The following is a 55980-nucleotide window of genomic DNA, read 5'->3' as shown; positions in this document are numbered from 1 at the left end:
GTGGAGCTGACGAGGACGTACTCCTCCGCCGTCGGTACCGCATCGGACGTCGGGGTCGGCGCCGAGGCGGGTGCCGCGACCTCAGCGGCTGCGTCGGGGACCCCTGCCGCCCTGACCCACACCCGGTAGCCGACGGTGACGCCGTCGCCCGGGCGGTGCTCGACGCGGTGGACCTCGTGGCGGGCCCGGGCTCCCCCGGCCGTCGCGAGGACGGCCTCGAGCACGTCGGCGGCGTCGGGTCCGGTGAGCAGGGCCAGCACCGCGGCCTCGCCCGCCGGGTCCGCCGCGACGCGGCGGGGAGGGGCGGACGAGGCCACCGGGCCGGCCGGAAGGGGCCGGTTCAGTCGGCGCTGGGCGCCGACGCGGGGCTCGCCGGGGAGGCCGGGCTCGCGGCGGAGACCGGGCTCGGCGGGGAGTCCGCGCTGGGCGCCGAGGCCGGGCTCTCGGCCGAGACCGGGCTCGCCGGCGACACCGGCGACGCGGCGGAGGGAGCCGACGGCGCCGAGGCGGGAGTGGCCGCCGACGCCGGGGAGGCGGGCGTGACCGCGGAGGCGGCCGTCGCGGTCGACGGCGTGGAGTCCGCGGCCACCGCCGCCGCGGCGGTCGACAGGCCCTCACGCGCGTTGTCGGCCGCGGGCACCAGGGACGGGTCGGCCTGCGACGCCGCGGCCACGGACGCGGCGCGGCGCTCGGCCTCGTCGGCGTTCGCGGCGCCTGCGGTCGCGACTGCGCCGGCCACGGCGAGCGCACCGAGCGCTCCGGTGACGGCCCAGGCCTTGCGGGGATGCTTCGTCATGACGATCTCTCCTCGTGTCGGGCGGCACGATGCCGCCGGGTACTCATCAGCCTCCCTGCAGGCGATGGACCCATCATGGCCCCACCACGAGGAGGCTTCATCCCGAACGGCCATCTGGTCCGGCGTCTCCCTCAGGGTTCGTTCAGTGCCGCAGCACGCACGAGGAGCGGGGCGGCCCCTGATTGCCGCCCCGCTCCCGCACCCACCGGTCAGTGGTCGTGGTCCGCCTCCAGCTGCCCGCGGACGGCGCCGTCCGGGTACTCGGTGTTGTGGACGTTGACGTAGTAGTCGCTCGGGTTGGCGAGGATCCGCTGCACCTCACCGGCATCCAGGCCCTTGCCCGCCTCGCCCTCGGTCAGGCAGTCGGCGGCCTGGCCGTCCTGCGGCCACGCGAGGTTGACCTCGACCGGCCCGTTCGTGCCCGCGGTACCGAGGTGGATGTGGGCTGCCCGGCCGTTGCCGGGCGCCTGCTCCGTCTCGGCGATCTTGTCGACCTCGAGGACGTAGCAGAGCGTCGTGGGGTCGCCGTCGATGCCGAAGACGTAGACGCTCCCCCGTCCGTTCGGGTCACCCGAGAGGCCCCTCGACCCGTCGGCGGCGACCTGGGCGCGACCGGTGAGGTCGGCCTCGAGGAGGGTGTTCGTGTGGCCGGCGAACGCGGGTGCGGCCACGAGGGCCCCCGCTCCGACGACTCCGACGACGGTGGCGATGACTCGTGTGCGCATGTCCGGCAACCCTTTCGGCGGGGTCGGCCTGCTGCGACCCATGCCGACGGTTCGGAGCGGCAGGGCGTCCGGATGGGACGCCCTCACGGTTCTCTCAGCGAAGGAGCAGACCGTCCTTGACGGCGTCCCGCAGGAAGCCGACGACCTCGGCGCGGACCTCCTCGGTCGCGACGCCCAGCAGGCCCGCGATGGCGCCGGCGGCGACACCGGCCGCGAGCTCGCCGTCGCAGACCGAGGCGAACGCTGCGGTCACCGTCGTGAGCGTCAGCTGCCGCCGCAGGCCGCCGCCCTGGCGCAGCAGGATGACGCTCGGGTCGGCGGCACCGGGCATCGTGTGCCGCTCCTCGTGGACGTCGGGGGCACACCGCCAGGCGGTGTCGAGGAGCACCGAGTCGTCGGACTCCGCGAGCCAGGACCGGGCGTCGAGACCGGCGAGGACGGTGGGACCCATCGGGGCCGCGACGGGACCGGTGACCTCCATCAGGTCGACGAAGAGGTCGCGGTCGGTGCGCGGGCGCTGGAGGGTCACGACGCCGAACCCGATCGACTCGATGTCGCGGGCGGCGAAGTCGTCGAGCCACGCGGCGTACATCGTGTTGAAGTCGGCTGTGCCGGAATGGTGTCCGCCGTCGCGGGCCCACGTCTCGGCGTACTCGGCGGGGTCCTGCACCTCGCGCTGGACGACCCACGCGTCGAGACCGGTGCCGTCGAGCCAGCCCCGGAGCCGGTCGGTCCACGTCGTGCCGCGCGGGACCTCCCAGTTGCCGAGGAACTGGGCGATGCCCCCCGGCTCGAGGTGCTCGCCGACCCCGCGCACGAGGTCGCGGACGACCGTGTCGCCGGCGGCGCCACCGTCGCGGTACTCGAACAGCGGCACCTCCCCCGAGCGGGGCGTGATGACGAAGGGCGGGTTGCTGACGACGAGGCCGAACCGCTCGCCCGCGACCGGCTCGAGCATCGACCCGGCGCGCACGTCCCACTCGGCCTCGTCGAGGGCGGCGTTGAACCGCGCGTAGGCGAGGGCGCGCTCGGACAGGTCGGTGACGACCACCTCGTCGGCGTGGGCCTCGAGGTGCAGCGCCTGGACCCCGCAGCCCGTCCCGACGTCGAGGGCCCGCTCGACGTGCGGGCGGGGCGTCCACGCGGCGAGGGTCGCGCTGGCGCCGCCGATGCCGAGGACGTGGTCCTCGCGCAGCGGTCCGCCGGTCGCGAGCTCACCGAGGTCGGAGGCGACCCACCAGTCGCGACCGTCGGCGGCGTGGGGGCGCAGGTCGCAGCGGGCGACGACACCGTCGCCCTCGGGCACGACGAGGTCGAGGGCGCGGGCGCCGTCGACGCCGAGGGTGGGCAGGGCCGCCGCGACCTCGGCGAGGTCGACCGGGTCACCGAGGGTGAACAGCCGCACGAGGGTCGCGCACGGGCTGGCCGAGGACGCGGTGACGCGCTGCGCCGGGAGCGACTGGTCGCGGTCCAGGGCGGCGGACGCCATGGGGCCGAGCAGGTCGCGGACGCCGGCGACGGTGAAGCCGGACGCCACGAGGTCGGCGCGCAGGGCGCGAACGAGGTCGGGGTCGACGCGGGGCGTGGAGGCGGTCATCGGGGACGAGCCTATTGGTCCGCGCCGCGACGGCCGAGGGGCCGGGTTCCCCGTCGGAACCCGGCCCCTCGGTGCGACTCGCGCGCGGCGCTCAGACCTGCACGGGGTGCGGCTTCTCGGCGGGCGCCGCGTCGGGGTCGGTGTCGCCGCCGATCGCGAGGTCCTTGCTCTTGGAGTACGCGACCGCCGCGACGACGATGACGATCGCGACCCCGGCGATGCCGTAGCGGATCGGCGCGCTCTCGCCCTCGCCGATCGACAGGGCCACGATCGCCGGGGCGATGAGCACCGACACGAGGTTCATGACCTTGATGAGCGGGTTGATCGCGGGACCGGCGGTGTCCTTGAACGGGTCGCCGACGGTGTCGCCGATGACGGTCGCGGCGTGGGCCTCGGAGCCCTTGCCGCCGTGGTGGCCGTCCTCGACGATCTTCTTCGCGTTGTCCCACGACCCACCGGAGTTGGCGAGGAACACCGCCATCAGCGCACCGGCACCGATCGCGCCACCGAGGAACCCGGCCAGCGGGCCGATGCCGAGACCGAAGCCGACGGCCACGGGCATCAGGGCGGCGAGCAGACCAGGGGTGGCCAGCTCACGGAGCGAGTCACGGGTGCAGATGTCGACGACGCGGCCGTACTCGGGCTTCTCGGTGTAGTCCATGATCCCGGGGTGCTCGCGGAACTGACGGCGGACCTCGAAGACGATGGCGCCGGCCGCGCGAGTCACCGCGTTGATGGCCAGCCCCGAGAAGAGGAACACCACGGCCGCACCGAGGATGACGCCGACGAGGGTGTTCGGCGCGGTGATGAGGCCCTGGGCGGACTGGATCCACTGCTGGGCGGCCTGGATCTGCTCCTCGTCGAGGGCGCTCGCGTCGATCTCGTTGACGGCGCTCTGCCAGGCGTCGGTGTACGAGCCGAACAGTGCGGTCGCGGCGAGGACGGCCGTCGCGATGGCGATGCCCTTGGTGATGGCCTTCGTCGTGTTCCCCACGGCGTCGAGCTCGGTGAGGATCTGCGCGCCCTCGCCGTCGACGTCGCCCGACATCTCGGCGATGCCCTGCGCGTTGTCCGAGACCGGGCCGAAGGTGTCCATGGCGACGATGACGCCGACGGTCGTCAGCAGGCCGCAGCCGGCGAGCGCGACGAGGAACAGGGACAGCGCCACGGCACCGCCACCGAGAAGGTAGGTGAGGTAGACCGCGCCACCGATGATCGCGGCGGTGTAGACGGCCGACTCGAGGCCGACGCCGATGCCCGAGAGGATGACGGTCGCGGGGCCGGTGAGCGAGGTGCGGGCGACGTCCTTCGTCGGGCGCTTGTCGGTGCCCGTGAAGTGCCCGGTCAGCCAGAGGATGACGCCGGCGAGGACGATGCCGATGACGACGGCGAGGACGGCGGCACGGCGGGGGTCGCCGGTGAGGGCGTTGATCTGCTCGTTGCTGCTGCCGAGCTCGGCGTACGTGGCCGGCAGGTACACGTACGCGGCGGCGGCCGACAGCACGGCCGAGATGGCGGCGGCGATGTAGAAGCCCCGGTTGATGGCGCTCAGCGCGTTCTCGCCCGGGCGGGCCTTGGTGATGTAGACGCCGAGGAGGGCGGTGACCGCACCGATCGCGGGGACGATGAGCGGGAAGACCAGGCCGTACTCGCCGAAGGCCACCGAGCCGAGGATGAGCGCGGCGACGAGGGTGACGGCGTAGGACTCGAAGAGGTCGGCGGCCATGCCCGCGCAGTCGCCGACGTTGTCGCCGACGTTGTCGGCGATGGTGGCCGCGTTGCGCGGGTCGTCCTCGGGGATGCCGGCCTCGACCTTGCCGACGAGGTCGGCGCCGACGTCGGCGGCCTTGGTGAAGATGCCACCGCCGACCCGCATGAACATCGCGAGGAGCGCGGCGCCGAAGCCGAAGCCCTCGAGGACCTTGGGTGCGTCGCCCTTGTAGAGGAGGACGACGATCGCGGCGCCGAGGAGGCCGAGGCCGACGGTCGCCATCCCGACGACACCGCCGGTGCGGAAGGCGATCCGCACGCCGACGTCGCGCCCGTTCTCGCCGCGGGCCGCCGCGGCGACACGGACGTTGGCCTTCACGGCCAGGCTCATGCCGAGGTAGCCGATGGCGGCGGAGAACAGCGCGCCCACGACGAAGAAGATCGAGCGCCCCGCCTTGATCGCCCAGTCGTCCGGCGGGAGGAGCAGCAGGAGGAGCGGCACGAGCACGACGAAGACGGCCAGGGTGCGGAACTGGCGGCGCAGGTAGGCCTGCGCGCCCTCCTCGACGGCCGCGCCGATCGAGCGCATGTTGTCGGTGCCGGTGTCCGCGGCCAGGACCTGCCTCCGGAACACGAAGCCCATGACGAGCGCCACGATCGCGATGACCGCGATGGTGACGACGTACGTGGTGTTCGTGCCGGAGAGGCCGAGGGCAGGGCCCGACTCGGCCGAAGCCAGGGCGTGGGGTGCCATTCCATCCTCCTTGACGGGTGCTTGTCGCGTCCCCGGGCGCGAGCACGCCGACGGGCAGGGACGCCCGCGCGCACTGTACCCGGCGGGTGAGGGGGCCGCTCCACCCGGACCGGCGTGGCGCAGGTCACGCCGGGGCCCGTGCATGGGCCGGCGCGAACGGGGAAGGGCGCGCGGCCGTGAGCAGGTGACGGGCCCGGCGGCGCCTCATCGGGGCGCGACGGCGGCGGTCAGGCGGCGAGCGCCTCGTCGACGGAGGCGTGGATGCCGAAGACCTTGTCGAGGCCGGTGATGCGGAAGACCCGCAGGATCCGCTCGTTGGAGCAGACGAGGCGCAGCCAGCCGGACTGGTTGCGGACGAGCTTGAGGCGGCCGACGAGGACGCCGAGGCCGGTGCTGTCGAGGAAGGTGACCTCGTCGAGGTCGACGACGAGCTGCACGTGCTCGGCCGCGACCTCGTCGTCGAGGGCGGCGCGCAGCTGCGCCGCGGTGTACACGTCGACCTCGCCGGCGACGGACACGATGGTGACGTCGTCCTGGCGGGACGTGGTGACGGACAGCTCCACGGGCGCGGCTTCCTCTCGAGCACTGCAGGTCGGTGTCCCCGACGTGATGTCGGGGACGAGGATTACCGTAACCGTCGTGTCCTCTCCTGCCCAGCACCTCGCGGTGCTGACATCTCAGGGACGAGGCGACCGGCTGCTGCACGTCGAGCGCCTCCCGGCTCGCGAGGCCCGCCTGGCGCAGTGGCCGGCCGAGGTGGCGCCCGTCGTGCTGTCCGCCCTGCTCGCCGGGGGGATCGAGCGTCCGTGGTCGCACCAGCGGTCGGCGATGGACCTCGCCCTCGCCGGTCGGCACGTCGTGCTGGCCACCGGCACGGCCTCGGGGAAGAGCCTGGGCTACCTCGTGCCGATGCTCTCGGCGGCCGCCGAGGGCGCGGCCACCCCTGGCCGGCGGGGCGCGACGGCGCTCTACCTCTCGCCGACGAAGGCGCTCGCGGCCGACCAGCTCGCGCGCATCGAGGCCCTCGCCGTGCCCGGGGTGCGTGCCGCGACCTACGACGGCGACACCCCGCCGGACGAGAGGCGGTGGGTGCGCGAGCACGCCAACGTCGTCCTCACCAACCCCGACCTGCTCCACCACTCCCTGCTGCCGGGCCACGAGCGGTGGTCGCGCTTCCTGCGCGCCCTCACCCACGTCGTCGTCGACGAGTGCCACGTCTACCGCGGGGTCTTCGGGTCGCACGTCGCGTCGGTGCTGCGCAGGCTGCGCCGGGTGGCGGCCCGCTACGGCTCCTCGCCGACGTTCGTCCTCGCCTCCGCCACGGTCAGCGACCCCGCCGCCCACGCCTCGGCCCTCGTCGGGATGCCGGTGGCGGCCGTCACCGAGGACGGCTCGCCGCGGGGGGCGATGACGTTCGCCCTCTGGGAGCCGAGCGCGGACGAGGAGGGGTCGCGGCGGTCCGCGACGACCGAGGCGGCCGAGATCCTCGCCGGCCTCGTCCTCGACGGGGTCCAGACGGTGGCCTTCGCGCGCAGCAGGGCCGGCGCCGAGGCCCTGGCGACCAGCGCCCGGCGCCGGGTGGAGCTCGACGACCCGACCGGGGCCGGGGGGATCGCGGCCTACCGCGGCGGCTACCTCCCGCAGGACCGCCGCGAGCTGGAGGGGCGACTGCGCTCGGGGGACGTCCGCGGGCTCGCGGCGACGAACGCCCTCGAGCTGGGCATCGACGTCAGCGGTCTCGACGCCGTGGTCATGGCCGGGTGGCCCGGGCGGCGCGCGAGCCTGTGGCAGCAGGCAGGTCGGGCCGGCCGGGCCGGCGAGGAGTCGCTGGCGGTGCTCGTCGCGGCCGACGACCCGCTCGACACCTACCTCGTGCGCCACCCGGAGGCGATCTTCGGGGCGCCGGTCGAGACCACGGTCATGGACCCGTTCAACCCGCACGTCCTCGGGCCCCACCTCGCGGCGGCGGCGGCCGAGCTGCCCGTCGGCGAGCAGGACCTGTCGATGTTCGGCCCGGACGCCCGCCGCCTCCTCGACGCCCTGGTGACGAAGGGGATCCTGCGGCGCCGTCCCGCCGGCTGGTTCTGGGCGCGCGAGGACCGGCCGGCCGACCACATCTCGCTGCGCGGTGTCAACGACGTCGTCGCCGTCGTCGAGACCCGCACGGGGCGGGTGCTCGGCACCATCGACGAGGCCGCCGCCCACAGCCAGGCGCACACGGGCGCCGTCCACGTGCACCAGGGCGACACGTGGGTCGTGACCGACCTCGACCTCGAGTCGCGGGCGGCCCACGTCGTGCGGGGCGACCCCGGGTGGTCGACGAGCGCGCAGTCCGTGAGCCGGTTCGACATCCTCGACCGCGAGCGCAGCGTGCGGCGGGCCCGGGCCGAGGTGTCCTTCGGGTCGGTGCGGGTCACGACGCAGGTGACGGGGTTCATCCGGCGGCTGCCCTCGGGCGAGGTGATCGGGACCCACCCCCTCGACCTCCCCGAGCGCTCCCTGGCGACCCGGGCGGTGTGGTGGACCGTGCCGGAGGAGGTGCTCGAGGCGTCCGGGGTCGACCCGGCCCGAGTGCCGGGCGCCCTCCACGCGGCGGAGCACGCTGCCATCGGGATGCTGCCCCTCGTCGCCACCTCCGACCGCTGGGACGTCGGTGGGGTCTCGACCGCCCTGCACCCCGACACCGGCCTCCCGACGGTCATGGTGTTCGACGGCTACCCGGGCGGGGCGGGCTTCGCCGAGCGCGGGTTCACCGCCTTCGAGACCTGGGTCCGTGCGACGCGTGACGCCGTCCTGGGCTGCGGGTGCGCAACGGGGTGCCCCGCGTGCGTGCAGTCGCCCAAGTGCGGCAACGGCAACGACCCCCTCGACAAGGCGGGCGCGGTGACCGTCCTCGAGCTGGCCCTGGCCCCTGCCACCGGCTGAGCCCGGGGCGACGTCACGGGGCCCCGGTGCGGTACGGCGCGGCTGCCCGCGACAGGTCTGCGCAAGCACGGCACGGGTAGGGTCCGGACCATGGTGCTCCTCGGGCTGATCCTCGTCCTCCTCGCCGCCGGGGCCGGGGTGCTCCTCTTCGCCGGCACCGCGCGGCTCACCGACACGGTCGACATCGAGATCCTCGGCGGGACGCTGAGCCTGCCGCCGCTGACGCTGCTCGTCACCGGGATGGTCGTCATCACGGTGTTCTGGCTGGGGTGGGCCCTGCTGCGCGCCGGGCTCCGCCGCGGCAAGCGCAAGCGCGTCGAGGCCAAGGAGGCCGCCGCGGCAGCCGAGGCGCGGCGGGTCGCCGACGAGCAGCGGATGAAGGAGCAGATGGCGGCCCGGGACCGCGAGCTCGCGGACGAACGCCGCCGTCGCGAGGAGGAGACCGCCGCCCTGCGCCAGCAGCCACCGGCACCGGCACCGGCGGAGCACCGCGACATCCCGGCCGACAGCCGTCAGGACTCCCCGACCATCGCCCCGAGCGGCTCGACGCCCCCTCCGCCCCCGCCGTCCGGGCACCGACCGTCCCCACCGTCCGGGCACTGACCGTCCCCACCGACCGGGCGGCGACCGTCCTCGCCGTCCGCTCGCAGGCCGCCGCGGACCCGTCGGATCGGTGCGGCTCGACCGCCGAGGGCTCGACGACCGAGCCGTGGCGCCCGGCGGCGCGAGCCCGGCCCGGGCCCTCGCCACGGCGACCTCGAAACCCAGGGCGCGCGCGGGCCGGCGCAGGGGGACGACGACCGACACCTCGACCGCGTCGCCCGCAGGGGCCGCGCACCCGGTGAGCGTGGCCCCGTTGGCCGCCGCGACCGACAGGCCCGCGCCGCAGTCCGGCCCGCCGCCGAGGACGAGGGGCGCCGCTGCCGCGAGTGCCGCGAGGTCCGCCGCTGACCGGGCACGGTGCACGTCGGCGGCCACTCCGCTGAGGACGAGCGCACCGGTGAGGAGAACGACGACCGCAGCCATCGCGCCGGCCACGAGGACCGATCCCGAGCCGCCTTCGGTCCCCCGGGTCATGGGGCGCTCTCGAGCCGGGCGACGGCGACCGCGCGCGGTGGTGCGATCCCGAGGGGGCGCAGCAGCGCCGGAACGGGCGCCGTGACCACCACGGTGACCCGCGGCCCGGCGAGGGCGGACTCGACGGAGGAACCGGAGGGGGCGGCCCTCCTGGCCTCGGTGAGCGCGCCCGCCCCGTCGTCGCCGCGGGCGAGCGCGCGGGCTGCCGAACGTGCGGCGTCGACGCAGCGGACGTGGGCCACCCCGAGGTCGACGGCCGCCAGGGCCACCGCGAGCACGAGGACGAGGGCCGGGAGGGCGACCGCGAGCTCCGCGGTCGCCGCCCCCGCCTCCCCTCGCTGCCCCGGTGACCCCGCCGGCCGTCGGAGCGTCACGAACCGGAGCCCAGCGCGCCCACGATGACCTGCGACAGGGCGGACCTGACCGGGCCGGACCGGACGATCGCCAGCAGCAGCGCGGCGAACGCGACCGCCGCCAGCGTGCCGACCGCGTACTCGGCGGTCGTCATCCCCTCCTCGCCCGTCGTCCGGACCCGGCGGACGATGCCGCGCAGCCTCCGCACCGTTCTCGTCGTCATCGGAAGACCCCCTCTCGTGACGCGACCGTCGCGCCCTCTGCGACCACTGTCGTCCGCGCCGGGCGGCCGCGGGAGCGGCCCCGGAAAGCTGTGGACGGGGGCCTCCGCACGACGGGGCTGTGGACGACTCGTGTCGGGGGTGTTAGGTCGCGAGGACGCTGCCGACCAGCTGGAGGACGACGGGGGCGACCGTGGTCGCGACGAACCCCGGGAGGAAGCAGAGGCCGAGCGGCAGGACGAGGAGGACGCCCGAGCGCTGGACGGCTGCCTCGAGTCGTTGCCGTTCCTCCTCGCGCATCCGGCGCGCGGCGGCGGCGAGCAGGCCGGCCGGAGCCGCCCCGGCGTCGTGCGCGGCGTGCCACGCGACCGCCGCCGCGCCCCACCCCGGCCCGACGTGCGCCCAGGCGTCCTCCGGCGTCTCGCCCCACCGGTGGGCGGCGGCCACGACGGCGAGCTCGCGACCGGCCGGCCCGGGGACGACCCGCGCGACCGCTTCGAGCGCCTCCACCGCACCGGACCCTCCCCGCAGCGTGGCCGCGACGAGCGCAAGGGCGCCGGCAGCCTCCTCGACGCCGGCCGGCCCGGCACCGGGTCGGTGTGCCCGGCGGCGCCCGGGAGCGACGACGCGACGCCCGGGGGCGACCAGGACCGCGAGCGCGGTGAGGAGGACCGCGGCTGCCGTCACGGGCCGGACCCCCGCGCCACCGGCACCGGTGGGGGCCCGGGCTCGGCGAACGGCGCCAAGCCCGTGGTCGCCTGGCGCCCGGCCCGCGAGAGCAGGCGCCGGGCCCACAGCCAACCGAGGCCGGTGAGGACCAGCCCCGCGACCGCGGCCACCCGGGCACCGGGTGTCGCGTAGAGCCGCGCCGGTCCGAACCCCACGAGCGCGGCCCCGAGCGGACCCGCGACCGGCAGCGCGGTGAGCAGCCACATCGACGTCCGCGGACCGGAGACGACCACCGCTGTGCGCTGCCGCGAGGCCCGCCGCTCGCGCACCGCCTCGGCCGCCGCGGCGGTGACCACGGCCGCCGGGGCGCCGGACTCCTCGGCCAGGCGCCAGGACGCGGCGAGCAGGTCGAGGTCGCCCTGCGTCGCGGCCGGGGTGCGCCCGGGAGGGTCCAGGCACGCCGAGACCGCACCTCCGGCCAGGAGCACCTCGCGGACCCGGCCTGCCAGCCACGGCGCCGACCCGCGGACCGACGGTGAGCGCGCGGCCGCGGCGACGGCGCGGGGCAGGTCGAGCCCGGCGTCGAGCCCGACGGCCACGACCTCGGCGACGTCCGCGACCCACGCGTCGTCGCGCCGGTGCCGACGGGTTGACGGGGCCCCGGCCCCCCGTCGGCACCGGAGCCGACGGGCCGAGAGGGCTCCGGTTCCCCGTTCCACGCCGTCCCCTCCCCCTCCTCGGCGCCGGCCCTCCTCTGCCCCCGTTCGTGGCGCCCCCTCTCCCCCGGTGGACCCGGAGGGCGGAACGGACGGCCCGGCGACCGGCCACAGGAGGACCGCGGCCAGGGCAAGGAGCGTGGCGGTCAGCACCGCTCCCCCGCAGCGCCCGCGGCGTCCAGCAGCCCTGGGACGAGAGCGACGAGCCGCGGCCAGCCGGACCGCCGGACCTCGGCGCCTCCCGCACCGACCGACAGGGCCGGCTCGACCGCCACGAGTCCGGCCTCGACGGGATCAGGCACGACGACCCCGACTCCGGCGACGCGCCGCACGCCCTCGGTGCGTTCGACGTGGACGACGGCGTGGAGGGCCTGCCGCAGCTGGGCGTGGGTGGCCCTGCGCGACAGCCCGGCGAGGGCTGCGAGGGCCTCGAACCGGGCGGGCACCTCCTCGGGACCGTTGGCGTGCACCGTGCTCATCCCGCCCTCGTGGCCGGTGTTGAGCGCCGCGAGGAGCTCGCGCACCTCGGCGCCGCGGACCTCTCCGACGACCAGGCGGTCGGGCCGCATCCGCAGCGACTGGCGGACGAGGTCGACGAGCGACACCTCGCCGCGGCCCTCGACGTTCGCCGACCGCCCCTGGAGCCGGACGACGTGTGGGTGGTCGGGGGCCAGCTCTCGGACGTCCTCGACGACGACGACCCGCTCGCCCGGCGGGCACTGGGCGATGAGCGCCGCCAGCACGGTGGTCTTGCCCGCGCCCGTTCCCCCGGTGACGACCACGGAGGCGCGAGCCGCCACCAGGCCCCGGAGGGCGGCCGCGACGAGGGGACCGGCCGCGCCCAGGCGGACCAGTCCGTCGACGCCGCCCGGCCGGTGCCGGGCCACGCGCAGACTCAGCTGCGGTCCGGCGTCGGCCACCGGGGGCAGCACCGCGTGGAGCCGGACGCCTCCCGCGAGGACGCCGTCGACCCAGGGCTGGGCGTCGTCGAGCCGTCGCCCCGCGAGGCCTGCGAGACGGACCGCGAGCGGACGGACGTCGGAGACGGGCAGCGCCCCCGCCGGCTCGACCCCGATCCCGCGGTCGACCCAGATCCCTCCGTCGCCGTTGACGAGGACGTCGGTGACGGACGGGTCGGCGACGAGCGCGGCGAGCGGCCCGAGACCCACGAGGCGGGCCTCGAGGTCTGCCGCCGTCCCGGCCTGCCGGGCCACGCCGAGGTGCCCCGCCTCCTCGGCCGCGACCCGCGCGATGCCCGCCGGCGTGGGGCCGGCTCCCGCGCGGATGGCGCGGAGGACGACCCCCGGTCGGGCAGCCGACGACGTCACGACGCGACCGCCTCGGGGTCGAGGGCCGCCAGCACGACGGCGTCGGCACAGCGGCGCACGACGTCGCGGGCGACCCCCGGGAAGAGCCCTCGCTCCCCGTCGCGTGCGACGACGGGGTCGTCGCGCACGTGGTGCAGGTGGGCGACCCCGAGGTGGGTGACGACGTCGTCGACGACGTCCGGGCCGGCCCGGGCCCCGCGCGTCACGAGGTGGAGGACGGGACGCGCACCGGAACACTCGGCCGCCGCGACGACCCGCTCGACCGTTGCCTCGGCATCGGCGAGGGCGCGGGCCCGCAGCGCGGTGAGGACGACGACGGCGCCGGCCCTCGCGACCACGTCGTCGAGGTGGGGGCTGGACGACGGGACGTCGGCGATGACCGAGGCGCCGCCCTCGAGGAGGGAGTCGACCACCTCGAGGACGACGCCGCCGTCGACGTCCGGGCGGGCGCCACCGAGGGCGGAGAGGACGTGGCAGCCCTCCTCACCCGGCAGCGACCCGACGAGCCGCCGGGCCGGGACCCGGCCGCGGACCTGGCGCAGGTCGTGCCACCGGCGTCCGGGGAGGTGCTCGACGCCCGCGGTGACCTCGAGGCCTCCGCGCGCGAGGTCGAGGTCGGCGACGACGACCGGCGGGCGGGCCCCGGCCAGCCGCCGTCCGACGGCGAGGGCCAGCGTGCTGGCGCCGAGGCCGCCGGAGGCCCCGACCACGGCGAGGAGGAGAGGCGTCGTCATGGGCCCAGCCTCGGCGGGCCGACCGACCCGGAGAAGGCCGCCTCGACTTCTGTGGACGACGCCGGTCGCGGCCCCCGCCTGTGGACGGCCGTCACCGCAGCACGCTGACCTGCGGGAACCCGAGTCCGGACATGGGACGGCCCCGGTCGGGGGCGGGGACCCCGTGCGCGGGGGCGGACCAGGACGGACGGAGTCCGGACATGGGACGGCCCCGGTCGGGGGGACAACCGGGGCCGTCGGCGAGCCGAGCTCCGGGGGGGAGAAGCCGGTCCGCCGTTCGCTCGACCCCGAAGGGGAGCGAGTGACTTCATCGTGCTCCATCGAGGGGTGTCGACGCAAGCCCCGGCCTTGAGCTGCGCGATTCGTTCTCAGCGATGCCTCAGGACGATGGAATCCGAAGGTTGGGGCCACGAAGTTTAACGCTTGACCACCGTCTGACCGCGTCGGCGCCGCGGCTCCGGTGGCGACGGCCGTCACCGGGCACGACGGCGCCCCCGCCCGAGCCCGGGTGGGGGCGTCGTCCCGCCGCGGACCTCCCGGGCGACCAGGCGTGCTCCATGCCGTCATCGCACTGGGACGAGCCCATCACGATCGGTCCATCAGTGGACTGCCCGCGCGTGGGTACCCGTTCGTTCCGCGGTAGTTCTCGTGCGTCGGCCCGAGGGCCTCCGCACCTCTGTTGTACTCCCGCCCCGGGCCCGCGGCAACCGCTGGCGAGAACGCCCTGCTCAGGACAGCCGACCGGCCAGCACGGCGTCCGCCACGCGCTCGCCGTCGTCCGCCGCGGCGCGAACCGCGGTGCAGCAGTGGGAGATCCACAGGCCCACACCGGCGACGTCGCCCCGTCCGTAGGCCGCCAGCGCGCCGAGGTAGGCCGCGCCACCCCCCGCCGCCCCGTGACCGGCCTCGGTCACGGCCACGCCGGTGGGGTCCAGGCCCCCCACCTGCACGATCGCCCGGTCGAGGGCCCTGGCCACGACGGCGTTGCCCCGGACGAACGGCCGGACGGTGGCCAGCTCGGCGTGGACGACGGCCGCCGCCACGACGACCGGCAGGCGCGGCAGGGCGAGCAGCACGTCGGCCACCCCGCGCAGGCGCGCCGCGACCTCCGCACCGTCGGGCGCGGCGCCGAGGTCGGCCAGCTCGAGGCAGTCCTCCCCGGACAGCCGCGGCCTGCCGAGCAGCGCGGGCTCGACGAGCCCGGAGGCCGCCGCCGCGTGGAGCCGGGCCAAGGCCTGCAGGGGGGCGGAGAGGACGACGGGCGCCAGGCGCTCGGTCTCCGCCGTCGCGGCGACGACCCCGCGGACGACGACCTCGACCGGGTCGGGCGACACCGACCACGTCGCCGCGCCGCGCATGATGTCGCGCACGGCGTCGACCGGGACGGACGCGCCCTCGAGCTCACCGCTCGCGGCAGCGCCGCGGACGCGCGACTCGGCCGCGGCCTCCGGGATCCGGCGGCGCAGCGCCTGGTGCCAGCGCAGCCGCGTGCACGCCTCCCGGGCGGCCTCGACCTGCTCGGGGACGCCGGGCAGCTCGGCCAGCCGCGCCACCGCCTCGACGGCGGGACCGACGGAGCCACCTGAGGACGACGCACCACTCACGCCGTGAGCCTAGCCAGCGTCCGACCCGCCACCGGAGGCCGCGTCCTCCGCGGGGAAGCGCACCGACGCCAGCTGCCGCGAGCGCGCGACGAGGCGGCCGGTCGAGTCCCAGACGCAGGCGTCCTCCACGACGAGGTCGCCGACGACGGTGTCGGTCGTCAGCTCGACGAGCAGCCACCCCGGCGCGGGCCGTCCGAGCACCTGACCGGTCAGCTCGAGGGTCGGCGCCCAGCCCGGGACACCGAGGTCGAACGACACCGGCATCAGCGCGTCGACGGCGTACGGGAGCATCGCGGCGTCGGGCTTGCGCCCGTCGGCCATCCGCAGCCACGCCCGGATGACGCCGCGCCGGCTGGGGCGACCCACCGCGAACCCGGCGGTCGCGGGGTCGACCCGCACGTCGAGGCGGTCGAGCATGACGATCGACCGCGCCACGGGAGGGGTCCCACGCTCTGCGTGGGCCGCGTCGCGGCGCGCAGGAAGGCACTCGTCCGGACCCGGGACGGAGGGCGGGGACGGCGCCCGGCGCACCGGGTCGGCGCGGCCGAGGTCGCCGAAGGTCCCGACGAGTCGCACCCGCTCAAGCAGCCCCTTCCCGGCGCCGCCCGGCTGGAGCACCCGGACCGACACGGTGGAGACCGACCGCCCCGTCCGCAGCGGCTCGACGTGCACCTCGACCGGGCCGGCCACGGCCGCCGAGAGGAAGTGCGCCCCCCACGTCAGGGGGTCGGTGTGCCGGGCACCGGCGAGCACCTCGGAGGCCGCCCGCGTCCCGAGCGCCATGAGGACGCCGCCGTTGATCGCGTGGCCGATGAGCCAGCCCTCGTCGAGCTCGCCCCGACCCACGACGACCGACCCCACGACGGCCGGCCCCACTGCGGGCTGCGGGCGCCCGCCCTCCCACGCCAGCGACAGGACGTCGTCGAGCTCGGCCACGGGTGCATCCTCCTCGTCAGGGGTCCGGTCCCGCCCCCGACCCTAGGGTGACCCCATGACGGGAAGCATCCACTGGCCGACGGCGGTCGTCGTCGCCGGCACGATGCTGCTGCTCGCGCTGGCCGTCGTCCTCCTGCGGCGCAACCGGCGCCGCGGCTTCCTCTCCGCCGTCGACCGGGCCACCTACAACACCCTCCACACGGCCTCGCTCGCGAGCCAGCACCTCGGCGACGGCCTCACGCCCGAGGCCGCCGAGCGGGCCGGCCGCCACCTGCTGTCCATCCTCGGCGCGCACGCCGTCTCCGTCTCGGACCCCGGCAGCGTCCTGTCCTGGACCGGCATCGGCGAGCACCACCGCCCGAGCGCCCTCGGGCTCGGCACCGAGACCCGCAGGACCGGACGCACCGTCGTCCACGGTTCGCACGACGTCACCTGTGGCGAGCCGGACTGCCCCCTGCGCAGCGCGGTCACGGCCCCCCTCGTCATGGACGACCTCGTCGTCGGCACGCTCACCGCCTGGACCGAGCACCCCTCCCCGGGCCTGGCGAGGGCCACGGAGGAGGTCGCGGCCTGGGTCTCGAGCCAGCTCGCCCTCGCCGAGCTCGCCCGCACGCGGACCCGGGTCATGGAGGCCGAGCTGCGGGCCCTGCGCGCGCAGATCAGCCCCCACTTCATCTACAACTCGCTCGCCGCGATCGCCTCCTTCGTCCGCACCGACCCCGACCGCGCCCGCGACCTCCTCCTCGACTTCGCCGACTTCACCCGATACGCCCTGCGGGCGGGCGGTCCGTTCACGACGCTCGCGGAGGAGCTGCGCAACGTCGAGCGGTACCTCGTCCTGGAGCAGGCCCGCTTCGGCGAGCGGCTCACCGTCTCGCTGCTCATCGCCCCGGAGGTCCTGCCGGTGACGCTGCCCTACCTCGCCGTCCAGCCCCTCGTCGAGAACGCCGTCCGGCACGGGCTCGCCGAGAAGGAGGGCGTGGGGCACCTGACGATCACCGCGAGCGACCGAGGGTCCGACGCCGAGATCAGCGTCGAGGACGACGGCGTCGGCACCGACCCGGAACGGGTGCGCCACATCCTCGACGGCGCCCACGCGAGCGACTCCGTGGGCCTGGGCAACGTCGACGCCCGGCTTCGCCAGGTGTACGGCGACGACTTCGGCCTCGTCGTGGAGACGGCCGTGGGGGCAGGCACGAAGGTGACGTTCCGGGTGCCCAAGTTCGCCCCCGGCATCCACGCCGGGTCCTGACGCGGCCCCGTATCCTGCGGGGCATGTCCACCACCGCCGTGGGACTCACCGCGCTCGTCGTCGACGACGAGCTGCCCGCGCTGTCCGACCTGGACTACCTCCTCGGCCGTGACGAGCGCATCGGCGAGGTCATCACCGCGTCCTCGGGCACCGAGGCCCTCCAGGTCCTCGACTCGCGCGACGTCGACGTCGTGTTCAGCGACATCTCGATGCCGGGCCTGGACGGGATGGCGCTGGCCCGCGTCATCGCGCGCTTCACCGTCAGGCCGCAGATCGTGTTCGTCACCGCGCACGACGAGCACGCCGTCGACGCCTTCGCGCTCGCCGCCACCGACTACGTGATGAAGCCCGTGCGGGCCGAGCGGCTCGGCGAGGCGATCCGGCGCGTGGTGGCGGCCAAGGACGAACGGCCGTCCGGCACAGCGGATCCCGTTGCGGCGGCGATCGAGGACGAGACGATCCCGGTCGAGCTCGGCGGGGTCACGCGGTTCATCACGCGCACCCAGGTCCGCTACGTCGAGGCGCACGGCGACTATGCACGGCTGCACACCGAGAAGGGTTCCCACCTCGTGCGCGTGCCGCTCAGCGTGCTCGAGGAGCGGTGGGGCGAGTTCGGGTTCGTCCGCATCCACCGCAGCACGCTCGTCGCCCTCCCGCACGTGTCCGAGGTGCGCATGGACCGCGGCCGGTGCGCGGTGCTCGTGGGCGACGTCGAGCTCCAGGTGAGCCGACGGCACACGAAGGAGCTGCGCGACACCCTGCTGCGGCGCCCGATCGGTGACCGCCGCCCGGTCGGCGGCTGAGGTGTCGACGCCCGACGACCCGCCCCCCGCGCGGGTCCGCGTCACCAGCTCGCGCACCGGGGCCGCCCCGATGCGCTCGCGCCCCGTGGCCCGCGAGCTCGACGAGCAGACCGGCCTCGGCGACGTCTACCTCGCGGGGCTGATGCGGGCGCAGCTGCGGCTGTCCGTGGCCGTGCTCGTGCTCATGGTCGTCGGGCTGGCGGGGCTGCCGGTCGTGCTGACCCTCGTTCCCGCGACCCGCACCCTGACGATCGGCCTGCTGCCCTTCCCCTGGCTCGTCCTCGGCGTCCTCGTGTACCCGAGCGCCTGGTTCCTCGCCCGCTGGTACAGCCGTCAGGCGGAGCGGATCGAACAGGACTTCGCCGAGGTCGTCGAGTCATCGTGAGCCATCCGCTGTCCCTCGCGGCCGTCGTCCTCGTCTGCCTCACCACGCTCGCCGTCGGCGGCCTCGGGCTGCGGCTGTCGCGGCGGACGAGCGACTTCTACGTCGCCGGCCGCACGGTGTCGCCCCGGCTCAACGCGTCGGCGATCGGCGGGGAGTACCTCTCGGCGGCGAGCTTCCTCGGCGTCGCCGGGCTGCTCTACGACCGCGGCATCGACATGCTCTGGCTCCCCGTGGGCTACACGCTCGGCTACCTCGTCCTCCTCGTCATGGTCGCCGCCCCGATGCGCCGCTCGGGGGCCTACACGCTGCCGGACTTCGCAGAGGCCCGGCTCGGGTCGAGGGCGATCCGGCTCGTGTCGTCGGGCCTCGTCATCGCGATCGGCTGGCTGTACCTCGTGCCCCAGTTCCAGGGCGCGAGCATCACCTTGACCCTCGTCACCGGGGCGCCCGGGTGGGTCGGCGGGCTCGTCGTCATGGTCGTCATCGCCCTCGCGGTCGGCGCCGGCGGGATGCGCTCGATCACCTTCGTGCAGGCCGTGCAGTACTGGATCAAGCTCACCGCCCTCGCGATCCCCGCGTTCGTCCTGCTCGCGCTGTGGTTCCGCTCCGGAAGCCCAGCGCCGCAGGTCGACCCGACGTGGAGCATCCCCCTCTCCCCCACCGGTCCCGACGACCACCCGGTGTACCGCACGGCCTCGACCGTCATGGCCCTCTGCCTCGGGACGATGGGGCTGCCGCACGTCCTCGTCCGCTACTACACCAACCCCGACGGCATCGGCGCCCGGCGGACCACCGTCACCGTCATCGCGCTCCTCGGGGTGTTCTACCTGCTGCCGCCGGTGTACGGCGCGCTCGGCCGCGTCGCCTTCCCCGAGCTCCCGGAGGGCGTGGGCGCCGACACGATCGTCCTGCGCCTGCCCGGCACGCTCGTCGACGGCCTCGCCGGGCAGCTGCTCACCGCGATGCTCGCCGGCGGGGCGTTCGCCGCGTTCCTCTCCACGGCGTCCGGGCTCGCCATGTCCGTGACGGGCGTCATCGACCAGGAGCTGCTCCGGCCCCGGCTGGCCCGCTTCGCCGGCGGCGACGTCCCGGGCATCCGCGGGTTCCGGGTCGCGGCGGTCCTCGCCGTCGTCCTCCCGTACGTCCTGAGCCGGGCGACCGAGCCCCTCGGCCTCGCCACGACCGTGGGCCTGGCGTTCGCCGTCGCCGCCGCGACCTTCGCGCCGCTCATCATGCTCGGTGTCTGGTGGCGCCGGCTGTCGACGACCGGGGCGATGGCCGGCCTCCTCGTCGGGGCCACGAGCGCCGGGGGGTCGATCGTCACGACGATGGCCGTCGGCGACCCCGGCGGGTGGACCGGCGCCCTCCTCGCCAACCCGGCCCTCTGGGCGACGCCGCTCGCCATCGCGACGTCGGTCCTCGTCTCGCTCGCCACGCCCTCACGCATCCCGGCGGGCACGACACGCACGATGGTGCGGCTGCACACGCCCGAACGGGTCGCCCTCGCCCGTTCCCGGGTCCGCGACTGACCCCGGGAAGAGGGGGAAGCAGGGATCAGGCGACGGCGTCGCGCGCGGCCACGAAGGCGTCGACGCACCGGCGCACGTCGTCCTCGGAGTGAGCCGCCGAGAGCTGCACCCGGATGCGCGCCTTCCCCCGGGGCACGACGGGGAAGCTGAACGCGATGACGTACACGCCGTTGCCGAGCATGTGGTCCGCGATCTCGGCCGCCCGGCGCGCGCCGTCGTCGCCCGGGAACATCACCGGGGTGATCGGGTGCGACCCCGGCAGGAGCTCGAAGCCTTCGCCCTCCATGAGCTCCCGGAACCGGGCGGCGTTGCGCCGCAGCGTCTCCCGCGCCTCGCTCGAGGACGACACGAGGTCGAGCGCCTTGAGCGAGCCCGCGACGACCGCGGGCGCCACCGAGTTCGAGAACAGGTAGGGGCGCGACCTCTGGCGCAGGAGGTCGACGACCTCGCGGTGGCTCGCCACGTACCCTCCGGACGCACCGCCGAGCGCCTTGCCGAGGGTCCCCGTGATGATGTCGACCCGGTCCAGCACGCCGAAGAGCTCGGGGGTCCCGCGACCGCCCTCACCGACGAAGCCGACGGCGTGGCTGTCGTCGACGAGCACCATCGCCTCGAACTCGTCGGCGAGGTCGCAGATCTCGTCCAGCGGCGCGGAGGAGCCGTCCATCGAGAAGACGCCGTCCGTGACGACGCAGACGCGCCGGGCCCCGGCCTCGCGGGCCGCCGTCAGCTGCGCCCGCAGGTCGGCCATGTCGGCGTTCCGGTACCGGTACCGGGCCGCCTTCGACAGCCTGATGCCGTCGATGATCGACGCGTGGTTCAGCTCGTCCGACACGATGGCGTCCTCGGCCCCGAAGAGCACCTCGAACACGCCACCGTTGGCGTCGAAGCACGAGCTGTAGAGGATCGTCGCCTCCTGGTGGAGGAACTCGGACAACCGCGACTCGAGCTCGGTGTGCTGGGTCTGGGTGCCGCAGATGAAGCGGACCGACGCCATCCCGAAGCCCCACCGGTCGAGCGCGGCCTTGCTGGCCTCCACGACCTCGGGGTGGTCGGCGAAGCCGAGGTAGTTGTTGGCGCAGAAGTTCAGCGACTCACCCCCGGTGGTGCCCACGTGCGAGGACTGCGGCGTCGTCAGCTCGCGCTCGCGCTTGTACAGGCCCGCCTGCTCGATCTCCTCGAGCGTGGCCGCCAGCTCGTCCTTCACCGCGCCGTACACGGGTCCTCCTGGGGTCGTCGGGGGGCGCCTCGAGGACGTCCGCACCGGGATCGGGGTCGGGGTCGCCGACCGAGCCAGCCTAGGCCCGGACGGTCAGCTCCAGTCGAGGACGACCTTGCCGCCGGTGCCCGACCGGGTCTCGGCGAACGCGGCCTGCCACTCCTCGGCGCGATAGCGGCCGGTCACCACCGACGACACCGCACGGCGCAGCTCCGGCGACGACGCGAGCATCGAGCCCATGAGGTACCAGGTCTCGAACATCTCGCGGCCGTAGATGCCGCGCAGCGTGATCATGTGGGTGATGACGCGCCCCCAGTCGATGGCGTAGCGGTCCTTCGGCAGCCCCAGCAGCGCCACGCGACCGCCGTGGTTCATGTTCGCGAGCAGGTCCTCGACGGCCGCCGGCGACCCGGACATCTCGAGCGCGATGTCGAAGCCCTCGACCATCCCCAGCTCGGCCTGCGCGGCCCGCAGCGAGCCGCCCGAGCCGACGTTGACGACGAGGTCGGCCCCGGCCGCCGAGGCCAGCGCGAGCCGCTCGTCGCTCATGTCGGTGACGCAGATGCGCCGGGCCCCGGCGTGCCGGACGATCGCCGTCGCCATGACGCCGATGGGGCCGGCGCCCGTGACGAGGACGTCCTCGCCGACGACGGGCCACTGCAGCGCCGTGTGCGTCGCGTTGCCGAGCGGGTCGAAGAGCGCACCGAGGTCGGGGTCGAGGTCGGCAGGCTGGACCCACGCGTTCGTCGCCGGGATGACGACGTGGTCGGCGAACGCGCCGTCCCGGTTGACGCCCACGCCCACGGTGTTGATGCACAGGTGGCGGCGGCCGGCGCGACAGTTGCGGCACGAACCGCACACGAGGTGCCCCTCGCCGGAGACGCGGTCCCCGACGGCGACGTGGTCGACGTCGGCCCCCACCTCGACGACCTCGCCGAAGAACTCGTGGCCCAGCGTCATCGGGACCTGCACCGTGGCCGCGGCCCACTCGTCCCACTGCTCGAGGTGGAGGTCGGTGCCGCACAGGCCCGCCCGCAGCACCCTGATCTTGACGTCCTTGTCGCCGCAGACCGGCTCGGGCACCTCCACGAGCTCGAGTCCGGGGCCGGCCGTCACCTTCCGCAATGCACGCACGGGCCCATCATGCCGGTCGCGCCCCGGACCCGACGCGGGGTCGACCCCAGCGCCGTTCGTCGCTCCGCCCCGACCGTTCGGCGCAGCGTGACCCACCGCACACCGCGCGCCCGACCCGCCCGGCGAGGGGCCTGCTCCGGGCCGTTCACAGGCCCCCCGACGCCCACCACCCTTGGCTGCGACCGGGCCGCCACGGACCCGGACCGACCCTGGAGGTGACCGTGAGCAACGACGCTCGCACGCGGACCGAGGACTCCTACCTCGCGCTGCAGTCCACTTCGGAGTTCCAGGAGCTGCGCCGCAAGTTCCGCAGGTTCGTCTTCCCGACGACCGCGTTCTTCCTCGCCTGGTACTTCCTCTACGTCCTGCTGTCGATGTTCGCGCCCGGGTTCATGGGGACCCGCGTCTTCGGCACCATCACCATCGGCCTGCTCCTCGGGCTGGGCCAGTTCGTCACGACCTTCGCCATCACCTTCCTCTACGCCCGGTGGGCGAACCGCGAGTTCGACCCCCTCGCCGACCGCCTCGGTGCCCAGCTCGACGGCACGAAGGAGCACTGAGCCATGGCCTTCCTCCCCGCGGCCGACGCCGCCACCTCGGTCGGCAGCCCGGCCCTCAACATCGCCATCTTCGCGGCCTTCGTCGTCGTCACCCTCGTCATCGTCATCCGGGTCGCGTCCGGCAAGAAGACCGCCGAGCAGTACTACACGGCTGCCGGCGCGTTCTCCGGTCGGCAGAACGGCGTCGCCCTCGCCGGTGACTACCTCTCCGCCGCGAGCTTCCTCGGCATCGCCGGGGCCATCGCGCTCCAGGGCTACGACGGCTTCCTGTACTCGATCGGCTTCCTCGTCGCGTGGCTCGTCGCGCTCCTGCTCGTCGCCGAGCTCATGCGCAACACCGGCCGCTTCACGATGGCCGACGTGCTCTCCTACCGCCTCCAGCAGCGGCCGGTCCGCATCGCGGTCGCCATCTCGGTCATGGCCGTCTCGTTCTTCTACCTCCTGGCCCAGATGGCCGGCGCCGGCGGCCTCGTGTCCCTGCTCCTCGGGATCAGCGGCGAGGCCGCGCAGAACATCGTCATCGCCGTCGTCGGTGCCGTGATGATCGCCTACGTCCTCATCGGCGGGATGAAGGGCACGACCTGGGTGCAGATCATCAAGGCCGTGCTCCTCATCGCCGGCACCGCGGTCATCACCGTCTGGGTCCTCGGCAAGTACGGGTTCAACCCCTCGGGGCTGTTCCAGGCCGCGGCCGACAACTCCCCGACCGCCGGGGAGAAGCTCTTCGAGCCGGGCATCAAGTACGGCAAGAACCTCACGACGAAGATCGACTTCATCTCCTTGTCGATGGCGCTCGTCCTCGGCACCGCCGGCCTCCCGCACGTCCTCCAGCGGTTCTACACCGTCCCGACGAGCAAGCAGGCCCGCAAGTCGGTGGAGTGGGCGATCTGGCTCATCGGCGGGTTCTACCTGCTCACCCTCGTCGTCGGCTACGGCGCCGCCGCCCTCGTCGGCCCGGAGGCCATCAACGCGGCGCCGGGCAAGGCGAACTCCGCTGCCCCGCTGCTCGCCTACGAGCTCGGTGGGTCGGTCCTGCTCGGCATCATCTCCGGCATCGCGTTCGCCACCATCCTCGCCGTGGTCGCGGGCCTGACCATCACGACGTCCGCGACGTTCGCCCACGACCTCTACAAGGAGGTCTTCAAGCGCGGCGAGACGACGCAGGAGAACGAGGTCCGGGTCGCCCGGATCGCGGCCATCGTCATCGGCGTCGTCGCGATCGTCGGCGGCATCTTCGCCAAGAGCCAGAACATCGCGTTCCTCGTGGCCCTGGCCTTCGCCGTCGCGGCGAGCGCCAACCTGCCGACGATCCTGTACTCGCTGTTCTGGAAGGGCTTCAACACCCGCGGCGCCCTGTTCTCGATCTACGGCGGCCTCATCAGCGCCATCGGGCTGATCATCTTCAGCCCGGTCGTGTCCGGGAAGCCCCCGCTCGTCGAGGGCGGACCCAGCCAGTCGATGATCACCGACACCGCGGTCGACTTCCACTGGTTCCCGCTCGACAACCCGGGCCTGGTCTCCATCCCCCTCGCGTTCTTCCTCGGGTGGCTCGGCTCGGTGACGAGCAAGGAGCACAACGCCCGCAAGTACGCCGAGATGGAGGTCCGCAGCCTCACCGGTCATGGCGTGGCGGAGGCCGTCAACCACTGAGCGGGGCGGCCGGTACACGGCCACCCGACCACGACGCAGCGGCCGCGGGGAGACCTCACCCCCGCGGCCGCTGTTCCGCGTCAGCGAGCCGGGTGCCGGTGCCAGCCGTCGACGACGAAGGTCCCGCCCTCGACGACGTCGGCGACGAAGCCCGCGAAGCGCGGGCAGGCCGTGATGTCGTGGGCGCGGCAGCGCAGGGCGTGCTCGGTCATCTCCCTCGAGCGCTCGATCGACTCGGCGCGCGCGGCGAGGTCGCGCAGGTGCGCCTCGAGGACCTCGTGCCGGTTCGCCGCGCCCCCGTCGAGGAGGACGCCGACCTGCTCGAGCGTCATCCCCGCCGCCTTGTTGCGGAGGATGACGGCGACCCGGGTGGCGTCGTCGGGCCCGTAGCGCCGGTAGCCCGACGCGTCGCGCGCGGGTCGCAGGAGGCCCTCGTCCTCCCAGTGGCGCAGTACGTGGGTGGGGAGATCGAAGCGCGCGGCGAGCTCGCCGACGGTCCACTGCGGGTGGGAACTTGCCTTCATGTCGACCTGAAGGTCCACGGTGGGGTCAGACATTCCCACCGACACGAGGAGCACCACCGTGGACCCCCACCTCGACCTTGACGTCGCCGTCGTCGGCGGCGGCCCCGCCGGCCTCCAGGCCGCCCTGACGATCGGGCGCGTGCACCGTCGCGCCGCCCTCTTCGACGACGGCCGCTACCGCAACGCGACCGTCGCCCACATGCACAACGTCGCCTCGCACGACGGCACGCCGCCCGCCGAGTTCCGCGCCGCGGCCCGTGCCGAGCTCGCCGCCTACGACACCGTCGAGGTGCGGACCGAGCGGGTCGAGCGGATCCGCCCCGCCGAGGCCGGCGGCTTCGTCCTCACGACCGGTTCCGGTGAGGACGTGGGCGCGGCGGCCGTCGTCCTCGCCACCGGCATGCGCGACGTGCTGCCCGCCGTCGAGGGGCTGGGCGCCCTCTGGGGCGACCTCGCCGCCGCGTGCCCGTTCTGCCACGGCCACGAGGCCGCCGGCCGCCGGGTCGGCATCCTCGGCGCGGTCGCGGCACCGCACCAGTCCCGGATCCTGCGCCCCGTCGCCGGCTCGCTCGTCGTCCTGCCCCACGAGGACGACGCACCGGACGACCTGCCCGAGGGCGTCGAGGTCGTGACGGGACGCGTCGCGCGCGCCGGCCGCGACGGTGACGAGGTCGTCCTCACCCTCGAGGGCGGCCGTCAGGAGCGCGTGGCAGCCCTGTTCGTCGCCCCCAGGGCGGTGCAGGCCGCGCCGTTCGCCGAGCAGCTCGGTCTCGAGCTCAACCCGTCCGGCGGCATCCGGGTCGACGAGCTCGGCCGGACGAGCCTGCCCGGCGTCAGTGCGGGCGGCGACCTCGCCCACCTCGCGGCCCTCCCGATGCCGATGGTCTCGGTGGTCCAGGCGATGGCGGGCGGCCAGCTCGCCGCGTCGAGCGCGCTCATGGGCCTGCTGGCGGCCGGACGCTGACGCCGCCGTATCAGCGGGGCGGCCCGCCCCCTCCTCCTCGTGTCAACCGGACCCGCCTCCCGCGCGTCCCATGACCAGAGGTGTCACCCCGACACCGTCACGACCGCGAGGAGGTCGCCATGCAGCCGTCCACCACCCCCAGCCGCCGGGTTCCCCGCCGAAAGGCACTGCGGGCCCTGACCGCCCTCGCCGCCGCGGGCACCCTCCTCGCCACCCCCGCGGCGGCGACCACGGCCACCGCGAGCGCCACGACCTGCAGCACCGCCTGGGGCTCGCTCGCGAAGACGTCGTCGCCGATGGCGACCGGCCGGGTGACCGGCGTGCGCGCCGGCCGGCACGCCTGCTTCGACCGGCTCGTCGTCGACATGACCGGCCGCGCCCCCGGGTACGACGTGCGCTACGTGTCGACGGTGTACGCCGACGGCTCGGGCTTCCCGGTCCCGGTGTCCGGCGGGGCCCGCCTCGCCGTCGTCGTCCGCAAGGGAGCGACGAGCGTCCCGGCGATGCCGTCGGTGGCGGGCTTCACGACCTTCCGCCAGGTCCGCTGGGCCGGCTCGTTCGAGGGCCAGACCACGCTCGCACTCGGCGTGCGCGCCAGGCTGCCGTTCCGCGTCTTCACCCTCTACGACGCCGCGACGAACCGCAGCCGTTTCGTCGTGGACGTCGCCCACACCTGGTGAGGACGGGCGGGCGACCGCGTCACGGTCGCCCCGGCACGACGCAGGGCCCCCGACGTCGTCGTCGAGGGCCCTGCGCCGTCGGGGTGGGTCCGGTCAGGCCGGGGCGTGCGCCTCGGCCCGCAGACGGGCCGCGAGGTCGTCGTCGACGGTCTCGAAGAAGTGCCCGACGACGCCCTCGAGGTGGTCCAGGCTCTCGGCGCGGAACAGGACCGGCTGGTAGGCCGTGATGTCGTAGTTCTGCGTGCCCATGGCGTGCAGGTCGAGCGGGCGGATGTCCATGTGGCCGAACTCGTCCATCTCGCCGTAGCTGGACAGGATGCCGGCACCGTACGCCTTGGTCTCCCCGTCCTCGGCGATGACGCCGAACTCGATGGAGAACCAGAAGACGTCGGCCACGAACTGCATGGCCTCCTCGGTCTCGAGGCGTCGGCTCGCCTCGCCCGCTGCCCTGGTGATCGCGGCGAACCGGGGGCTCGCGAGCTGGTTCGCGTGCCCGATGACCTCGTGGATGATGTCGGGCTCGGGCGTGTACAGCGGCTCGCTGGGGTGGCGCAGGTACTGGGTGGAGTTGAACACGCCACGGCCGAGGTCGGCGTAGAACTCGCGCAGCGGGACCAGGCCCGGCGCCGCGGTGTACGACCAGCCGGTGAGCGGGCGGAGCAGCTCGGTGACCTGCTCGAGCTGCGGCACGTGGTCGGTGGGCAGGCGGAGCGCGGCCTTGGCGGCGAGGAACTCGCTGTGCGCGTACTTCTCGTGCTTCGGCGCGAGCTCGGCGGACACGAGCCGCCAGATGCCGTGCTCCTCGTCGGTGTACTCGATGGTGGGCACCGGGTCGCCGGGCCGTCGGGCCAGTGACGCGGCGGCGATCTCGCCGCGACGGGCGCGGTAGGCCGCGTCGGTGAAGCCGGGGTGGTTCTCGCCGAGGTGCACCTGCACCTGGCCGTCGGCATCGGTCGTCACGGCCGAGTAGAGCTGTCCCTCCTCGAACACCGTGCTCACCTCCTCGTGAGTGGGCGTGGCCTCGTGGGCCGGTCCTCACACGTAACCACGAAGCCGGTCACGATGGAACCAATGCCGCAGTTGCTGGGCAACGAGCGCACATTTTCTCGCCTCCATCCGGCGAAGTACCGGACAACGTGTCCAGTACTGGGGGCATGGCACCTCATCGGACCCACTGGCCCCACGAGTCACCCGAATGGTCAGGAACTGGTCAAGAATCCGTCAAACTCGTCAGTCCTTGACATCCGGCGTGTCAGCCTTGACAACCAGACACCGGTCAGCGCCTGCAGGGGGTGCTCACACCGGCCCGGGACGTCACCGCGACGACTCGGGACTCCACCCGGAGAGGAGCGTCATGAGCACCCCCGCCCGACGGCGAGTCGTCGGTGCGCTCGCCGTCCTCGCCACGGCCCTCGTGGGCACCGTGGCGGCCGCCGCGCCCACCCAGGCCCTGACCGCGAGCCGCTACACCTCACCCACCGCGACGCTGCGCCCGGCCCTCGTCGCCGGCAGCACCGACGTCGCCAACGCCCTCCGCGGGCAGTACCGCTGGCTCGGCAGCGCCCCCACCCCCTCGACGTGGACCGCCAACGACTTCTACTACCGCGACCAGGTCTACTGGGGCCGCCTCGAGCAGACCAAGGGCACCTACGACTTCCGCTGGATCGACGAGGGACTCGCCCGCGCGGGTGCCGTGGGGGGCAAGTTCGGCTTCCGCGTCATGGCCTACTGCCCCTACTGCTGGATGAACTCCCGCCCCGACTTCCCGAAGGTCACCCCGGCCTGGCTGCCGCTCCAGCCCGGCACCGACATCCCGGACTGGAACAGCGAGACCTTCCTCTCCTCGTGGGAGAAGCTCATGGCCGAGCTCGGCCGCCGCTACGGCAACGACCCGCGCCTGGGCTACGTCGACGTCGGCGGCTACGGCAAGTACGGCGAGTGGTGGGTCGACTACCCCACCCAGAAGATCACCGACGACAACGGGCTGCGCCTCGTGCGCGCCGTCAACACGGCCTTCCCGAAGCAGCACGTCCTCATCAACACGATGACGACCGTCGACTTCACGCTCAAGGCGCTCGCGACGAACCCGCGGATGGGGCTGCGCACCGACAGCCTGGGCGCCCGGAACATGAACTCGATGATCGCCGTCGACGAGCGGCTGCAGTCGGTCTGGAGGACCCGGCCGATCTACACCGAGTGGGCCCAGAACGGCGAGCCGGTGCTCGGCCGGGACCAGGTCCGGCAGTACCACCTCTCGACGATGTCGAGCGGCAACCTGCGCCTCACCTACGACCAGATGACGACCACCCAGCAGAGCGCCTACCGCGAGGCGATGACGGTGGCCGGCTACCGCTACGCCGTCTCGGAGCTGCGGACCTCGGGGCTGGTGTCCGGCGGGACCGCGAAGGTGGCGATCAAGCTCTCGAACCTGGGCACCGCGCCGACCTACGACGCCTGGAACGTCAACCTCGTCCTGCGCAGGACGTCCGGTGCCATCGTCGCGACGGTCCCGCTCGGTATCGACCTGCGGACGGTGCTCCCCGGCACGCAGACCCTGCAGCGCGACGTCCGGCTGCCCGTCATCGCCCCCGACAAGTACGTCGTGGCGCTCTCGGTCGCCGACCCCGCGGGGTACCTGGCCCCGATGCGCCTGGCCAACACCAGGCGCCTCGCCGACGGCTCCCACCAGCTCGGCGCCCTGCAGGTCATCGCCCCGACGAAGAACAGCGCCCGGCTGCTGCGCCGGTGACGGACCGGGGGGTGGGGGCGTGGCGTGCGTCGCCCCCACCCCTTCCCGCTCCTCCGACCGCCTCGTCGAGGCGGTGGGGCGGTCAGTCGTCGCGGGGGCCCGGCCCGTCGAGCCAGCCCTTGCGCACCGCGTTGGCCCCGGCCTGGAAGCGCCCCTCGGCCTGCAGCTCGGCGAGCGTGGCCGAGATGAGGCGGCGCACCGTCCGCACCGAGACGCCGAGGCGCCGGGCGACGCTCTCGTCCTTCAGCCCCAGTGACATCAGGTGCGCCACCTGGCGCAGCCGGGCCTGGCTGAACACCGATGACGAGCCGGATTCCTGTCCCGGCAGGCCCTCCGAGCGCGACCACACCTCCTCGAAGAGCGCGACGACCGGCGCGACGAGCGGCGCGCCGTGCAGGACGTAGGCGCCCGGACGCTCGGCGTCGGTGGCCGGGATGACGGCGCAGTCACCGTCGATGACGATCGCGCGGTAGGACGCCGTCTCCGACACCCGCACGAGGTGGCCGAGGGCCTCGACGTCGCGCAGGTAGGCGTCCCAGTGGGCCGCGCCGAGGGACCCGGCGCCCACGACCATCCGGCAGTCCACCCCGCGCTCGGCGAGCTCACGGTCGAGCGGCAGGCTCGCCGCGACCGCCTCCGGGGACAGGGCACCGCCGGGGCTGACCGACCACGCGGACAGCCGGGCCCGGGCGGTCAGCTGGTAGAGGCGCGAACGCACGAGCTCGGGGTCGGTGAGGAGCTCGACGCCGTCGCTGACGAAGGAGCGCCGGACGTCGACGTAGCTGGCGACGAGGTCGGGGATGGCCTCGCGGGTCTCCTGGAGGCGGGCCCGGCGGGCGAGGAGCTGCTCCTCCTCGCGCAGGATGAGCAGCTCGAGGGCACGCTCGGGCGCCACGGGGGTCCAGCGACCCTCGGCCTGGTCGACGAGCTCGCGCCCGGCGAGGGCGGACAGGGCGCCGCGGACCGTCTCCGGAGCGAGTCCCGCGACGGCTGCGAGCTCGTCGGGGCCGGCGTCCGGGGAACGGACGAGGGCGCGGTAGACCGCCTCCTCCTCACCGCTGAGCCCCAGCTCGTCGAGCACGAGTCCTCCTCCCCTCGCCCCGGCGTCCCTCGGGGTCGTGGCTGGAATGCGCCACGGCCTCAATGTGCCACAGGAGGACGTGGCGGGCCCGGGCATCGCACCGGAGGATGGGCACGCCCGCCGAGGTCGTCGGCGGGACGTCCCCACGGAAAGGCCCCTCATGCGTCGTCTGGTCATCGCCCTCGTCGTCCCCCTCGCCTGCGCCGCCGGCGCCGCGAGCGCGATGGCCGAGCCGGCACAGCCCAAGCCGACGATCATCTGGCCGGCACCCGGGACACCCTGAACAGCTCCGGGGGGAGCCGGACGGGCGTGCGGTCGCCGCTGGGCGCGCCGCACGCCCGTCCACCGTGCGCGGGAACCCCGGCGGTTGATCCCCTGCGCGAGGCACGGTTGGCTGTGCTCAGTCACCCAACGAGGAGGAGCACGCCGTGACCGACGACAGCCTGTCCAGCCACGTGCACGAGATGGACTTCGCCCCCGACCCGGCGTTCGCCGCCCAGGCCAACGGCACGGCCGACCTCTACGACGCCGCCGCCGCCGACCACGAGGGGTTCTGGGCCGAGCAGGCACGCAGCCGGGTCACGTGGGCCACGGACTTCGACCAGACCCTCGACTGGAGCGGGGCCCCCGTCGCCAAGTGGTTCGTGGGCGGGCGGCTCAACGTCGCGTACAACTGCGTCGACCGGCACGTCGAGGCCGGCAACGGCGACCGGGTCGCCATCCACTTCGAGGGTGAGGGCGGGGACACCCGCACGATCACCTACGCCGACCTCCAGCGCGAGGTGTCGAAGACGGCGAACGCGCTGACCGAGCTCGGCATCGGAGAGGGCGACACGGTCGCCATCTACATGCCGATGATCCCCGAGACGGTCTTCACGATGCTCGCCTGCGCGCGGCTGGGAGCGCCGCACTCGGTGATCTTCGGCGGCTTCTCCGCCGAGGCGCTGCACACCCGCATCGACGACGCCCAGTGCTCGCTCGTCGTCACCAGCGACGGCCAGTTCCGCCGTGGCAAGCCCGCGCCGCTCAAGGCCGCCGTCGACGAGGCGCTGACCCGCGAGAGCCCGGTCCGGAACGTCCTCGTCGTCAAGCGCACCGACACCGAGGTCGAGTGGACCGAGGGTCGCGACGTGTGGTGGCACGACCTCGTCGACCGCCAGGCCGACACGCACGAGGCCCAGCCGCACGACGCCGAGCACCCCCTCTTCATCCTCTACACGAGCGGGACCACCGGGAAGCCGAAGGGCATCTTCCACACGAGCGGGGGCTACCTCACCCAGGCCGCCTACACCAACGCGGTCGTCCACGACGTCCACCCGGACACCGACGTGTACTGGTGCACCGCCGACGTCGGCTGGGTCACCGGCCACAGCTACATCGTCTACGGGCCGCTCGCCAACGGCGCGACCCAGGTGATGTACGAGGGCACGCCCGACACCCCGCACCAGGGCCGCTGGTGGGAGATCATCGAGAAGTACGGCGTGACGATCTTCTACACCGCGCCCACGGCCATCCGGACCTTCATGAAGTGGGGAGACGACATCCCCGCGAAGTTCGACCTGTCCTCGGTGCGCGTCCTCGGGTCGGTCGGGGAGCCGATCAACCCCGAGGCGTGGCTCTGGTACCGCAAGAACATCGGGTCCGACACTGCCCCCATCGTCGACACGTGGTGGCAGACCGAGACGGGCGCGATCATGATCAGCCCGCTGCCCGGGGTCACGACGCTCGAGCCCGGGTCGGCGCAGCGCCCGATCCCCGGCGTCTCCGCCGAGATCCTCGACGACGACGGCAACCCCTTCACCGAGGCCGAGAAGGTCGGCTACCTCGTCCTCACCAAGCCGTGGCCCTCGATGCTCCGCGGCATCTGGGGCGACCCCGAGCGGTACCGCGAGACCTACTGGAGCCGGTTCGGCCCGAAGTACTACTTCGCCGGGGACGGCGCGAAGTACGACGAGAAGGGCAACATCTGGCTGCTGGGCCGGGTCGACGACGTCATGAACGTCTCGGGCCACCGCCTCTCGACGGCCGAGATCGAGTCGGCCCTCGTGTCGCACCCCAAGGTCGCCGAGGCCGCCGTCGTCGGCGCGTCCGACGAGACCACCGGGCAGGCGGTCTGCGCGTTCGTCATCCTGCGTGGTGGCGCCGCCGACGAGGGCGAGACGACGATCCAGGAGCTGCGCAACCACGTGGCCAGGGAGATCGGCCCGATCGCCAAGCCGCGGCAGATCATGATCGTTCCCGAGCTGCCGAAGACCCGCTCCGGGAAGATCATGCGGCGCCTGCTCAAGGACGTCGCCGAGAACCGCGAGGTCGGTGACGTCACGACGCTCGCCGACTCCGCGGTCATGAGCCTGATCAAGGACGGCCTGGCGAGCGGGGCGTCCTCCGACTGACCCCACGGGTCCCGGCTCATACGGTGGTCCACCCGTACGGTTGGATCACCGTATGAGTCGCCCCCGCATCGGCATCGTCACGGCGAGCACGCGCCCGAACCGAATCGGCCACCACGTCACCGCCTGGGTGACCGGGCTGGCCCCGGAGGACGTCGAGCTCGTCCCGGTCGACCTGCGCGAGCTCGCCCTCCCCCTCCTCGACGAGCCCGAGATGCCGTCGGAGGGCCACTACGCGCACGAGCACACGCGGCGCTGGGCGGCGCTCGTCGAGTCCCTCGACGCGGTCGTCCTCGTCATGCCCGAGTACAACCGCGGGTACAACGCGGCCCTGAAGAACGCCATCGACTACCTCTACGCCGAGTGGGAGGGGATGCCCGTCGCGTGCGTCGGGTACGGATGGAGCGGCGCCTCCTACGCCCGCTCAGCCCTGCGGCAGACCCTCGAGCGGATCAGGATGGTCGTCGTCGAGGGCGCCGCGCTGCGCTTCGAGCACACCCTCGACCTCGACGGCACCGTCCACGCCGACGAGGCAGCCGACGCCGACGTCCGCGCGATGTTCGCCGCCCTCACCGCGGCCGCCGCCACCCGCTGACCCCGTCGTCCGGGCACCGGGCGCCGACGCCGCTCCGCGCCCGCCTCGGTAGAATTGGCCCCGGAGCGCCGGGAAGTCTGGTCGGCAACGAGTTCTGGTGTGCCCGAGGGCCACCGACACCCCGACCGGAGGAGCCCGATGAGCCCCGCACCCGACCAGCGCCGCCCGCGGCTGTTCCGCCGCGCGCCGTGGGCGGAGACCCAGTTCGTCGCCAACGCGCTGCGCACCGAGACGATCGGCGGCGCGGTCCTCCTCGTCGCGGCCCTCGCGGCCCTGCTCCTCGCCAACAGCCCCTGGCGCGACGCCTACACGACCCTGCGCGACACCCCCGTCGGCACCGACTGGGGCCACCTGCGCCTCACCCTCGGCCACTGGGCCGCCGACGGCCTCCTCGCCGTGTTCTTCTTCGTCGCCGGGCTCGAGCTCAAGCGCGAGTTCATCGTCGGTGAGCTGAGGACGCCCGCCCGCGCGGCGATGCCCGTCCTCGCCGCCGTGGCCGGGGTCGTGACGCCCGCCCTCGTCTTCGTCGGCGTCGTGTCCGCGCTCGGCGCCGAGGGCGACGCCCTGCGCGGCTGGGCCGTCCCCACGGCGACCGACATCGCCTTCGCGCTGGCCGTCCTCGCCGTCATCGGCTCGTCGCTGCCCTCGGCGCTGCGCGCGTTCCTCCTCACCCTCGCCGTGGTCGACGACCTCATCGCGATCACGATCATCGCCGTCTTCTACACGGCCGACCTCGAGGTCGTCCCGCTGCTCCTCGCCCTGCTCCCCCTGGCCGCCTTCGCCACGCTCGTCCAGCGCCGGATCACCTCCTGGTGGCTGCTCGTGCCGCTCGCCCTCTCGACGTGGGCGCTCGTGCACGCGTCGGGGGTGCACGCGACCGTGGCGGGCGTCCTCCTCGGCCTCTCGGTCCCGGTGAAGCCGCGGCGCCGTGTCCCCGCCGTCAGCGCCATCGCTCCGGACACCGACGTCGCCCACCGCTTCGAGCACCGGCTCCGCCCGCTGTCGGCCGGGGTGGCGGTGCCGGTGTTCGCGTTCTTCGCGTCGGGGGTGACCGTCGTGGGGGGCGGGTTCGCCGCGGCCCTCGCCGACCCGGTCGCGCTCGGGGTGATGGCCGGGCTCGTCGTCGGCAAGCTCGTGGGCGTCCTCGGCGCGACGTGGCTGCTCGCCCGGTTCACCCGGGCCACCCTCGACGACGACCTCGCGTGGTCCGACGTCGCCGGCCTGGCCCTGCTCACCGGGGTGGGGTTCACCGTCTCGCTGCTCGTCGGGGAGCTGGCCTACGGGTCGGGGAGCGAGCGCGACGACCACGTCAAGCTCGCCGTCCTCCTCGGGTCGCTCCTCGCGGCGGTCCTGGCCACGGTCGTCCTGCGCGTGCGCAACCGCGTCCACCGCCGGATCGCCGAGCTCGAGAGCCACGACGCCGACGCCGACGGGGTCCCTGACGTCTACCAGCGCGAGGAGCAGGGGTCCTGAGCAGCGAGGCCACTCGGTAAGGTCGGGTGCGAGGCCCTCCGGGGCACGACCACACGTGAGCGAGGCGGAACGCATGGCGACGGGAACCGAGCGCACCATCGGCCAGCTGGTGGCCGACGCGACCCACGACCTCGAGGGCATCGTCCGCGGTGAGATCGCCCTCGCCAAGGCCGAGGTCACCACGGGCGCGAAGGTCGTCGGCAAGGGGGTCGGGCTGCTCGCCGGGGCGGGCTTCTTCGCCCTCATGGGGCTGGTGTTCGTGCTCCACGGGCTGTCGTGGGTCATCGCCGAGTGGCTGCCGGTCTGGGCCGGCTACCTCATCGTCGCGGTCCTCGTGCTGCTCGTGGCCGGCGTCCTCGGCCTCCTCGGCAAGAAGGCCCTCGAGACCGCCCGGCCCGCGCCCGAGCGCGCCATCGACCAGGGCAAGCAGACGATCGAGACGCTCAAGGGCCACGGCAGCGCGAGCTGAGGCCTCACCGGTCGGAGCAGGCCCCCGTCGGGACCCGTGAGTCGGCCGCGAGGCCCTGCCGCAGCACCGGCCCGACCTCGTCGAGGGTCAGCGCGTAGCCGGTGTCGGGGTCGTCGAGCGAGGTGGCGAAGACCATCCCGACGACGTCGCCCGACTCGTCGAGCACCGGGCCTCCCGAGCCCCCGCTGCGCACCTGGGCCCTCAGCGAGTAGATCTCGCGGACCACGCCCGGCTGGCCGTAGATGTCGGCGCCGCGGGCCGCGAGGGTCGCCCGGACGCGGGCGCTGCCCACCCACAGCCCGCGGTCGCCCGGGAAGCCGGCGAGGACCGCGGGGTCGCCGGCGTCGAGCTCGCGGCCCCGGCCGAGCGCGGGTGCCGGGAGGCCCGGGACCTCGAGGACGGCGACGTCGCGCTGCGGGTCGAAGGCGACCACGCGGGCGGCGCGCTGGCGACCGGTGCCGCGGACGCTGACGACGACCTCGGCGGCCCCGGCCACGACGTGCGCGTTGGTGACGACGCGCCCCGGCGCCGCGACCCATCCGCTCCCGACCCGGGCGCGGTCGCACGCCCCCGCGTCGGCGCGCACGTGGACGACGGAGTCGAGGGCGGCGTCGATCGCGGGGGCGTCGGCGAGGGCCGGGTCCGGCGCCGCCACGCTGGGGATCGGCTCGGGCCCGAGTCCCTCGAAGACGCGCGGGAACCCACCGGCGTCGAGGGCCCGCGTGACCCCGTCGACGAGGCGCTGCGCCGAGGACGGCACGACGTCGTCGATGGTCTGGACGACGAGGGAGCGGGCGACGAGCGAGCGCAGCTCGGTGGGGCCGCCGTGGCGCACGGTGCCGGCGACGGTCCACACGACGAGCACGGCCGCGGCGAGGACGACGACGACGCCGAGGAGGGAGTCCAGGACGCGGGCGAACGGTGCCCGGACCGCCTCGCGGACCTGGCGCCCGAGGAAGAGCATGAGCGCCTGCCCCAGGGCGGCGACCACGAAGATGACGACGACGAGCGACATCGACCCCACCGTCGTGCCGACGTGGATGCCGAACCGCTCCTCGAGGACGTCCGGGGCGAACCGCACGGCGAGGAAGGCCCCGGCGACGAGCCCGACGAGGCCGAGGACCGACGCGATGACGCCCTGCCTCCACCCCGACACGGCGTAGCCGGCGAGGGCGAGGACGAGCACGGCGTCGAGGACGACCGAGCCGGTCACCGGCCGAGCCCCCTCATCCACGGCGAGATGACGCGGTCCGGCAGCGGCCGCTCGTCGCCCTCGTCCCACGGTCGCTCGAGGCCGGCGAGCTCGAACACCGTCCCGAGCAGCTTGGCGGTGAAGCCCCACACGTACAGGTCACCGACCTCGAACGCGGGGCCGCGGTACGGCCCGAACACCGCGGTGAACCGGTTCGCGGGGTCGAGGAGGTCGGCGACCCTGACCCGGACCACGCTCTCGACCTCGCCGCGGTCGACGACGCCGATCTCGCCCGGGACGGGCCACCACGCGAGGACGGGCGTCACGGCGTTCTCGCTCGGCGTGAGGTAGAGGTCGGGCAGCGTCGCGAGGACCTCGACGCCCGCGGGGTCGAGGCCGACCTCCTCCTCGGCCTCGCGCAGCGCCGCGCCGACCGAGCCGTCGTCGCCCTCGTCGAGGCGGCCACCGGGGAACGAGACCTGCCCCGGGTGCGAGCGCAGGGTGTGCGAGCGCTCGGTGAGGACGACGTCCTCACCGCCGTCCAGGTCGGGGCCGAACAGCATGAGCACCGCCGAGCGCCGGCCCAACCCGACGGCCGGGGCGAACTCGGCGAACCACGGGTGGGCGCCGACGTCGGTGCGGGCCGCGAGCGCCGTGAGCCACGGCGGCGCGGGGGCGGGTGTCGTCATCAGGGAGCCGGTGGGTCGTCGGGGAGCGGCCCGGGCGGCGGGTCGGGAAGGGCGGCACCGGGCGCGAGCTCGTAGGCGAGCAGCCGGCGGGCCTTGACCGGGTCGGTCTCGCCCTCGCCGTAGGACGGGCAGAGGGCGGCCACCGGGCAGGCACCGCACGCGGGCTTGCGGGCGTGGCAGGTGCGGCGGCCGTGGAAGATGAGGACGTGGCTGAGCATCGTCCAGTCGCGCCGCTCGAACAGCGACCCGAGGGAGGTCTCGACCTTGACCGGGTCGGTCTCGTCGGTCCACGCGAACCGGCGCGCGAGCCGCCCGACGTGCGTGTCGACCGTGATGCCGGGGACGTCGAACGCGTTGCCGAGGACGACGTTGGCGGTCTTGCGCCCGACACCGGGCAGCGTGACGAGGTCCTGCAGCCGCCCGGGGACCTCGCCGCCGAACCGCTCGACGATCGCCTGCGACAGCGTGATGACGGAGTTCGTCTTCGCCCGGAAGAAGCCGGTGGGCCGCAGCACGGCCTCCATCTCCTCGCGGTCGGCGGCGGCGAGCGCCTCGGCCGTGGGCCAGCGGGAGAACAGCGTGGGGGTGACGGAGTTCACCATGACGTCGGTGGTCTGCGCCGAGAGGACGGTGGCGACGAGCAGCTGGAGCGGGGTCTCGAAGTCGAGCTCGCAGTGCGCGTAGGGGTAGCGGTCGTGGAGCGCACGGTACGTGCGGCGCGCCCGGCGGGTGCGGGCGACGGGGGTCTCCTCGCCCGCACGGGCACGCCGGACCACGGCGGAGGTTCGGGGCACGGACCGAGCCTACGTGCTGGCGCCGACGGTCCCCGGCCACCGTCCGCTCCTGGTCCGGGGGCCGCTCGACCTCTGGCACACTGTGGCCCGTGGACCACGACGTCGTGCGCCGAGCGCCTCTCTTCGCCACCATCGACGACCAGACGGCCGAGTCGCTCATCTCCTCGATGAGCCCCGCCCGCCTCGAGCGCGGCGACGTCCTGTTCCACGAGGGCGACCAGGGCGACCGGCTCTACGTCATCGGCGAGGGCAAGATCAAGCTCGGCCGCACGAGCAGCGACGGGCGCGAGAACCTCCTCGCCATCCTCGGGCCGGGCGAGATGTTCGGCGAGCTCTCGCTCTTCGACCCCGGGCCGCGCACCGCCACCGCCACGGCCGTGGCCGAGACCCAGGTGGTGTCGATGGGGCACGACCAGCTCAAGGAGTTCCTCCACGAGCGGCCGGGCGTGGCCACGACCCTGCTGGCCGCGCTGGCCCGCCGCCTGCGCCGCACCAACGAGTCGCTCGCCGACCTCGTCTTCACGGACGTCCCCGGACGCGTCGCGAAGGCCCTGCTCGACCTCGCTGGGCGGTTCGGCCGCCCGGTCGACGAAGGCGTCATGGTCGCCCACGACCTCACCCAGGAAGAGCTCGCCCAGCTGGTCGGCGCCTCCCGCGAGACCGTGAACAAGGCCCTCGCCGACTTCGCCTCGCGTGGCTGGCTCCGCCTCGAGGCGCGCGCCGTCCTCCTCCTCGACGTCGAGCGGCTCAAGCGCCGGGCGCGCTGACCCAGGCGACGCCGAGGAAGTCCAGCTGCGCGCGGATCGACATCCGCGCCGCCGGCCACACCTCCTGCGGCACCCCGGCGTAGACCCGCGTCAGCACCCCCTCGACGGGGTCGGCCTCGGTGGCCGCGCCGTCGGCGAGCGCCTGGCGCACCTGGTCGAGCCGCTCCGTGCGGTGGGTGGCGTAGAACGCGACCATGGCGGCGGCATCCGGCACGACCGGGCCGTGCCCGGGGAGGATCGTCGTCACCGCGCCGTCGCCGGTGAGGGCGCGGAGGCGGTCGAGGGAGTCGAGGTAGGCGGCGAGCTCGCCGTCGGGGTGGGCGACGACGGTCGTCCCGCGCCCGAGGACGGTGTCGCCGGTGAGGAGGGCGTGGTCCGCGGGGAGCGCGAAGGAGATCGAGTCGGCGGTGTGCCCGGGGGTGGCGACGACCCGCACGTCGAGGCCGCCGGTCGAGACGCGCGAGCCGTCCGCGAGGTCGTCGTGGCCGGTGCCGACGGCCCTCGTGGGGGCCCCGGTCAGCTCGGCGAACCGTCCGGCGGACTCGGCGTGGTCGTGGTGGCCGTGGGTGAGGATCGTCAGGGCGACTCGGGCGCCGCGTTCCCCGACGTGGCGGAGGACGGCGGCGAGGTGGGCCTCGTCGAGGGGGCCCGGGTCGACGACGACGGCCTCGGTGGAGCCCGGCTCGAGGAGGACCCACGTGTTGGTGCCGTCGAGCGTCATCGGTCCGGGGTTCGGGGCGAGGACGCAGTGGGCCCGCTCGGTCACCGTGCCCCCGCTCCAGGGAGCGCGCGTCGAGGGCGGCGGCATCGCGGTCACGCCCCCACCCTGCCACCCCGGTCCCCACCGACCGACCGGACACGGGCCGGGTCGCCGACGGCCGGCCGTCGGCGCACCGGCAGGAGGGGACGGCGCCCGCCGGGGGACCTACGTGCTCCCGGATGCCGGGGAGCACCTCGCCGCGGCACGTCTGCGGACGGTGCTCGACTTCGGCCGCGTCCTCCCTTTCCCCGAAGGCCTGGCCGTCGCCGACTCCGCGCTGCGTTCGGGCAGGGTCACCGCGGGCGAGCTCGCCGATGCGGCTCGCCGTGCGAGGGGCCCCGGCTCGCGCGAGGTCCGCCGCGTGGCTCTGCACGCGGACGGGCGGGCGGCGAACCCGTTCGAGTCGGTGCTGCGCGCGCGCTCGCCATCGAGGAGGGGTTCGACCTCGCCTCGGCTGGAGATCAGCGACTCGGGCCTCCACGCGATCGTCGACCTCGGGAGCGAGGAGCTGCGGCTCGTCGTCGAGGCCGAGGGGTTCGAGCACCACGGCGCGCGTGAGGGCTCCGCAAGGACTGCCGCCGGCACACCGAGCTCAGCGTGTTCGGCTGGTGGTGTGCTGCGAGCGTGCGGGAGGGACTCGCGCCGACGTCGCAGCGTCGATGTCCGGTCGGTCCGTCGGCCGGCGTCCCGATGACGCCGTCAGGGGAGGACGGTGCGCAGCACGAGCGTGCCGTCGTCGCGGCGGACGAGCTCGGGGAGGACGCGCGCCACCCTCGGCCGGTCGGCGAGGAAGGTCCTCGCGTCGTCGAACGCCTCCAGCTGCTGGAGCGAGACGACGGTGGGCGGCAGCATCCGCACGTCGCCGGCCGCGTGCCGGGTGAGGAGGTCGGCCGCGCGCACCCATCCGCTGCGGTCGGACTCTGTCGAGGTCTCCCGCGCCTCCTGGTCCTCCGGCATGAGCGCCGCGAGGATCCACGTGTCGTAGCGCCGCGGCTCGAACGCGGGCGTCACCCAGTGGGCCCGCCCCCGCAGGTCGGACACCGAGATCCGCACACCGCACTCCTCCTCCACCTCGCGCACCGCGGCCGCGGCGAAGGGCGCGGCCTCCGCAGCCGTGACCCCCATCGCGCCGGCCAGCTCGGCGAGACCGGGCGTCGACGGCGGCAGGGCGTGGTCGGCAGGGTCGACCCCACCGCCGGGGAAGACGACGGTGGAGGGGGCGAACGCCATCGACCGCACCCGCCGCTGGACGTACACCTCGGGACCGGCGGAGCCGTCCCGCACGAGCATCACCGTGGCGGCCGCGCGCAGCGGGCCGTCGACGCGCTCGGCCGCGGCCATCCACTCCTCGGCCCTCGCGGCCAGCCCGGGGTCGCGGGAGACGGGGTGCTCGACCACCCGGCCCGAACCGTCGCCGGAGACGGCGGCGCCCTCAGCCACGGACGTGGACGATGACCTCGACCTCGACCGGGGCCCCGAGCGGCAGGGCCGCGACGCCGACGGCGGACCGGGCGTGCACGCCCGCCTCGCCGAAGGCCGACCGGAACAGCTCGGAGGCGCCGTTGACGACGCCGGGCTGACCGGTGAACGAGGGGTCGGAGGCCACGAAGCCGACGACCTTGACGACGCGCTCGACGCGGTCGAGGTCACCGATGACCGACTTCACGGCGGCGAGGGCGTTGAGGGCGCACACCTGCGCGAGCTCCTTGGCCCGTTCCGGTGACACCAGCCCCTCGCCATCGCCGACGTGCCCGCTCTCGAGCAGCGTGCCGTCGACGACGGGCACCTGACCCGAGACGTAGACGCGCGACCCGTCGAGGAGGGCCGGCACGTACGCGGCGACGGGCGTAGCGACCTCGGGGACCCTCAGGCCCAGCGCCGCCAGGCGGTCCTCCACCGCTCCCACCGGGCTCAGCCCTTCGGGCGCTTGAGGTAGGCGACGAGGTTACCCTCGGGCATGGTGAGGACCTGGACGAGCTCCCAGCCGTCGGCGCCCCACTGGTCGAGGATCTGCTTGGTCGCGTGCACGATCAGCGGAACGGTCGCGTACTCCCACGTGGTCATGACGGGGAGCCTACTGCCGGGCGGGGACCCCGCCCCGGCCTCCCCCGCGGCTACCGTGGCGACGATGAGCGAGAACCAGACCGACATCCTCTTCCGCAGCGCCCGGCCGCCGGACCGCACGGAGGTGACCGGTCCCGGGCCCACCGACCTCTACGACGTCTGGGAGCCCACCCCCGAGCGGGCGCGCGGCATCACCGTCGCCCTCGTCCACGGCGGCTTCTGGCGCGCCGAGTACGACCGCACCCACCTCGCGCCGCTCGCCGAGGCCCTCGCCCGCGACGGCTTCCACGTCGCCAACGTCGAGTACCCGCGCACCGGGATGGACGGCGGCGGCTGGCCGGGCACCGGTGCGGCCGTCCGCGCCCGGATGGAGTCGGTCCGCGCCGACGAGCACCTCCCCGGCCGCGTCGTCGCCGTCGGCCACTCCGCCGGCGGCCACCTCGCCCTGTGGCTCGCCTCGGAGGACCGCCTCCCCTGGCTCACCGGCGTCGTCGCCCTCGGGCCGTGCGCCGACCTGCGCGAGGTCGACCGGCTGGGGCTGAGCGCCGACGCAGCCCGCGACCTCCTCGGCGGCACCCGCGAGGAGCGCCCCGACGCCTGGGCCGACGCCGACCCGGGGCGACAGCGCCTGACGACCCCGGCGGCGATCGTCACCGGCGAGGCCGACGACATCGTCCCCGCGAGCGTCACCGAGGCCTACCGCGCCGGCCGCGCGGACGGCGAGCCCCTCAGCACCGCGGTCGCCCGCCGCGCCGACCACTTCGACCTCGTCGACCCCGCCACGGACGCCTACCTCCTCGTCCTCGCCGAGGTCGAGGAGCTCACCCTGCGCTGAGCCGGCCGGGCGGCCCACCTAGGCTGATGGCGTGGCGAACCCCCCGCTCCCCCGGGTCCTCGACGGCGTGCGCCTGCACGTCGTCACCGGCAAGGGCGGTGTCGGGAAGACCACCGTCGCGGCCGCCCTCGCCCTCGCGCTGAGCCGCACGGGCCGCAAGGTCCTCCTCGTCGAGGTCGAGGGCCGGCAGGGCATCAGCCAGGCGTTCGACGTCCCCCCGCTCGGCACCGAGGAGGCCCGCCTCGTCACGCACGCCGGCGGCGGTGAGCTGTGGGGCCTGTCGGTCGAGGCGAAGGCGGCCCTGCTCGAGTACCTCCAGACCTTCTACAAGCTCGGCCGCGCCGGCGGGGCGCTGGAGCGGATGGGCGTCGTCGACTTCGCCACGACCATCGCACCGGGCGTGCGGGACGTCCTCCTCACCGGCAAGGTCTACGAGGCCGTGGGGCGCACGACCGGACCGAAGCGCGGGCAGGGGCGCAGGGTGTGGGACGCCGTCGTCCTCGACGCCCCGCCCACGGGGCGGATCACCCGCTTCCTCGACGTCAACGTCCAGGTCGCCGACCTCGCCCGGATCGGGCCCATCCACAGCCAGGCCGAGTCGATCACCCGGATGCTCAAGGACCGGCAGACCGTCGTCCACGTCGTCACCCTGCTCGAGGAGATGCCGGTGCAGGAGACCGCCGACGCCGTCGCCGAGCTGTCCGCCGAGGGGTTCGGGCTCGGCGCCGTCGTCGTCAACCAGGTGCGCGAGCCGCTCGTCGACGAGGGCCTCCTCGACCTCGCCGCCGCCGACCCCGGCCGCGTCGAGGCGCGCGTCCGCGACGACCTCGCCACGGCCGGCCTGCGAGCGAGCGGGCGCACCGTCACCGGGCTCCTCGAGCAGGCCCACGACCACGCCGAGCGGGTCGCCCTCGAGCACTCCCTCGAGGACGACGTCGCCGCCCTCGGCCTCTCCGTGGTCACCCTCCCGGCCCTCGCCGCCGGCATCGAGGAGGGCGGCATCGCCGTCCTCGCCGACGTGCTCGCCGAGCAGGGGGTGCACTGATGCCGCGCGCCTCCTCCCCGACCCCGGTGACGCTCGACGTCGACACGCTCCTCGCCGACCGCGGCACCGGGATCATCGTGTGCTGCGGGTCGGGGGGCGTCGGCAAGACGACCACGGCCGCCGCGCTCGGCGTGCGGGCGGCGGAGGCCGGTCGCCGGGTCGTCGTCCTCACCATCGACCCCGCCCGCCGGCTGGCCCAGAGCCTGGGCCTCACCGAGCTCGACAACACCCCCCGGCCCGTCGAGGGCGTGGGCCGCGACGGCGGCTCGCTCGACGCGATGATGCTCGACATGAAGCGGACCTTCGACGAGGTCGTCGAGGCGCACTCCACCCCCGACAAGGCCGCGCAGATCCTCGCCAACCCCTTCTACCAGGCGGTCTCGAGCTCGTTCGCCGGGACGCAGGAGTACATGGCGATGGAGAAGCTGGGCCAGCTGCGCGCCGAGGCCGAGCGCGAGGGCACGTGGGACCTCGTCGTCGTCGACACCCCGCCCTCGCGCTCGGCCCTGGACTTCCTCGACGCCCCGAAGCGCCTCGGCTCCTTCCTCGACGGCCGCTTCATCCGCCTCCTCACCGCACCGGCGCGGGCCGGCGGGCGCGCCTACCTCAAGGTCTTCAGCGTGGGGGCCACGGTGACCGCGGCGGCGCTGACCAAGGTGCTCGGCGGCGCCTTCCTCACCGACGTCCAGACCTTCGTCGCCGCGCTCGACACGATGTTCGGCGGGTTCCGCGAGCGCGCCGACGTCACGTACGCCCTGCTCAAGGAGGACGTCACCGCCTTCGTCGTGGTCGCCTCCCCCGAGCGTGACGCGCTGCGCGAGGCCGCCTACTTCGTCGACCGCCTCGCCGGCGAGGGCATGCCGCTCGCCGGCGTCGTCGTCAACCGGATGCAGGCTCTCGCCGCCCCCGCCCTCTCCGGAGGACGCGCGGCCGCGGCCGCCGAGCAGCTCGAGGACGCCGCCACCGCCGACGACGACCTCGCCGGGCTCACCCCGGCCCTGCTGCGCCTGCACGCCGACCTCGCCGACGTCGCCACGCGGCACCAGGCCCACGTGTCGCGCTTCGTCGCCGGGCACCCCGGGGTCCCGGTCGCCACGGTCCCCGCGAGCGCGACCGACATCCACGACCTCGACGGTCTGCGGGAGGTCGGGGCGGCCCTCGGCACCGGCTGACGGAAGTCCCGCCCCGTCCCGCCCGTCCCGAGATCGACCAGGACGTCGATCTCGGGACACGGCATCAGCACGGCCGGGACGTCCCCGGGCACACGGACGGGCCCGACACGTCGGTGACGTGTCGGGCCCGGGTGGTGAAGGCCCGGAGAGGCCGGCCGTGCCACGCGCGACTGCAGGGGGATGCCACGCGGGGCTGCAGGGGTTGGTCGGCCCCTCCGGGTGTCTGTGCGGTCTAGGCGATGGCCCCGTGGGTCATGCCGACCTTGGCCTGGGTGAGGAGCTCGGTCCAGGAGCGGACGTCCGGGCGGCGGCGGAGGAGGGCGCGGCGCTCGCGCTCGGTCATCCCACCCCACACCCCGAACTCGGTGCGGTTGTCGAGGGCGTCGGCGAGGCACTCGGCGACGACGGGGCAGCCCTTGCAGACGGCCTTCGCGGCGCGCTGGGCCTTGCCCTGGACGAACAGGGCGTCCGGGTCGGTGCCGGCGCAACGTCCGAACGGCGCCCAGTCACTGATCCACTGGTCCGTGGGGGCTGCTGCGGGAGCGATGCTCATGTCCACCTCTTCTCCGGGTTCCCTGCGACTGCTGGTTGTCCGTCACCACCACCGAGGTGGCGACCTGCAACGACGGTACGGATTGCGCACGCGGGGCGACCATCGGTCGAACCGTCCGACGCCGTTGGCCGAACGGTGGAACCCCTGGCCGAACGGTTGATCCCGCAACGAACCCGGCCACCGGATCCGTCGAGGCCGCGCGGGGTCGCCGGGCCCACCGGACGCGGAGGGGCGACCGCCGCGCAGCGGCGCGGTTCGGCGGCCGGGGCCGCGCAGGTCGGCGGGTTACCCTGATCCGCATGGACGGACGCGCCCACAACGTCTCAGCCGTGCTCAGGCTGCTCCTCGGCTTCGTCGTGCTCAGCACGGTGGCCGGCCTGCTCATGGCCGGGCTCGCCATCCCCGCCGTCGGCGCGTCGGGCCAGGTCGCGAAGGGTGGCGTCGCGTTCTTCAACGACCTGCCGAGCGAGTTCACGGTGTCACCGCTCGCCCAGCAGTCGCGGATCCTCGACGCCGACGGGAAGCTCATCGCCAACCCGTACGACGAGAACCGGATCATCGTCCCGCTGAAGAAGATCAGCAAGAACATGCAGAACGCGCAGATCGCCATCGAGGACGCGCGGTTCTACGAGCACGGCGGGCTCGACGTGCGCGGCTTCAGCCGGGCCATGATCTCGAACCTGCAGAACCCCGGCGGAGAGGTGCAGGGCGCCTCGACGCTGACCCAGCAGTTCGTCAAGGTCACCATCCAGGAGACGGCGCTGCGGCGGGGCGACAAGGAGGCCGCGCGCGCCGCGGTCGACAAGAACTACGCCCGCAAGCTCCAGGAGCTCAAGTACGCGCTCAACGTCGAGGAGAACTTCACCAAGGAGCAGATCCTCGAGGGCTACCTCAACCTCGTCTACTACGGCGACCAGGCGTACGGCGTCGAGGCGGCGGCCCTGAACTACTTCGGCGTCACCGCGGCCAAGCTCGACCTCGGGCAGTCGGCCCTGCTGGCGGGGATCGTCCAGCAGCCCACCGCCTACAACCCGGTGCTGAACCCCAAGGACTCGCAGCGGCGGCGCAACCTCGTCCTCGACCGGATGCAGGCTCTGGGGATGGCATCCGCCAAGGACGTCGCGGCGGCCAAGAAGGTCGACGTCACGAAGATGATCAACCGCAAGCCCCCCAAGGGCGTGTGCCACCGCTCCGCGCAGCCGTACTTCTGCTCCTTCGTCATGGAGTACCTCCAGAAGTCGCCACAGATGGCCGTCCTCGGCAAGACCCCCGCCGACCGGATGAAGGCGATCAACCAGGGCGGCCTGACGATCCGGACGACCCTGAAGAACGGCTACCAGAAGACGGCCCAGAAGGAGCTCGTCAAGGCGGTTCCCGTCAACAACAAGCAGAACCTCGCCGGCGCCGTGACGATCATCGAGCCCGGCACCGGCAAGATCCTCGCGATGGCCCAGGCCACCGACTTCTCGAAGTACCAGACCAACCTCAACGTCGACCAGAAGTACGGCGGTGGCCCCAACGGCTACCAGATCGGCTCGACGGCGAAGACGTTCGCGCTCGTCGAGGCGCTCGAGCGCGGGATGCCGCTGAACTCGACGATCACCATCCCGTCGACGAGCCCGGAGCGGCCAGCGACCTTCCTTCCGTCGCAGATGAAGGACGAGTGCGGCACCGTCGAGCCGTGGAAGGTCCGCAACGACGTCCCGGTCAGCGGCGGGCCGATGTCGCTGCGCGAGGGCGTCATCAAGTCGGTCAACCCGTTCTTCGCGGCGCTCAACGTCAAGCTCGGCGCCTGCTCGGTGCGCGACACCCAGGTGAAGATGGGCCTGCACCGGGCGGACGGCAAGGCGATCTCCGACACGATCGCCGGCATCGCCCTCGGCGCCGGTGAGTCGACGCCGATGAGCGTCGCCAACGCGTACGCGACGCTCGCCGCCAACGGCAAGTACTGCGAGCCGATGCCGATCACGTCGATCACGACTCCCGACAAGAAGGAGATCAAGGTCCCGGGCCCGCAGTGCAAGCAGGTCATCTCGGCCGATGTCGCCGCGGGGGTCAACGACCTCCTCCAGAGCGTCGTCCGCGAGGGCACGGTCCGCCGCCTCTGGGACAGCAACGCCCGCCCGGCGGCCGGCAAGACGGGAACGACCGAGAAGCACAACCAGATCTGGTTCGCCGGCTTCACCCCGCAGCTGTCGACGACGGTCTGGGTCGGGAACCTCAAGCCGGCGAGCAAGAGCGGCAAGCTCTACACGCTCGCCGGGAAGTGCTTCGGCGAGTACGGCTGTGTCCCACGGGTCTACGGCTCCACCGTCGCCGCCCCCGTGTGGTCGAAGATCATGAAGGCGGTGTCGAAGGGGATGCCGGTCAAGCAGTTCAAGGCGCCGAGCAGCGACATCCGCAACGGCAAGTACGAGTCGTTCCCGAACGTCATCGGCCGCGGCATCGAGAACGCGCAACGCATCCTCAAGGAGGCCGGCTTCGACTCCTACGTCGCGGGCCGGGTCAGCAGCAGCGCGCAGATCGGCACCGTCGCGTACACCGACCCCGCCGGCTCGGCCCTGCCCGGCACGAGCATCGGCCTCTACATCTCCACGGGCCAGGCTCAGGCACAGGCGCCACCGGAGCAGCCCAAGCCGAAACCCGGTCGCGGCGGCGGAGGTGGCGGGGGCGACGGCTGACGCCCTCCGGGCGCGCTCAACGCCCGGCGAGCACCTCCCTGACGACGGCGGCCACCCGGCCGCCGTCGGCACGTCCGGCCACCTCGGCCTGGGCGGCCTTCATGACCAGGCCCATCTGCGGCATCCCCGTGGCGCCTGTCTGCTCGACGGCACGCACGACGATGGCGCGCAGCTCGTCCTCGCCCAGCTGCGCCGGCAGGTAGCCCTCGAGGACCGCGAGCTCGGCGTCCTCGGCGTCGGCGAGCTCCGGGCGGTTGGCGTCGCGGTAGGCGGTCGACGCCTCCTTGCGCTTCTTGGCCTCCTTCGCGACGACCTTGAGGACCTCGTCGTCGTCCAGCTCGCGGGCCTCGTCACCGGCGACCTCGGCGTTCGTCACGGAGGTGAGGACCATCCGCAGCGTGCCCGAGCGGACCTTGTCGCGCTGGCGCATCGCGTCGTGGAGGTCGTGCTGGAGCCGCGCCTTGAGCGTCGTGTCGGTCATGACGCCCATCCTCCCACCCGTCCCGGTGAGCCCGAGTTGGGTCCTCGACCTCCTCGTTTGTGATGATGGGCGGATGCATCCCGTGGCCCGCACCGTGCTGCGCTCCGCCGGCGGCATCGTCGGTGCCGGCGTGGCCGGGGTCGCGTACGCCGCGTTCGTCGAGCGCACGTGGTTCACGCTGCGGCGGTTCGCGGTGCCCGTCCTGCCGCCGGGCTCGGCGCCCGTGCGCGTCCTCCAGGTGTCCGACCTGCACCTGACGCCGGGGCAGGCCAGGAAGATCCAGTGGGTCCGCGACCTCGCCGCCCTGCGGCCCGACTTCGTCGTCAACTCCGGTGACAACCTCGCCCACCTGCGGGCCGTGCCTCCGCTGCTGCGGGCGATGGAGCCGCTGCTGGAGTTCCCCGGGGCCTTCGTCCTCGGCTCGAACGACTACTTCGGACCGGTGCCCAAGAACCCCGCCCGCTACCTCACCAAGCGGCACGCGGCCGCGCCCCCCGAGCGGATCGAGCTGCCCGTCGACGACCTCGTCGCCGGGCTGCGCGACGGCGGGTGGCACGACCTCGACAACGCCCGAACGACCGTGGAGATGGGCGGGCACCGGGTCGAGCTGGTCGGCGTCGACGACCCGCACGTCCGCTACGACCGCTACGACCGCGTCGCCGGCCCGGCCGCCACCGACGTCGCCCTGACGATGGGCCTCGTCCACGCCCCGTACCAGCGGGTGCTCGACGCCATGGTCGCCGACGGCGCCGGGCTCGTCCTCGCCGGGCACACCCACGGCGGCCAGCTCGCCGTGCCCCTCTGGGGCGCGCTCGTGACGAACAGCGACCTCGACACCCGCCGGGCCAAGGGTGTCTCGCGGTGGTGGCCCGGCGCCGGCACGGCCGGCCGCGCGGGACGAGCCGCGCCGTCGTCGCAGGCCCCGGAGGACGCCGCGTACCTGCACGTCTCCGCCGGGCTCGGGACCTCGCCGTACGCGCCCGTGCGGTTCGCCTGTCGGCCCGAGGCGACCCTGCTCACCCTGCTCCCCCGCGACCCCTGACGCCGGTTGATCGGCGGCCCCGGCGCCACCGGCGGGCGGGGCTGCGAACCGATTTCGGGGCGCCGGGGGTGGTCGGCTATCCTCGGGTGTCGCTGCGGCCCCGGGGCCTCGGCGACATGCCACGGGGTGTGGCGCAGCTTGGTAGCGCGCGTCGTTCGGGACGACGAGGTCGCAGGTTCAAATCCTGTCACCCCGACTCGACGAGAGGGTCGTTCATCCGACGAAGTCGGAGTGAACGGCCCTCTCGTTCGTCGGGGGACAGGAGCCGGGAGCGCACCGCGGCCGCGACGAAGGAGCCGGCACGGTGCGCGGCTCTGCCACCTGACAGCTGTCTCGAGACGTGCCGGAAGGCTGACACCACGACAGGTGGCGTCAGCCCTGGTCTTCGAGGGTGCGGGGCCCCGGTGGGCGTCGGGTGCTTGGTTGCGCTGGGTCGTGCCGAGGAGGTGCTGGCGGAGGAGCCCGCCCGTGGCGGCCGTGCGTGAGGCCGGTGCGCTCGGGCGGACCGAGGGAGCGCCCATGGACCCTCACTCGTCACAGCGCATGCGGACGCCCTCGGCGACCCGGTAGGGGGCCGTCGCGACGAGTGCGCCGACGACCCGCCGCAGCCGGCTCACCTCGGCCCGGACCGTCACCTGGTGCTCTGTGTCGCCGAACAGCAACTGGCTCAGCTGCGCCGCGGACAAGCCGTCTCGGCCCGCCGTCGCGAGCAGCCGAAGGATCGCGGCGTGCCGAGGCGTCAGGGCGACGCGCCAGTGGGTCGTGTCGGCCGCCCCGGACACCTCGAGCACGACCTCGTGGCCCATGTCGCGCAGGCGGGCAGTCAGCTCGACCGCCCGCCCACGGGGACGGACGAGCCACCCGCCGTCGAGCCTTTCGGGGAGGCACAGCCCGAGGCCGGGCACCGATAGCGGCCGGTCGGTCCGCGGGGAGGCAAGGCGCTCCCGGACGAGGATGCCCGCCTGGTGAGCAACCCAGCCGTCGTCGTCGACCACGAGCAGCGGGCCCGACGCCGTGGCCACGAGGTGCTCGGCCGACCGGCGCAGAGCGAGCAGCGACTTCTCGTGCCGCCTGCGCAAAGCGGCCTCCGCGAGCGTCGTCGCCGTGGCGACGAGGGCCACGATCGCCGGATGGAACGCCCCGGCGGGGCCGCTGACGTCGACGACGCCGAGCAGGGCTCCGGTGCGGGGGTCGTGCACCGGAGACGCGGTGCAGTACCAAGGATGCTGGACCTCCTCGAAGTGTTCCGCCGTGAACAGCTGCACCGGGGCCTGCTCCGCGAGCGCGGTCCCGATCGCGTTGGTGCCGACACGCTCCTCGGTCCAGGTCGCACCCTCCGCGAACCCGATCGCGTCGGCCTCGCGCAGGACCGCCGGAGCGCCCTCGCGCCAGAGGACGACGCCGTCCGCATCCGTGACGACGACGATGAACCGTGATGCGTCGGCGACGGGGGTCAGCACCGCTCGGATGTCCTCGACCACGAGCGAGAGAGCCGATGCCCGTCGACGTCGTTCCAGGTCCGCCTGGGACTCCACGAGTCGTGGTCCCGGACGGGACGGGTCCAACCCAGAGGCCAGGGCCCTGCTCCACGAGCGTGCGACCAGGGGCCGGGGTCCGGACGCCGAGGCCGTTCCCTCCATGAAGGCGGCGTGGACCCGCCGCAGCGTCTCGGTGCCGCACCCCGGGTCAACGAGAGCCCCGGGCCCGTTCGCGCGCCGTCTCACGGGCGGCTCCGTCCGACCGGGCCGGACGAGGACGAGGGGGGGACCGCCGCGTGGCCCCACCGCGCCGAAGGGCGTCGCGCCGAGCCGACGTCGATGCAACGGCCTGCAACCCTTTCCTGACCGTGGGCACCACGCTGTGCTGGTGCGTGGGCATCGGTCGACGGGGACCGGGCCGCATCGTGAAGGAGCAACGGATGACCGATACCGAGCCGCGCACCGCAACCCTGGACGCCCCGGCGCATGCCCGTGCCGAGGCGTGGCTCGCCGACTTCGAGGAGGCCCTGACCGCCCACGACATCGACCGGGCCAGCGCGATGTTCGCACCGACGAGCTTCTGGCGGGACGTGATCGCCTTCTCGTGGAACCTGCTGACCGTCGAGGACCCCGACGGGGTCCGCGACCTGCTGGCGGCGACCCTGGCGTCCACGGCGCCCGCCGGGCTGACCCTGACTGAGCCACCGACGGAGGACGGCGGAGTCGTCACGGCGTGGTTCACCTTCGAGACCGCGGTCGGTCGAGGCACCGGGGTGCTCCGCCTGATCGAGGTCGACGGGCGGGACCGGGCCTGGACCTTCCTCACGACCCTGCACGAGCTCAAGGGCCACGAGGAGCCGCGCGGCACCCGTCGGCCGAAGGGGGCCGAGCACGGGTCCAGCAAGAACCGCTCGACCTGGATGGAGCGGCGCCGGTCCGAGTCCGTCAGCCTGGGCCGCACGACCCAGCCCTACGTCCTCGTCATCGGCGGTGGACAAGGGGGCATCGCGCTGGGGGCGCGACTGCGCCAGCTCGGGGTGCCGAGCCTCGTCATCGACAAGCACCCGCGCCCGGGTGACCAGTGGCGGCGCCGCTACAAGTCGCTCTGCCTGCACGACCCGGTGTGGTACGACCACCTGCCCTATCTCAAGTTCCCGGACACCTGGCCCGTGTTCGCGCCCAAGGACAAGATCGGCGACTGGCTCGAGTCGTACGTCTCGGTCATGGAGGTGCCGTACTGGTCCAACGCCGAGGCGACGAGGGCGACATGGTCGGAGGAGACGGGTGAGTGGACCGTCGAGGTCGACAAGGATGGGGAGGCGGTCGTGCTCCGGCCGACGCACCTCGTGTTCGCGACGGGCATGTCCGGCAAGGCGCGCGTCCCCGAGGTGGAGGGGCTCGACGTGTTCCGCGGCGACGTCCACCACAGCTCGGACCACCCCGGGCCGGACGCTTACCGAGGCAAGCGCGCCGTCGTCATCGGGAGCAACAACAGCGCGTTCGACATCTGTGGTGCCCTGTGGGAGAACGACGCCGACGTCACGATGGTGCAGCGCAGCTCGACGCACATCGTGCGGAGCGAGAGCCTCATGGAGTACGGGCTCGGCGACCTGTACTCCGAGCGAGCGCTCGCGGCCGGCGTCACCACCGAGAAGGCCGACCTCGTCTTCGCCTCCCTCCCCTACCGGATCCTCCACGAGTTCCAGATCCCGATCTACGAGAAGATGGCGCAGGTCGACAAGGACTTCTACGACCGGCTCGAGAGGGCCGGGTTCTGGCTCGACTGGGGCGACGACGACTCCGGCCTCTTCATGAAGTACCTGCGGCGCGGCTCGGGCTACTACATCGACGTGGGCGCCGCCGACCTCGTCGCGAGCGGTGACGTCCGGCTCGTCCACGGCCAGGTGACCCGCCTCACCGAGGACGCCGTCGTCCTCGACGACGGCGTCGAGCTGCCGGCCGACGTCGTGGTCTTCGCGACCGGCTACAGCTCGATGAACGGCTGGGTCGCCGATCTCGTCGACCCCGAGACGGCCGCCCGCCTCGGCAAGTGCTGGGGTCTCGGATCGGGCACGACCAAGGATCCGGGGCCGTGGGAGGGCGAGCTGCGGAACATGTGGAAGCCGACCGCCGTCGACAACCTGTGGATGCACGGCGGGAACCTCCACCAGTCCCGGCACTACTCCCTGTACCTCGCTCTCCAGCTCAAGGCCCGCTTCGAGGGGATCAAGACCCCCGTCCACCGGCTCGCCCCGGTCCACCACACGGAGTGAACCGAGACCGGCGGCACGACCGAACCGTTGTCGAGGTCGTGCCGCCGGCGCATCGGGCGGATCCGCCCTCGACGGGCTCACCGATCGCCGGCGTGTCGGCCGACCATGGAGACGATGTCCAGGAAGGACCGAGCGGTCCAGCCGGCTCGCCCCACGAAGAGCCCGTCGACCCCGGCCCCCGAGACCATCGCCGTGGCGTTGTCGCGTGTCACGCTCCCCCCATAGAGGACGCCGAGGGCGCTCGCGCCCTCCGCCGAGCGTCCGACGGCTTCCCTGATGGCCGCGATCACGGGGGCGACGTCCTCAGGCTCAGCGGGCGCGCCCTTCGGGCCGATCGCCCACACGGGCTCGTAGGCGACGAGGACGTCGTAGACCTCCTCGCGCTCGAGCAGCGCCAGGGCCGAGGTGACCTGCGCCGCCACATGGTCCACGTGGGCTCCGGCCTGCCGGACGGCCGCGGGCTCGCCGACGCACAGAAGTGGGACCAGTCCGAAGTCGACCACCGCGCGAACCTTGCGCGCCACGACGTCCTCGTCCTCACCGAGGCCGAGGCGGCGCTCGCTGTGTCCGACCTCCACGAGGTCGGCGCCGGCATCGGCCACCTGCTGCACCGAGACCTCACCGGTCCACTCGTTCTCCGCCGACCAGTGGGCGTCCTGGGCCCCGACGAGGAGGCGGTGTCCCGGTGGTACGCAGCCGCGGACCGCGGCGAGCGCGGTGTGCGGCGGGAGGACGAAGGCCGTGACACCGTCCGGGACGGGGACCGCTGCGACCTCACGCGCCCACGCGCGGCCCTGCGTGATCGTCTTGGTCATCTTCCAGCTGGTCCCGACCCAGAGCTCGTCCGCCATCGTCAGTCCCGCGGTCCCTGGCTGGCGGCCCCCTTCAGACCACGAGCCGCCTCGATGCACCGGCTCAGGTCGTCGAGAGTCACGAGGCCCTCGATGCCGATGCCGGCGCGGTCGGCGAGCACCTCGACGGGCGGGCGCCCGGGGTCGCCGAGCTCGGAGACGACGGCGACGGCCTCCGAGAAGTCCTCCTCGCGCGTGTAGCCGTTGACCGTGACCAGGCACGGGAGACCCGCGCCGACCGCGGCCCGCAGCCCGTTGCGCGAGTCCTCGACGACGAGGGTGTCGGCGGGGTCGAGACCGAGCTCCTCCACCGCGAGCAGGTAGATCGCCGGGTCGGGCTTCTTCGCGGGGACGACGTCGCCGGCGAAGATCGGGATCGCGGCAGCGGCCGGTTCCCCGACGGCGTTGACGAGCACTGCCCGCACCGACTCCAGCGCCGACGTCGAGGCGACGGCCACGGTCCACCCGGCGTCGAGCGCCTCGGTGATGACACGGCTGACGCCCGGCCGCGGCGGTAGGTCTCCGGCGGCGACCATGTCCTTGAAAGCCGCCGTCTTGGTCCGGTGCCAGGTCGCAAGGAGCTGCGTGCGGGCGTCCTCGTCGTCGGGGATGCCCGCCTGCTCGGCGAACCCCGGGTCCGAGAACAGGCTCGCCATCCGCTCCTTTCCCCCACCGATCCGCAGCCGCTTCGCGTACTCGTCCTCGTCCCATCGGACCGGGAGGCCGAACTTCTCGAACGTGGCGTTGAAGGCCGGCAGGTGGCCGTAACGCTCGGTGTCGGCGAGCACCCCGTCGCAGTCGAACACGAGGGCCGGCATCACGCACGCCCCGAGCTGCCGAAGATCTGCATGTGCTCACGGGCCATGCCGACGACGGCCTCCCGCTGGTGGCGGAACAGCGACGGCGGGTCCCACTTGTCCTCGGCGGAGGCCTCCTGGAGGAACTGCAGGGAGGACTTCATGTAGACCTCCTTCAGGGCGGTCGAGATGTTGACCTTGGCGCACCCCCGGGCGATGAGGTCCTTGAACTGGTCGGCCGACAGGCCGGTGCCGCCGTGCAGGGCCATCGGCACGCCGGTGGCGTCCACGAGGTCGCTGACCCGCTGCGCGTCCAGGACCGGGGCCGCCTTGTACTGGCCGTGGGCGTTCCCGATGGCCGGGGCGAAGCAGTCGACCCCCGTGCGCGTGATGAAGTCGACCGCCACCTCGAGAGACTGCTGGACGGAGGCGTCGTCGGAGCCGATGCCGTCCTCGACACCCTGGATGCCCTCGATCTCGCCCTCGACGTGGGCCCCGTGCGCGCGGGCCTGCGCCACGACCTCGGTCGTCTGGCGCAGGTTCTCGGCGACGTCGAGCTCGTGGGCGTCGAACAGCACCGAGTTCCAGCCACCCTCGAGACAGTCGCTGATCACCTCGCGGTAGGGGCAGTGGTCGAGGTGGAGGGTCACGGGAACAGGCACGTCGCGGACCAGTGCCTCGAAGATCGAGAACAGCTGGTCGCGACCGTACATCCGCACGGTCTTGACCGAGGTCTGGAGGATGACGGGGGACTGCTCCTCCACCGCTGCGGCCAGGACCGCCTCGATGGTCAGGTCGTTGACGATGTTGAACGCGGGCACGCCGTACCGGTCGGCGAGCGCACGGTCCAGCGTCTCCTTCATCGAGACGACGGGCACGGTGGGCTCCTCTCGAGGGGGTCCC

General features: G+C 74.0%; 55 protein-coding genes, 1 tRNA gene and 1 pseudogene (1 of these 57 running past the window's edge). 24 read left to right on the top strand and 33 right to left on the bottom strand.

The genetic code is table 11. From position 1 onward, the window contains the following. From ACK8HX_RS11490 to ACK8HX_RS11465, 6 genes are all read right to left on the bottom strand, one after another. Positions 1-317: the 5' portion of an aminoglycoside phosphotransferase family protein gene (locus ACK8HX_RS11490; RefSeq protein ID WP_411940835.1), read on the bottom strand. 988 nt of this gene lie to the left of the window's left edge; 317 of the gene's 1305 nt are visible here — the first part of the coding sequence; its start codon is at positions 315-317; the stop codon falls past the left edge of the window. A gap of 23 nt (positions 318-340) precedes the next feature. Then, on the bottom strand, positions 341-796 hold the full coding sequence (locus ACK8HX_RS11485; protein ID WP_411940834.1) for a hypothetical protein: 456 nt from the start codon (positions 794-796) through the stop codon (positions 341-343). A 209-nt stretch (positions 797-1005) separates the two neighbouring features. Next, a complete protein-coding gene (locus ACK8HX_RS11480; RefSeq protein WP_411940833.1) occupies positions 1006-1521 on the bottom strand; it encodes a CHRD domain-containing protein in 516 nt (171 codons plus the stop codon). 94 nt (positions 1522-1615) lie between these two features. Further along, positions 1616-3118, bottom strand: a complete 1503-nt coding sequence (locus tag ACK8HX_RS11475; protein WP_411940832.1) for a DUF7059 domain-containing protein — start codon at positions 3116-3118, stop codon at positions 1616-1618. A gap of 91 nt (positions 3119-3209) precedes the next feature. After that, entirely contained in the window at positions 3210-5582 is a 2373-nt protein-coding gene (locus ACK8HX_RS11470; RefSeq protein ID WP_411940831.1) for a sodium-translocating pyrophosphatase, read from the bottom strand. Positions 5583-5809: 227 nt separating this feature from the next. After that, positions 5810-6145 carry an STAS domain-containing protein gene (locus ACK8HX_RS11465; protein ID WP_411940830.1) on the bottom strand — a complete coding sequence of 112 codons (336 nt, stop codon included), beginning with the start codon at positions 6143-6145 and terminating at the stop codon, positions 5810-5812. A 46-nt stretch (positions 6146-6191) separates the two neighbouring features. On the opposite strand from ACK8HX_RS11465, the gene ACK8HX_RS11460 reads away from it, so the two are divergent. Both ACK8HX_RS11460 and ACK8HX_RS11455 read left to right on the top strand, forming a co-directional pair. Continuing rightward, positions 6192-8507: a DEAD/DEAH box helicase gene (locus tag ACK8HX_RS11460; RefSeq protein WP_411940829.1), complete on the top strand. Its 2316-nt coding sequence runs from the start codon at positions 6192-6194 to the stop codon at positions 8505-8507. A gap of 90 nt (positions 8508-8597) precedes the next feature. Then, a complete protein-coding gene (locus ACK8HX_RS11455) occupies positions 8598-9110 on the top strand; it encodes a hypothetical protein (protein WP_411940828.1) in 513 nt (170 codons plus the stop codon). Between the two features lie 138 nt (positions 9111-9248). Here ACK8HX_RS11455 and ACK8HX_RS11450 read toward each other — a convergent pair. From ACK8HX_RS11450 to ACK8HX_RS11410, 9 genes and pseudogenes are all read right to left on the bottom strand, one after another. Beyond that, positions 9249-9584 (bottom strand): annotated as a pseudogene (locus ACK8HX_RS11450) (Rv3654c family TadE-like protein); the annotation flags it as partial. Next, positions 9581-9958, bottom strand: coding sequence for a TadE family type IV pilus minor pilin (locus ACK8HX_RS11445; RefSeq protein ID WP_411940827.1), 378 nt, complete (start codon positions 9956-9958; stop codon positions 9581-9583). The gene ACK8HX_RS11445 and the pseudogene ACK8HX_RS11450, both read right to left, overlap by 4 nt. Continuing rightward, on the bottom strand, positions 9955-10161 hold the full coding sequence (locus ACK8HX_RS11440) for a DUF4244 domain-containing protein (RefSeq protein ID WP_411940826.1): 207 nt from the start codon (positions 10159-10161) through the stop codon (positions 9955-9957). The genes ACK8HX_RS11445 and ACK8HX_RS11440 overlap by 4 nt, the downstream gene beginning before the upstream one ends. 142 nt (positions 10162-10303) lie before the next feature. Beyond that, the gene (locus ACK8HX_RS11435; protein ID WP_411940825.1) at positions 10304-10846 is read right to left on the bottom strand and encodes a type II secretion system F family protein; all 543 of its coding nucleotides are present in this window, start codon (positions 10844-10846) and stop codon (positions 10304-10306) included. Next, on the bottom strand, positions 10843-11547 hold the full coding sequence (locus tag ACK8HX_RS11430; protein WP_411940824.1) for a type II secretion system F family protein: 705 nt from the start codon (positions 11545-11547) through the stop codon (positions 10843-10845). The genes ACK8HX_RS11435 and ACK8HX_RS11430 overlap by 4 nt, the downstream gene beginning before the upstream one ends. 143 nt (positions 11548-11690) lie before the next feature. After that, positions 11691-12872, bottom strand: coding sequence for a TadA family conjugal transfer-associated ATPase (locus tag ACK8HX_RS11425; protein WP_411940823.1), 1182 nt, complete (start codon positions 12870-12872; stop codon positions 11691-11693). Then, positions 12869-13606, bottom strand: a complete 738-nt coding sequence (locus tag ACK8HX_RS11420; RefSeq protein ID WP_411940822.1) for a CpaE-like family protein — start codon at positions 13604-13606, stop codon at positions 12869-12871. The genes ACK8HX_RS11425 and ACK8HX_RS11420 overlap by 4 nt, the downstream gene beginning before the upstream one ends. Positions 13607-14334: 728 nt before the next feature. After that, on the bottom strand, positions 14335-15210 hold the full coding sequence (locus tag ACK8HX_RS11415) for a hypothetical protein (protein ID WP_411940821.1): 876 nt from the start codon (positions 15208-15210) through the stop codon (positions 14335-14337). A gap of 9 nt (positions 15211-15219) precedes the next feature. Continuing rightward, positions 15220-16146 carry a thioesterase family protein gene (locus tag ACK8HX_RS11410; protein WP_411940820.1) on the bottom strand — a complete coding sequence of 309 codons (927 nt, stop codon included), beginning with the start codon at positions 16144-16146 and terminating at the stop codon, positions 15220-15222. Positions 16147-16201: 55 nt separating this feature from the next. On the opposite strand from ACK8HX_RS11410, the gene ACK8HX_RS11405 reads away from it, so the two are divergent. The 4 genes from ACK8HX_RS11405 to ACK8HX_RS11390 are packed head-to-tail and all read left to right on the top strand — an operon-like array spanning position 16202 to position 20115. Next, positions 16202-17398: a sensor histidine kinase gene (locus ACK8HX_RS11405; protein WP_411940819.1), complete on the top strand. Its 1197-nt coding sequence runs from the start codon at positions 16202-16204 to the stop codon at positions 17396-17398. A gap of 23 nt (positions 17399-17421) precedes the next feature. Continuing rightward, on the top strand, positions 17422-18201 hold the full coding sequence (locus ACK8HX_RS11400) for a LytR/AlgR family response regulator transcription factor (protein ID WP_411940818.1): 780 nt from the start codon (positions 17422-17424) through the stop codon (positions 18199-18201). Between the two features lies 1 nt (position 18202). Next, a complete protein-coding gene (locus tag ACK8HX_RS11395; RefSeq protein ID WP_411940817.1) occupies positions 18203-18586 on the top strand; it encodes a DUF485 domain-containing protein in 384 nt (127 codons plus the stop codon). Then, complete coding sequence (locus ACK8HX_RS11390; protein ID WP_411940816.1) at positions 18583-20115, top strand: sodium/solute symporter; 1533 nt, start codon at positions 18583-18585, stop codon at positions 20113-20115. The genes ACK8HX_RS11395 and ACK8HX_RS11390 overlap by 4 nt, the downstream gene beginning before the upstream one ends. Before the next feature lie 25 nt (positions 20116-20140). On the opposite strand, the gene ACK8HX_RS11385 is transcribed toward ACK8HX_RS11390, so the two are convergent. Together ACK8HX_RS11385 and tdh are read right to left on the bottom strand one after the other, a co-directional pair. Then, positions 20141-21334: a glycine C-acetyltransferase gene (locus ACK8HX_RS11385; protein ID WP_411940815.1), complete on the bottom strand. Its 1194-nt coding sequence runs from the start codon at positions 21332-21334 to the stop codon at positions 20141-20143. Between the two features lie 93 nt (positions 21335-21427). Next, a complete protein-coding gene (gene tdh / locus ACK8HX_RS11380; protein WP_411940814.1) occupies positions 21428-22468 on the bottom strand; it encodes an L-threonine 3-dehydrogenase in 1041 nt (346 codons plus the stop codon). A gap of 221 nt (positions 22469-22689) precedes the next feature. Between tdh and ACK8HX_RS11375 the strand changes: the two genes are divergently transcribed. Then, positions 22690-23028 (top strand): DUF485 domain-containing protein, encoded by a 339-nt coding sequence (locus ACK8HX_RS11375; protein WP_411940813.1) that lies wholly within the window; start codon positions 22690-22692, stop codon positions 23026-23028. 3 nt (positions 23029-23031) lie between these two features. Further along, positions 23032-24678: a solute symporter family protein gene (locus tag ACK8HX_RS11370; RefSeq protein WP_411940812.1), complete on the top strand. Its 1647-nt coding sequence runs from the start codon at positions 23032-23034 to the stop codon at positions 24676-24678. An 80-nt stretch (positions 24679-24758) separates the two neighbouring features. On the opposite strand, the gene ACK8HX_RS11365 is transcribed toward ACK8HX_RS11370, so the two are convergent. After that, positions 24759-25202, bottom strand: coding sequence for a MerR family transcriptional regulator (locus tag ACK8HX_RS11365; protein ID WP_411940811.1), 444 nt, complete (start codon positions 25200-25202; stop codon positions 24759-24761). Between the two features lie 58 nt (positions 25203-25260). On the opposite strand from ACK8HX_RS11365, the gene ACK8HX_RS11360 reads away from it, so the two are divergent. Together ACK8HX_RS11360 and ACK8HX_RS11355 are read left to right on the top strand one after the other, a co-directional pair. Beyond that, the gene (locus ACK8HX_RS11360; protein ID WP_411940810.1) at positions 25261-26166 is read left to right on the top strand and encodes an NAD(P)/FAD-dependent oxidoreductase; all 906 of its coding nucleotides are present in this window, start codon (positions 25261-25263) and stop codon (positions 26164-26166) included. A 119-nt stretch (positions 26167-26285) separates the two neighbouring features. After that, positions 26286-26846 carry an AMIN-like domain-containing (lipo)protein gene (locus ACK8HX_RS11355; RefSeq protein WP_411940809.1) on the top strand — a complete coding sequence of 187 codons (561 nt, stop codon included), beginning with the start codon at positions 26286-26288 and terminating at the stop codon, positions 26844-26846. 93 nt (positions 26847-26939) lie between these two features. On the opposite strand, the gene ACK8HX_RS11350 is transcribed toward ACK8HX_RS11355, so the two are convergent. Continuing rightward, positions 26940-27836 carry a phenylalanine 4-monooxygenase gene (locus tag ACK8HX_RS11350; RefSeq protein ID WP_411940808.1) on the bottom strand — a complete coding sequence of 299 codons (897 nt, stop codon included), beginning with the start codon at positions 27834-27836 and terminating at the stop codon, positions 26940-26942. A gap of 364 nt (positions 27837-28200) precedes the next feature. Here ACK8HX_RS11350 and ACK8HX_RS11345 point away from each other — a divergent pair, with 364 nt between their 5' ends. After that, positions 28201-29595 (top strand): DUF4832 domain-containing protein, encoded by a 1395-nt coding sequence (locus ACK8HX_RS11345; protein WP_411940807.1) that lies wholly within the window; start codon positions 28201-28203, stop codon positions 29593-29595. Positions 29596-29677: 82 nt separating this feature from the next. Here ACK8HX_RS11345 and ACK8HX_RS11340 read toward each other — a convergent pair whose 3' ends face one another. Continuing rightward, complete coding sequence (locus tag ACK8HX_RS11340) at positions 29678-30676, bottom strand: helix-turn-helix domain-containing protein (protein WP_411940806.1); 999 nt, start codon at positions 30674-30676, stop codon at positions 29678-29680. 160 nt (positions 30677-30836) lie between these two features. Between ACK8HX_RS11340 and ACK8HX_RS11335 the strand changes: the two genes are divergently transcribed. The 5 genes from ACK8HX_RS11335 to ACK8HX_RS11315 all read left to right on the top strand — a co-directional run bounded on the left by ACK8HX_RS11335 (position 30837) and on the right by ACK8HX_RS11315 (position 35603). Next, positions 30837-30959 carry a hypothetical protein gene (locus ACK8HX_RS11335; RefSeq protein WP_411940805.1) on the top strand — a complete coding sequence of 41 codons (123 nt, stop codon included), beginning with the start codon at positions 30837-30839 and terminating at the stop codon, positions 30957-30959. 145 nt (positions 30960-31104) lie between these two features. Further along, positions 31105-33069, top strand: a complete 1965-nt coding sequence (gene acs / locus ACK8HX_RS11330) for an acetate--CoA ligase (RefSeq protein ID WP_411940804.1) — start codon at positions 31105-31107, stop codon at positions 33067-33069. Positions 33070-33121: 52 nt separating this feature from the next. After that, positions 33122-33661, top strand: a complete 540-nt coding sequence (locus ACK8HX_RS11325; protein ID WP_411940803.1) for an NADPH-dependent FMN reductase — start codon at positions 33122-33124, stop codon at positions 33659-33661. 138 nt (positions 33662-33799) lie between these two features. After that, positions 33800-35134: a Na+/H+ antiporter NhaA gene (gene nhaA, locus ACK8HX_RS11320; protein WP_411940802.1), complete on the top strand. Its 1335-nt coding sequence runs from the start codon at positions 33800-33802 to the stop codon at positions 35132-35134. Positions 35135-35207: 73 nt separating this feature from the next. Continuing rightward, complete coding sequence (locus ACK8HX_RS11315) at positions 35208-35603, top strand: phage holin family protein (RefSeq protein WP_411940801.1); 396 nt, start codon at positions 35208-35210, stop codon at positions 35601-35603. 4 nt (positions 35604-35607) lie between these two features. Here ACK8HX_RS11315 and ACK8HX_RS11310 read toward each other — a convergent pair whose 3' ends face one another. The 3 genes from ACK8HX_RS11310 to nth are packed head-to-tail and all read right to left on the bottom strand — an operon-like array spanning position 35608 to position 38278. Then, entirely contained in the window at positions 35608-36816 is a 1209-nt protein-coding gene (locus ACK8HX_RS11310; protein WP_411940800.1) for a MarP family serine protease, read from the bottom strand. Next, a complete protein-coding gene (locus ACK8HX_RS11305) occupies positions 36813-37484 on the bottom strand; it encodes an NUDIX hydrolase (RefSeq protein ID WP_411940799.1) in 672 nt (223 codons plus the stop codon). The genes ACK8HX_RS11310 and ACK8HX_RS11305 overlap by 4 nt, the downstream gene beginning before the upstream one ends. After that, positions 37484-38278, bottom strand: a complete 795-nt coding sequence (gene nth / locus ACK8HX_RS11300; RefSeq protein WP_411940798.1) for an endonuclease III — start codon at positions 38276-38278, stop codon at positions 37484-37486. Before nth ends, ACK8HX_RS11305 begins: the two co-directional genes overlap by 1 nt. 89 nt (positions 38279-38367) lie before the next feature. On the opposite strand from nth, the gene ACK8HX_RS11295 reads away from it, so the two are divergent. Continuing rightward, on the top strand, positions 38368-39045 hold the full coding sequence (locus ACK8HX_RS11295; RefSeq protein ID WP_411940797.1) for a Crp/Fnr family transcriptional regulator: 678 nt from the start codon (positions 38368-38370) through the stop codon (positions 39043-39045). On the opposite strand, the gene ACK8HX_RS11290 is transcribed toward ACK8HX_RS11295, so the two are convergent. The 4 genes from ACK8HX_RS11290 to ACK8HX_RS11275 all read right to left on the bottom strand — a co-directional run bounded on the left by ACK8HX_RS11290 (position 39026) and on the right by ACK8HX_RS11275 (position 41869). Beyond that, entirely contained in the window at positions 39026-39853 is an 828-nt protein-coding gene (locus ACK8HX_RS11290; protein WP_411940986.1) for an MBL fold metallo-hydrolase, read from the bottom strand. The two genes, ACK8HX_RS11295 and ACK8HX_RS11290, sit on opposite strands and share 20 nt — an antisense overlap. 651 nt (positions 39854-40504) lie before the next feature. Continuing rightward, entirely contained in the window at positions 40505-41245 is a 741-nt protein-coding gene (locus tag ACK8HX_RS11285) for an NUDIX hydrolase (protein ID WP_411940796.1), read from the bottom strand. Next, positions 41238-41711: a RidA family protein gene (locus tag ACK8HX_RS11280; protein ID WP_411940795.1), complete on the bottom strand. Its 474-nt coding sequence runs from the start codon at positions 41709-41711 to the stop codon at positions 41238-41240. The genes ACK8HX_RS11285 and ACK8HX_RS11280 overlap by 8 nt, the downstream gene beginning before the upstream one ends. A 5-nt stretch (positions 41712-41716) precedes the next feature. Then, entirely contained in the window at positions 41717-41869 is a 153-nt protein-coding gene (locus ACK8HX_RS11275; protein WP_392543294.1) for a DUF4177 domain-containing protein, read from the bottom strand. Positions 41870-41933: 64 nt separating this feature from the next. On the opposite strand from ACK8HX_RS11275, the gene ACK8HX_RS11270 reads away from it, so the two are divergent. Genes ACK8HX_RS11270 through ACK8HX_RS11260 form a run of 3 tightly spaced genes read left to right on the top strand, consistent with a single transcriptional unit; the run spans position 41934 to position 44921 of the window. Then, positions 41934-42704, top strand: coding sequence for an alpha/beta hydrolase family protein (locus tag ACK8HX_RS11270; RefSeq protein WP_411940794.1), 771 nt, complete (start codon positions 41934-41936; stop codon positions 42702-42704). Positions 42705-42735: 31 nt separating this feature from the next. Next, positions 42736-43749, top strand: coding sequence for an ArsA-related P-loop ATPase (locus ACK8HX_RS11265; RefSeq protein WP_411940793.1), 1014 nt, complete (start codon positions 42736-42738; stop codon positions 43747-43749). Beyond that, positions 43749-44921: an ArsA family ATPase gene (locus ACK8HX_RS11260; protein WP_411940792.1), complete on the top strand. Its 1173-nt coding sequence runs from the start codon at positions 43749-43751 to the stop codon at positions 44919-44921. Before ACK8HX_RS11265 ends, ACK8HX_RS11260 begins: the two co-directional genes overlap by 1 nt. Positions 44922-45153: 232 nt before the next feature. On the opposite strand, the gene ACK8HX_RS11255 is transcribed toward ACK8HX_RS11260, so the two are convergent. After that, the gene (locus ACK8HX_RS11255) at positions 45154-45474 is read right to left on the bottom strand and encodes a WhiB family transcriptional regulator (protein ID WP_411940791.1); all 321 of its coding nucleotides are present in this window, start codon (positions 45472-45474) and stop codon (positions 45154-45156) included. 299 nt (positions 45475-45773) lie between these two features. Here ACK8HX_RS11255 and ACK8HX_RS11250 point away from each other — a divergent pair, with 299 nt between their 5' ends. After that, the gene (locus ACK8HX_RS11250) at positions 45774-48155 is read left to right on the top strand and encodes a transglycosylase domain-containing protein (RefSeq protein ID WP_411940790.1); all 2382 of its coding nucleotides are present in this window, start codon (positions 45774-45776) and stop codon (positions 48153-48155) included. 16 nt (positions 48156-48171) lie between these two features. Here the strand turns inward: ACK8HX_RS11250 and ACK8HX_RS11245 are convergent, their stop codons facing one another. Beyond that, complete coding sequence (locus tag ACK8HX_RS11245; protein WP_411940789.1) at positions 48172-48636, bottom strand: GatB/YqeY domain-containing protein; 465 nt, start codon at positions 48634-48636, stop codon at positions 48172-48174. Positions 48637-48709: 73 nt separating this feature from the next. Here ACK8HX_RS11245 and ACK8HX_RS11240 point away from each other — a divergent pair, with 73 nt between their 5' ends. Both ACK8HX_RS11240 and ACK8HX_RS11235 read left to right on the top strand, forming a co-directional pair. Further along, the gene (locus ACK8HX_RS11240; protein WP_411940788.1) at positions 48710-49678 is read left to right on the top strand and encodes a metallophosphoesterase; all 969 of its coding nucleotides are present in this window, start codon (positions 48710-48712) and stop codon (positions 49676-49678) included. Between the two features lie 122 nt (positions 49679-49800). Continuing rightward, positions 49801-49874 (top strand) — tRNA-Pro (locus ACK8HX_RS11235). Between the two features lie 331 nt (positions 49875-50205). Here the strand turns inward: ACK8HX_RS11235 and ACK8HX_RS11230 are convergent. Continuing rightward, on the bottom strand, positions 50206-51138 hold the full coding sequence (locus ACK8HX_RS11230; protein ID WP_411940787.1) for a GAF domain-containing protein: 933 nt from the start codon (positions 51136-51138) through the stop codon (positions 50206-50208). A 458-nt stretch (positions 51139-51596) separates the two neighbouring features. Here ACK8HX_RS11230 and ACK8HX_RS11225 point away from each other — a divergent pair, with 458 nt between their 5' ends. Continuing rightward, entirely contained in the window at positions 51597-53429 is a 1833-nt protein-coding gene (locus ACK8HX_RS11225; protein ID WP_411940786.1) for an NAD(P)-binding domain-containing protein, read from the top strand. 77 nt (positions 53430-53506) lie between these two features. Here the strand turns inward: ACK8HX_RS11225 and ACK8HX_RS11220 are convergent, their stop codons facing one another. The 3 genes from ACK8HX_RS11220 to ACK8HX_RS11210 are packed head-to-tail and all read right to left on the bottom strand — an operon-like array spanning position 53507 to position 55955. Further along, entirely contained in the window at positions 53507-54280 is a 774-nt protein-coding gene (locus ACK8HX_RS11220; protein ID WP_411940785.1) for a triose-phosphate isomerase family protein, read from the bottom strand. A 2-nt stretch (positions 54281-54282) separates the two neighbouring features. Then, the gene (locus ACK8HX_RS11215) at positions 54283-55098 is read right to left on the bottom strand and encodes an HAD-IA family hydrolase (RefSeq protein ID WP_411940784.1); all 816 of its coding nucleotides are present in this window, start codon (positions 55096-55098) and stop codon (positions 54283-54285) included. Then, a complete protein-coding gene (locus ACK8HX_RS11210) occupies positions 55098-55955 on the bottom strand; it encodes a class II fructose-bisphosphate aldolase (RefSeq protein WP_411940783.1) in 858 nt (285 codons plus the stop codon). The genes ACK8HX_RS11215 and ACK8HX_RS11210 overlap by 1 nt, the downstream gene beginning before the upstream one ends. Positions 55956-55980: the final 25 nt, after the last annotated feature.

This window comes from Oryzobacter faecalis, assembly GCF_046764005.1.
GTDB classification, from domain to species: Bacteria; Actinomycetota; Actinomycetes; order Actinomycetales; family Dermatophilaceae; genus Oryzobacter; species Oryzobacter faecalis.
This window is presented reverse-complemented; position numbering and strand designations above follow the sequence as displayed.

Bases quoted from the DNA above. Each gene is read 5' to 3' on its own strand.
- ACK8HX_RS11215 (WP_411940784.1), bottom strand. From the start codon at position 55,098: ATGCCGGCCCTCGTGTTCGACTGCGACGGGGTGCTCGCCGACACCGAG.
- ACK8HX_RS11270 (WP_411940794.1), top strand. From the start codon at position 41,934: ATGAGCGAGAACCAGACCGACATCCTCTTCCGCAGCGCCCGGCCGCCG.
- ACK8HX_RS11440 (WP_411940826.1), bottom strand. From the start codon at position 10,161: ATGACGACGAGAACGGTGCGGAGGCTGCGCGGCATCGTCCGCCGGGTC.
- ACK8HX_RS11345 (WP_411940807.1), top strand. From the start codon at position 28,201: ATGAGCACCCCCGCCCGACGGCGAGTCGTCGGTGCGCTCGCCGTCCTC.
- ACK8HX_RS11470 (WP_411940831.1), bottom strand. From the start codon at position 5,582: ATGGCACCCCACGCCCTGGCTTCGGCCGAGTCGGGCCCTGCCCTCGGC.
- ACK8HX_RS11475 (WP_411940832.1), bottom strand. From the start codon at position 3,118: ATGACCGCCTCCACGCCCCGCGTCGACCCCGACCTCGTTCGCGCCCTG.
- ACK8HX_RS11290 (WP_411940986.1), bottom strand. From the start codon at position 39,853: ATGCCGCCGCCCTCGACGCGCGCTCCCTGGAGCGGGGGCACGGTGACC.
- ACK8HX_RS11365 (WP_411940811.1), bottom strand. From the start codon at position 25,202: ATGAAGGCAAGTTCCCACCCGCAGTGGACCGTCGGCGAGCTCGCCGCG.
- ACK8HX_RS11245 (WP_411940789.1), bottom strand. From the start codon at position 48,636: ATGACCGACACGACGCTCAAGGCGCGGCTCCAGCACGACCTCCACGAC.
- ACK8HX_RS11400 (WP_411940818.1), top strand. From the start codon at position 17,422: ATGTCCACCACCGCCGTGGGACTCACCGCGCTCGTCGTCGACGACGAG.
- ACK8HX_RS11240 (WP_411940788.1), top strand. From the start codon at position 48,710: ATGCATCCCGTGGCCCGCACCGTGCTGCGCTCCGCCGGCGGCATCGTC.
- ACK8HX_RS11335 (WP_411940805.1), top strand. From the start codon at position 30,837: ATGCGTCGTCTGGTCATCGCCCTCGTCGTCCCCCTCGCCTGCGCCGCC.
- nhaA (WP_411940802.1), top strand. From the start codon at position 33,800: ATGAGCCCCGCACCCGACCAGCGCCGCCCGCGGCTGTTCCGCCGCGCG.
- ACK8HX_RS11355 (WP_411940809.1), top strand. From the start codon at position 26,286: ATGCAGCCGTCCACCACCCCCAGCCGCCGGGTTCCCCGCCGAAAGGCA.
- ACK8HX_RS11255 (WP_411940791.1), bottom strand. From the start codon at position 45,474: ATGAGCATCGCTCCCGCAGCAGCCCCCACGGACCAGTGGATCAGTGAC.
- ACK8HX_RS11405 (WP_411940819.1), top strand. From the start codon at position 16,202: ATGACGGGAAGCATCCACTGGCCGACGGCGGTCGTCGTCGCCGGCACG.
- ACK8HX_RS11260 (WP_411940792.1), top strand. From the start codon at position 43,749: ATGCCGCGCGCCTCCTCCCCGACCCCGGTGACGCTCGACGTCGACACG.
- ACK8HX_RS11485 (WP_411940834.1), bottom strand. From the start codon at position 796: ATGACGAAGCATCCCCGCAAGGCCTGGGCCGTCACCGGAGCGCTCGGT.
- ACK8HX_RS11275 (WP_392543294.1), bottom strand. From the start codon at position 41,869: ATGACCACGTGGGAGTACGCGACCGTTCCGCTGATCGTGCACGCGACC.
- ACK8HX_RS11420 (WP_411940822.1), bottom strand. From the start codon at position 13,606: ATGACGACGCCTCTCCTCCTCGCCGTGGTCGGGGCCTCCGGCGGCCTC.
- ACK8HX_RS11455 (WP_411940828.1), top strand. From the start codon at position 8,598: ATGGTGCTCCTCGGGCTGATCCTCGTCCTCCTCGCCGCCGGGGCCGGG.
- ACK8HX_RS11305 (WP_411940799.1), bottom strand. From the start codon at position 37,484: ATGACGACACCCGCCCCCGCGCCGCCGTGGCTCACGGCGCTCGCGGCC.
- ACK8HX_RS11315 (WP_411940801.1), top strand. From the start codon at position 35,208: ATGGCGACGGGAACCGAGCGCACCATCGGCCAGCTGGTGGCCGACGCG.
- ACK8HX_RS11460 (WP_411940829.1), top strand. From the start codon at position 6,192: ATGTCGGGGACGAGGATTACCGTAACCGTCGTGTCCTCTCCTGCCCAG.
- ACK8HX_RS11325 (WP_411940803.1), top strand. From the start codon at position 33,122: ATGAGTCGCCCCCGCATCGGCATCGTCACGGCGAGCACGCGCCCGAAC.
- ACK8HX_RS11370 (WP_411940812.1), top strand. From the start codon at position 23,032: ATGGCCTTCCTCCCCGCGGCCGACGCCGCCACCTCGGTCGGCAGCCCG.
- ACK8HX_RS11225 (WP_411940786.1), top strand. From the start codon at position 51,597: ATGACCGATACCGAGCCGCGCACCGCAACCCTGGACGCCCCGGCGCAT.
- ACK8HX_RS11220 (WP_411940785.1), bottom strand. From the start codon at position 54,280: ATGGCGGACGAGCTCTGGGTCGGGACCAGCTGGAAGATGACCAAGACG.
- ACK8HX_RS11480 (WP_411940833.1), bottom strand. From the start codon at position 1,521: ATGCGCACACGAGTCATCGCCACCGTCGTCGGAGTCGTCGGAGCGGGG.
- ACK8HX_RS11250 (WP_411940790.1), top strand. From the start codon at position 45,774: ATGGACGGACGCGCCCACAACGTCTCAGCCGTGCTCAGGCTGCTCCTC.